Below are 57671 nucleotides of genomic sequence, written 5' to 3'. Positions count from 1 at the left end.
ATGCAATGGAAGAAATGTGAGCCCTGAGACGGCTCAACACGTAGGTTCTCCGTAAAGGTTTCCACTATGGCGGATACGCCGGAAATATCGTTCCATGTGACTGGTACACCCAGCCAGCGGTCGGATGTGCCCCAACGACCGGGACCAATAAGGATGTACTTACGTTCTTCGCGAAGCATTTGCTTATTGAATTCTAAAAGTTCTTGCTTAATTTCCATAGTTTTTGCGACATCAAAATCATCTGGATGAATAAAGAGTATGTCATATACATCGTTGCTTTCCGCATTACCCAGCGCATGCTTTGAATAACAGAAGGCAGCAGCAAGTTCTTGTTTGGTTATATTTACTGTTGAGAGCCCAGACAGTGAACTCATTGGGCGTAGTTGCAGCAAGGCAAACTCTGCATTGGTGCCGTCCATGTCCATATTCAAACAAAATTCAAGCTCAACAGGTCCGCCCATTGCCTCTTCAGCCATTTCGAGCAGATCCTTCAGCATTTCTGGAAGCGGGAAGAGTCCGTGATTCAGCACCTGTGCAAAGAGCAGAACTTTAGAACTGCCCGGAATAGAGGCTGTGTCCCGAATAATTCCTTCCTGCGGAAGGTAGCTGCTTGAAAGATACGAAATTGGTCCGTTAGGCTCTGCGTTGTAGATTCTGCGTTGCACAAGAGCGCCCTCTTGTTCTTTTGCCTTAGGCGCAAGGGCAGGATCTCCCATGTAAAGACTGTAGAATGTGCTTTGCGAATTCTTGAGCAGCTCCTGCATATTGGCGGCTTGCGGTTGAACATGAGGACATTTAGGGCAGAATCTGAACACCTGCCCGCCGTCCATGACGGTTTTACCAAGTCCCATAGCAATAGACGCGATTCCGTCGTCTGTTTTCATTCTGCCAAACGGATAGAAGTTTTTAGACTGAGCCACGCCGGAAATTGCCGGATAGAAATAGTCATCAAATCGCCTACCGATAACTTCCTGAATAATTACGCCCATTTTTTCTTCATCAGTACGGAGTTTTACTCTTCGTGAAAAAGATTTCGGCGACTGAAAAAACGTCGATGCATAAACTTTTTTCACGGCTGTTGAAAGCTCTGCGTAACGAACCTCAATGTCTGGATGTGTATTTGTGAGCATAACCGTTGAGTACAAGCCCGCATACGCCTGATACTGAGCATCTTCGAGCAAACTTGACGATCGCACAGCAAGCGGTGTTTCCACTTTCTCTAAGAAAATTCTGAGCTTTCCCTGCAACCAGTCGGGAAGCTTGGCTTTGAGGCAGATTTCTACAACTTCCTCGTCTTTAAAATCTTCATCTGCCAAATATCCAAGATCATTCAGGCGCAAAAAGCTGTCAAATCCTTCAGTGGCAATGCTTAAGACCTTTGGGGGAACAATATCGATGTTTGGGTATTTCTTGTTCAACCAGCTGCTTTGCTCAATAAGGCGGAACATAAACGCAAGACTGCGAGCCTTGCCGCCGATGGAGCCTTCGCCAATTTTTAAGAAATCTGTATGTGGATCAAAATCGTTTTCTTTAAAACTTACAACAATGCCCCGTTGTCGTTGGTGGAGTCTCTGGCGAATTTGATCGATGACGAATGTTCGCATTGTTTCCACGCTGTTTCCGAAGTCCGCCGCTGTAAGAGGACGCATGACACAGGCCAGTTCTGTTTCTGTACGGGCAAAAAACCAACGGGAAAAATCGTTATTCAAGCAGTGTGTAAGAAAAACATCATCCGGAACTTGTTCCAGTTTGAGTTTGAGTTGGTACATCGTGTGGGCACGATCTATTTCCATTCCACTATTGTTGCGGAATATGAAATCGCCGAAGCCAAGATGCTCACTGACGAATCTGTGCAGTTCTGCCAGCAAAAGAGGTGAGTTTTTATCTATAAATTCGCAGGGAATTTCCTGTGCGAACCATTTATTAACTGATTCGCTGCTGGATAGCAGAAGCGGAATATCTTTGCGCTCCTGTTTAATCTGAGACAGCAGCGTAACTCCTGCTGACGGGTCAACCATCCCATTTCGTGGATAACGGACGTCAGAGATAACACCAAGCACGTATTGTTCGTATTTGTGGAAGTACTCCATTGCTTCTTCATATGTTTCAGCAACAAGAATTTTTGGTCGTGCACGCATGACCAGCAGCCTGTGTTCCTGATTAAGCCCTTCCTGAATGACGGATTGTGCTTGCTGAACCAGTGCCCGGTAAAGAATAGGAAGAAAAGATGAAATGTAACTCGGGGAATCTTCCACAAGAATAATATTACGGATGCCCGCTTCCTGTGTGTCCGCTTCGAGGTTCAGTTTGTCTTCTGTCAGTTTGACGATAGCCATTAAAAGCTCTGCATCACCTGTCCAGAAAAAACAGTGATCCAGATTTTTACGCTTGAGGCGTGCGCTCTCTTTAATTTCTCTGTGCGTGAGTACAACAACTGGCAGGTTTGGAACAAATGTATCGATACGTTGTTTCAGATTGATAAGCTCCGGTTCTGCAAGTCCGGACATAAGAATTACCATGTCTACCGGACGTGCTTCCAGAGCTGGTGGAATTTCTTCCGGCGCGGAAATCCACGTAAGACGCGGTGGCGAGCTTAAGTTCAAGCCACGGTATTCGGTCGCAAGGCGTTCAGAAAGATTGCAGTCTTCTTCCATAACCCACGCATCGTACGGAGAAGAAACGAGAAGGATGTGCTTAACTTTCACGCGCATGAGGTCGTGATATACAGTAAATTTATTTTCAGCCGTAATTCTGTGACAGAAATCAGAAAGTGCCATAGTGCCCCGCTCGTTTGTGGGTGATTTGGGATTTTCTGTGAGAAGAACGAACCTCAGGCAGTGCCAGCACGGTATCTATTTGGGCGCTACATGAATAAAGAGTAGTGCCGTGTTATACTGCGCTGCTGCATCGAAAAAGAGGCATCGTCCTTTAATCTGTAGCACCTGCAAGCTCTTAGAGCAATGAATGACAGCAGTGAAAGGGCGTATCGCTTGGTTGAAGAATGAACCTGCTCAGGAGCTGGCGAGTGTAACAGCCTTCGATTGATACAAAAAAAGGGCATACATGAAATCATGTATGCCCATTATGAATCTATATATCACGCGCACATGGCACGGAATTGTCTGTATTATGCTACACAACACCCTGATCGATCATGGCGTCTGCAACTTTGGTAAAGCCGGCAATGTTTGCACCGTTCACGTAGTTACGAGGGGTGCCGTAGTATTCAGCGGTATCCAGACAACGTTTGTGGATGTTTTTCATGATCATACGGAGACGATCATCCACTTCTTCACGGCTCCAGCTAAGGCGCATGGAGTTCTGAGACATTTCAAGACCGGAAACAGATACGCCACCTGCGTTTGCTGCTTTACCCGGGCCGTACATAATTTTTTCTGCAATAAAGAGCTCAATACCTTCAGGCATAGTTGGCATGTTTGCACCTTCAGAAACAACATTAACGCCGTTGGCTACCAGATTAGCAGCATCTGTTGCGTTAATTTCGTTCTGTGTAGCACAAGGGAATGCGCAATCTGCTTTGTGGTCCCAAAGCGGGTTGTAGTCTGCTGTAGGATCAACAGGTACGTACACTGCTTCAGGGTATTCTTCAGCGTATTCGCTTACGCGGCCGAAACGTACGTTTTTGAGTTCTTTGATGAATGCGAGTTTTTCTTTATCCACGCCTTTTTCATCATAAATGTAGCCTGAGGAATCAGAGAAAGTTACAGGAATGCTGCCAAGCTCAATGAGTTTTTCCATTGAGTACTGCGCAACGTTACCGGAACCGGAAACAAGGCTGCGTGTGTCTTTAAGGGTACGACCGTCAACAGCAAGCATTTCAGCCGCAAAGTAAACTGCGCCGTAGCCTGTTGCCTCCGGACGAACAAGGCTTCCGCCCCAGTCCAGACCTTTACCGGTTAATACGCCGGTAAACTCGTTACGGATACGTTTGTACTGGCCAAACATGAAGCCGATTTCGCGAGCGCCTACGCCGATATCACCTGCTGGTACGTCGGTATTAGGGCCTATATGACGGGAGAGCTCTGTCATAAAGCTCTGGCAAAAACGCATGATCTCCATGTTGCTTTTGCCTTTAGGGTCAAAGTCGGAACCACCTTTACCGCCGCCCATAGGAAGGCTAGTAAGTGCGTTTTTAAAAACTTGTTCAAAAGCGAGAAACTTGAGAATGCCGAGGTTTACGGAAGGGTGAAACCGTAAACCGCCCTTGTACGGGCCGATGGCACTGTTCATTTCAATACGGAACCCGCGGTTAACCCGAACGATACTATCATCGTCAACCCAAGGAACACGGAACATAATAACGCGTTCAGGTTCAACAATACGTTCAAGAATATTCGCGCTGCGGTAATGTGGGTTACGATCAAGGACAGGCTTGATAGAATCTACAACTTCAGTCACCGCTTGATGAAATTCACGCTCATTAGGATCTCTGCTTTTAATAAGGTCGAGAATATCCATTGTCGGACTCCTTAGCGCTGCAATAATATGCAGCAAAAAACAAAGTTAAATTCATGTACAGAATAGTGGCGCCATACTGCACTTTTTTTTGTATTGTTGGAATACAAAGGCCAAAAATAGAGTAAACTGGACAAACTTGCTTTTTATCTTGATTCGTATTTAATATAAAAAGTTCCAGTTTTTACTATTAGACAGTGACAAATTTGTGAAACAAGTCGCTCTGTTATAGGGCGGAATCAATAAAAAATAGAGAAATACAATGCTAAAAATTATTATGAACGTCCTCTGGTTGTTTCTTGGAGGAGTGGGAATGGCTTTGGGATGGTTTATTGCCGGACTAATCATGATTATTTCCATTGTCGGCATTCCCTGGGCGCGTTCCTGTTTTGTGATCGGGATGTTTACCTTGTGGCCATTCGGAAAAGACGTTGTGAACAGAGTAGATGTTACCGGTGAGCACGACATTGGAACTGGCTGTTTAGGGCTGATAGGTAACATTATCTGGTTCATTTTCGGCGGCCTCTGGCTTGCACTTGGGCATCTGTTTTTCGCACTGCTCAACTTTATTACCATAATTGGCATTCCGTTCGGCTTCCAGCATCTCAAGCTTGCAGTAATTTGCCTTGCACCTATCGGAAAAACCGTTGTTGATGATCCGAATTCATTGCTTAATCGTTAAAATGATATATTTCAATTTTTTTACGAATGATTGATTATCTGTCATTTTGATTTACAAACAAAAAAGGCCGGAACTAAGTTCCGGCCTTTTCTTATTTATGTATTCCGCGCAGTGGGTGTTTTTTTTGCCTTCGGCGAGTAGGCGGGCTCTGCCCCCTACACCCCCCGTAAGGGGATATCTCCCCTTAACCTCTGTTAAGGGTGGGGATAAGTTTTTATTGAAAGAAAAATTTTTGAGATAATGAAAGAGAAAAGAACCCTAATAGGGGTCAAGGGGACGCGTCCCCTTGTGGGGGTGCAGGGGGTGAAACCCGCCTGCCCGTCGGAGACAACTCGTCGCCTTTGCTAAGTTGTTTTTCTTCTGCATAGACGCTTAGTAGTATGCCAGCGATAATCGCCGTTACTGGTGCGACCATGAGCAGCCCGATGCTTCCTATGAGGATTCTAAAAATTTCTGCCGCGACCAGCTTCATGTTTACTATGCGGGTAAAGCTTGTTCCTTGCGAAACAAACACCATGAGCATGGTCAGGTAGCCGCCGGAGTAGGCAAGTAGCAGTGTTGTTGCCATGGTTCCGATGACCATACGCCCGACGTTGAAACCGGACTGAATGAGGTCGCGCATTTCAATATCTGGACGTTTGATCTTGATTTCGTTCATGGAAACACTGACGTCCATGGCAATATCCATGGCTGCACCGGATGCACCGAGTAGGACGGCTGAATAGAAAATATGCTGTAGATTAAGACCGAAGTTGCCCTGCATAAGTAATGTTTGTGCGAATGGCGCGGTCATGCCGCCGAGATGAAGTTTTTCACCGAAAAAGAGTGTCAGTCCGAGTGTTACGCCAAGTCCGCTCACAGTGCCGAGAAAGGCTGCAATGCCGTGGCGGGTTACTCCTGCAACTGTGAGGATGATGACCATTGAGAGCAGGACTAGAACGCTTAAACTTAGCGGAAGCGGATCTGCACCGTTTAATAGGTTCGGTATGTAGTAGCACCAGAGTAGCCCCAGTGACGCCACGAACGAAAATAGCGCCTTGAGACCGATAAACTGTGAATACAGTACGAGTGCAACAGCAAAGAGGGCAAAGAGGGCAAGTTCCCAGTTCTGGCGGTACTTGTTGATTGCTTTGGCGTAGGTGACTTGCTGGTTGTCTATCTGGATGGCGAGTAAAATTTTGTCACCGGCGGAATATATTTCATCCATATCCAATTGACCATTCAGATGATTGATTGCCGAAACTTGCTCACCCTTCCATTTCCCTTCACCCAACACAACGAGCGCTGTTTGAATCCCTACAGCACCGGCTCCAGCTTGTATTATTTCGCTGTTGTCTACCGAAATAACTGTTCCAGAGAGTTCATGCACGTTGTCGGAGATCTCTGCTTTCATCCAGTTATGACCGGTGAAGAAGAGGAGAAAGGCAATCCCTAAAATGAGTATTGTTTCTACCGCTAGTTTTAGCTTCGACATGGCACCTCTCCAGCATATAAAGTGGAGAGCAGGCGAACCTGCTCTCCATAGATTGACGACAAATCGGTGTCGTACGATGCGCTCTAACGGCTATAGGCGCACTTCACAGACTTGTTTCAACGTGTTTTTTTCAGCTTAGTTTTTACCCGCTACGTTCTCAGTGTGACCGTAAGGGATTTTGGAGTATTTTTCGTTAGGGCCGGAAGTGTAACCAAGCAATGCTTTGGAGGATTCCAGTTTGAAGGAAGAAAGCTCCGCACCGATTGCGTTCGCGATGGTACGAGGAATATCGGTGTTATCTTTGAAACCACCGAAGTTTTCTGCTTGAACGCCAATTGCAGACAACGCGATTACGCTGGATGTATGGACGTATGATGTCCAGCTGATGCGTGCGCGTTCGGAAACGAGGTGCGCAACTGCGATCATAGTTGGAGTGTATGCATAACCGTAAGTGGTCTGCTCTGCTGCGCTGAGTTTCTGGTTGCGGTCTTCGATGTCCATTGCAGACTCAAGTTTTTTGAGTTCGCGTTTGTTCAGATCAGTTAAGCCGCAGTTTTCGCTAACATATTTGAGGTATTCCTGATGGCGTTTTGCAGCCTGCGGGAATTCTTTGACCATTGCAGGGTAAATGTATGCAAGGGTGTCTTCGATGGAAACTTTTACTTTCATGAGTTCGTTCAGCTTGAGGAAGTAGCCTTTAGAGTCAAGGCTGATACCCATAGCCATACCACCAGTTTCGTGGTCAGCAGCAACAATGATCAGAGTTTCTTCAGGATGTTTTTTGTAGAAAGCAAAAGCCTTGGCAATAGCATCATCGAGAGCAAGAGTGTCGTAGATGGTGCCTGAAGCATCGTTACAGTGAGCAGCGTAGTCAATACGGCCGCCTTCAACCATCATGAAGAATGGTTTGTCCTGTGCTTCCAGAACTTCGATACCTTTTTCTGTTAATTCAGAAAGTGAAGGCATTGCGTTTACTTTTTTAGAGCTGTTGCGACGATCGATTTCCATGCCCAGAGCGCTGTATGCGAGAGGTGCGAGCACTTTGTCGCCTTTCTTCGGCTGGTATGCACGGAAGGTGTCGCGTGCTTTGTCACCGATGAAAGTAGTGTAGCCTTTAGCTTTGAATTCAGCGACGAGATCGCGTTTGTCTTTACGTTTTGACTTCAGACCTTCAGCATTGCCTTTAGCAACAAAGTGACGGAAACCGCCACCTGCAAAGTAATCGAAGTTGGTACCGAGCTGGTCGATAGCAATCTCGTTTTCATTACCACGGCTCATGTTGTGAGCAGAAAAAGCTGCAGGAGTAGCGTGGGTGATGCGGGTAGTAGTTGCAATACCAATTGCGTAGCCAGCGTCACGTGCTGCTTCTGCAATGGTTTTAACGCTGGTACCGTCAGGAAGTTTAGAAACTGCACCGTTGGTAGTTTTAAAACCGGTAGCTAAAGCGGTGCCGCCAGCTGCGGAGTCTGTAATCATGGTGTTGTCAGAGTGGGTAGTAATCAGAGCAGAAACAGGGAAAGAGTTCATAACCAGTTTAGCAGCCGGGTTCTGAGTCTCAATCTTGTAGAAATACTGAGCAGACTGGCGCTGCGCAGGTCCCATGCCATCTCCGATGAAATAGAAGACATATTTAGGAGCGGCTGCGAAAACGCTGGAAGCCATAAGCAGGGCGGTTGCAAGCACTACAAAAGTACAAGCTACCTTTTTACTACATCGAAACAAATTCATACATTTCTCCATTACAAGTTACAGTCGTAAACGTGATTGATTTACCTGCCAACATATCAGTGCTTATTTACTGACTCAGAAGCGTGCAGAAGCAGACAATTTGCCACATGCTCACAACTTAGTGCGGGGCGTCAGTAAGTAGACTTGATTTCGGGGACTTGTGATTACGAATTTAATCAAATTTACGTGAACCTAACCTATGCCCCTAGGGGGAAGGTCAATGCAAAATTACAAAAAAAGTAAAAAATAAGTTTTATTTTTAGATAATTACGCGGAAAGCGTTTGTAGTACGTGCTGCTGTATGTTTAGCGCTGTCACTATGAAAAGCATCGGTGGAGTTCCGTGAAGGTGGGATTATGAAAAATGAATGCGTGCTTTGCTTTTTGCGGCGATGAGTAATGCATAAAAAAATATTTGGAAAATAGTGCAGAGAAAGACAATACGTTCTTTTAATTGTTCAAAATAAAACACGATTCTTACAACATGAATTGTGTAGAAATTGTGCAGAAATAAAAAATAGCGGCACGGTTAATTAAACCGTGCCGCTATTTTGCGAGTATTATATGAAAGAGTGAAAGCTATCAGCGGTGTTACTGAAGAATTTGTATGACCGGAGTCTTCTTTCGGGTGTTTTTTATGCCTTGGTAGAGAATTATGTTGCCACTTTTTCCAGTGCGTCAAGTCGTGCAACAACAGGCGGGTGCGAGTAGTGCAGGAATACGTATGCAGGGTGCGGTGTCAGGTTTGAAAGGCTGTTAACAGAAAGTTTAATGAGCGCACCCGACAGTGCAGAAGGATTTCCGGTTGTTCTGGCTGCAAACGCATCAGCTTCAAATTCATACTTACGGGACTGATGCGAAGCAAAAATCGTCATAAGAAGAGAAAGCGGTGTGTAGAGGAAGTTGAAAAGTACCATTCCGACCGCAATCGTCATGTGCTCAACGTGAAATGCTGCATACAGAGGCTCGTACCCAAGCACCAAAGACAGGCAGAAGAATGTAATTCCTGTTGTCACAATACTGGTAAGAAACATACGTTTAATGTGGTTCAGCTTGCAATGGCCGATCTCGTGGGCAAGAACTCCGACGATTTCTTCCGTGCTCATGGATTTTACAAGCGTATCGAACAGCGCAATACGTTTCTGCTTGCCGAACCCTGTGAAGAAGGCGTTTGCTTTGTTGGAGCGCTTGGAACCATCTATTATATAGATGCCGGAAATATTAAATCCGTTTTTTTGTGCAAAATCTTCAATTGCCTGTCGCAAATCTCCGTCTTCCAGCGGAGTAAATTTATTAAACAGCGGCATAATCCAGATTGGCGCAACGTACTGCACCGCAAACATGAATGCTGTGGAGAATCCCCAAGCGATGAGCCAGCCGAATGTGGAAAATGTCTGGAAAAACCAGATAATACCCGCAGCAAGTGGTGCACCGAGAACAACGGCCAGCAGAATGCCTTTAAAACGGTCTGCAATGAAGAGCTTTGGCGTGGTGCGGTTGAATCCGTATTCTTCTTCAATCACAAATGTTTTGTAGATGGAAAACGGAAGTGAAAGAAACATGGAGGCGACAGAGACAATGCCCAGAAATGCTAATCCCTGCACAATTTGTCCAGTAGCAAGGGCTGTTGCCCATTCATTAAAGATATTGAAAATGCCCAGCATCATGCAGAGCACTACGGCGACGACGTTAACAAAACCGGAGATAAACGAAAGTTTCTCGTTTCGGCGAGTGTACGCTTGAGATTTTTCATATTTCTGTGTGTTCACTGCATGTTCAAATGCAGCGGGAATAGGTTGCTCCAGAGACTGTAGGTTCAGCTTGCTCGCCCACGTTTCAAGCCCCCAAGTGCCGATGATGAAAAAAAGAATAAGAATGATCAAAAAGGTCATGGTATTCCCTCAGGATAAATAATGGGAAAACTCCCCGTATGTGTCGGGGCATCCGCACTGTGTATTACATAACAGGTTGTTATGGTCTGTTACAATATTGCTTTGGCGTGCGCCCTATGTCCTATTTATATACGTCATTTGTTTCAGATAGTAAAAAACAGTATGTAATTAGGGTGTTAAATGGTGTTATCATGCACTTTTAAAGAAAAAACTGCCAATTTGATCAACAAAAATAAATATTTTATTTAATATGTTCAACTGTCGCAAGGTTGCAACATGGTTGATCGTTTAAGCACTTTTGTGGATTTTCATGAAGCTCGAAACCATCGATACTCTGAGTTGTTTGTGCACTCAATAACACTTTAAAATAACATGAAAAGAATATTCATGTTGCGTTTTTGCAATACATGTATGTGTTTTCGCAAAGGTCAGTAAATTTAGGGTGTTTTACGAATAAAAGTTGTTTTTCTCTTGTCGCAAACCTGTGGCAGTTGTACAGGAATTGGTAACCCAAATGACGCACGTTACAAACGTGAATTTATACCACAGTTTCAATGTTTACAGTCAGGGCTAGCATCGTAATACGTCGCTGCGTAGCAAGATCAAAGCCTCTGGATGTTGCAAGGAGAAAGTCATGATTATTGGTGTACCTAAAGAGATTAAAACTCTGGAAAATCGAGTAGCTCTTACTCCGGGCGGCGCAGCAACACTTGTTCGTCAAGGTCATACTGTGCTTGTGGAAACAGACGCAGGTCGCGGAAGCGGATTATTTGACGATGAATTTATTGCTGCCGGTGCAACCATGGTTACCGCAGAAGAGGCTTGGGGCGCAGAAATGGTTATTAAGGTGAAAGAACCTGTAGCCTCTGAGTACCAGTACCTTCGCGACGGTCTGCTTCTATTCACATACCTCCACCTTGCTGCTGAACGTGATTTGACAACTGCCCTTCTTGAGGGTGGCACAACCGCTGTAGCATATGAAACTGTGCAGCTTGCAAATGGCTGCCTGCCGCTCTTGATGCCTATGTCCGAAGTTGCCGGGCGTATGGCAACACAGGAAGGTGCAAATTTTCTTAAAAAAGCAAACGGTGGACGTGGTGTCTTACTTGGCGGAACCCCTGGTGTTGCACCGGGCTGCGTTACCGTTGTTGGCGGTGGTATTGTTGGTACCAACGCTGCAAAAATGGCTATTGGCTTTGGTGCCGATGTAACCATTCTTGATGTCAGCCATCAGCGTCTTCAGTACCTTGATGACGTGTTCGGCAACCGTATCCGCACTATTACATCTACTGAGCCGAATATTCGTGAATGGGTTGCAAAAGCTGACCTTGTCGTCGGTGCTGTTCTTATTCCAGGTGCAAAAGCTCCAAGTCTGGTAACAGAAGAGATGGTTGAAACCATGCAGGAAGGCGCAGTCATTGTAGACGTTGCTATTGATCAGGGCGGTTGCTGTGAAACCATTAAGCCAACCACTCATGAAGATCCTGTATTTAATCTCCACGGCGTTGTTCACTACGGTGTTACAAACATGCCGGGTGCTGTGCCTCGTACTTCTACCTTTGCTCTTAGCAACCAGACATTGCCATATGCTATTCAACTTGCGAACAAAGGGCTTGATGCTTTGCGTGCAGACCGTGCTCTCGCACTGGGGCTGAACACATACAAAGGGAAAATAACTTGTCCTGCTGTGGGCGAAGCTTTCGAGATGTTCTCCGTTTCACCTGAAGACGTACTGTAAATTTACGGCTAACTACGTACAGTTTTTGACATCCGGCCTCTTGATAAGGGGTCGGATTTTTTTTATCCCTATCATTTAGCTAACATTTTTGTTAAAAAAGGGCAGATACATGTGTTTACAATGATCGAGTTAGTACCTTGGATTTATTGGATCGAAATGTTGCCAGTTGTAAAATTAAATTTACAATTGACAAAAACGCAAAAAAAAAGTAGCTCGTTTGATTTTTTTTATTCCATCTGCTAATACTCTCTCGGTTTGAGAACACATTTTCGTTAAACTTCGGTTTAATGGAAAAACGAAATAGTAGGAATTTTACTCAGTAGTTATCGTAATCATTTTTTGGAGGGTTCATTTATGAAACGTCTTATCGCTATATTGACAGCTTTGCTTGTTATTTCTTTATCTTCTGCAGCATTTGCTGAGAAATTGGTTGTTGCACATGATACCAACTTTAAGCCTTTTGAATTCAAACAGAATGGCGAATTTGTTGGTTTTGATATCGACATGTGGAAAGAAGTTGCGAAGCGTATGGACCTTGATTACGAATTCCAGCCAATGGATTTTAACGGTATTATTCCTGGCCTTCAGGCTGGTTCTATCGATGCCGCTGTTGCAGGCATCACCATTAAACCTTCCCGTGCAGAAGTTGTTGACTTCTCCGACGGCTACTATGATTCCGGTCTCGTTATTCTTGTTCGTTCTGATAACAACGACATCAAGACTATCAAAGATCTGAAAGACAAGATTGTTGCTACCAAGCTTGCTACTTCTTCTGTTGACCTTGCTCAGCAGTACGTACCTAAGAAGAACATCAAACTCTTCCCTAACAACGACAACATGTTCATGGAACTGATGACCGGCGGTGCCGACGCAGTTATCTTCGATATGCCAGTTGTTAAAGATTTTGAAGCTAAAGCAGGACAGGGCATGGTTAAAGTAGTTGGTCCTGTATATCAGGGTCAGGCTTACGGCATTGCATTCCCTAAAGATTCCAAGCTCGTTTCCGGCGTTAACAAAGCGCTTAAAGAAATTAAAGCAGACGGTACCTACAACGAACTGTTCATCAAATGGTTCGGCTACGCACCTGCTAAATAGCAGCTCCCCACTTTTTTCATAGTACCTAAAACATAGGGATGGTGTTGTGCCATCCCTATGTATATTTTATTCGCCGAGTTTTTTTGGCAAAAGTACCTAAAGGCAGATACTCTCTATGGCATTTCAGTTTAAACCATCAGTGATGTTAGAAACTCTTCCGCTTCTTACAGAAGGGGTTGAACTGACTATTTACATCACTTTCCTTGGCCTTGTGTTCGGTTTTATCATCGGCACAGTTTCAGGCTTAGGTCGTCTTTCTCAGAATAGATTCACTCGCTCCCTTTCGAGCATTTATATAGAAATTATTCGTGGTACCCCGATGATTGTACAGGCTCTGTTTCTGTATTTTGGTGTACCACTCATTTCCGGAGTTCGTATTAATCCTATTACAGCAGGTGTTATCACCATTGCTGTTAACTCCGGTGCATATATCGCTGAAATCGTACGTGGCGCAGTGCAGTCTATTGATGCAGGGCAGTTTGAAGCAGGTCGCTCTATCGGGCTTACCCATAACCAGACCATGCTTTCTATCATTTGGCCTCAGGCATTCCGTCGTATGATTCCACCACTGGGTAACCAGTTCATCATTTCGCTTAAAGATACCTCACTCCTTACAGTTATCGGTGTAGCAGAGCTTACCCGTTCCGGTCAGGAGATTGTTGCGGTTAACTTCCGTTCTTTTGAAGTGTACCTGACTGTAGCGATCGTTTACCTGTGTATGACCCTTTCCATTGCGAAAGCCCTACGCTGGTATGAAAAAAAATTGATGGCACGCGGTAGCCGCTAGGAGCATTCTATGAGTGATACATCAAGCATGATTGAAATCCGTAACTTATATAAAAGTTACGGTGATATAGAAGTTATTAAAGGCGTAGACCTTAGCGTGAAACAGGGCGAAGTTGTTGTAATTCTCGGACCTTCCGGTTCCGGTAAATCAACAGTTCTGCGCTGCATCAACCGTCTCGAAGAAATTACCTCAGGTTCTATCGTTGTAGACGGCTTTGACCTCTATGCAAAAGAAACTGATATTAACTACGTCCGCTCCGAAGCAGGTATGGTGTTCCAGCAGTTTAACCTGTTCCCGCACCTGTCTGTTCTGCAGAACATTACCATCGGACTTATTAAAGTTCGTAAAATGGACAAAGCAGAAGCGGATAAAATTGCACTGAGCCTGCTCGATAAAGTAGGTCTTCCGGATAAAGCAACAGCCTACCCGGATCAGCTTTCCGGTGGTCAGAAACAGCGCGTGGCAATCGCACGCTCTCTGGCGATGAGCCCGAAAGTTATTCTCTTCGATGAACCAACCTCCGCACTCGACCCAGAGCTCGTTGGTGAAGTTCTCGACGTAATGAAAAAACTCGCCGACGAAGGCATGACCATGGTGGTAGTAACCCACGAAATGGGCTTCGCTCGTGAAGTTGCCGATCGCGTAATCTTTATCGCCGATGGTGTGATTCAGGAAGAAGAAGCTCCAGACGAGTTCTTCTCTAATCCTAAGCATCCGCGTCTTAAAGATTTCTTAGGCAAACTGTAATTTAAGGCTTTTGTCTTCGACGAGCCTCTGGCTGGTCTGCGACGCCTTTTAATATTGTCTCCGACGGCTGGGGGAAACCTTGTTGAAACAAGGTTCTCCCCCAGACCGTTTCACTCTCTTCGTCCGTAAAACTCAAAGATTCGTTAACGGTCAAAGGCCGTTCCAAAAACTTTTATTATGCGAAGAACGCCCGTAGATATATTTTTCACGCGGCTTTATTCCACTGATTTAAATAGCAAAAGGGCTGTCCTTCATACGAAGGACAGCCCTTTTTTATTAATTGAAAGGTAGTAGTATATAAGCCGCGAGGTTGAGTAAAAAACAGGCTAACCTCGCTAATAAAAGTTTTAGGAGAGTCCAGAGAAGCCCTTTTACAAAAGGGTTCTCTGGCCGCCGGAGGCAAATGCTTCGCTATCTAAATACAGGCATAAAATGAAGAGTTAGAGTCATTGAAAAACGAGTAGGTTGCGCAATTGTCTAGGGAGTATTCCTCTGGTACAGGTATGGAACGGAAGGGTTCATTTTCCTGTCTGCGGTTCGCAGTCAACGGCTTAAAGCTAGGATAGTTGCTCCATGAAACAGTTTCGCGCCGATTTGCATATTCATTCCCGATTCTCTCGCGCAACCAGTAAAAAGCTTACGCCGCGCCATTTGGCAGCATGGGCGGAAGTGAAGGGGCTAGATGTCCTTGGAACTGGTGATTGCACACATCCTGAATGGCTGGACGAGTTAGAAGATCAACTTGTTGAAGACAGCCAGAGCGGACTGTTTCGGCTGAAAGACACGACAGACCTTGGCAAAGAGATTCCTCGTTTTGAAGAAACCTCTATGAACGGTCGTGCTCTGTTCACGTTGCAGGGAGAAATTAGTTCAATCTACAAGCGTGGCGGCAAGGTTCGTAAAGTCCATAACCTTGTGTATATGCCTACGTTTGAAGCTGCTCGAAAATTTAGCAAACGCCTTGGCGAAATCGGCAATATTACTTCCGATGGCCGCCCTATCCTTGGTATGGATTCACGCGACATTCTCGACCTCGTGCTCGAAACCCATCCGTTAGCCTTCCTTATTCCTGCTCACATCTGGACGCCGTGGTTCTCCCTTTTCGGCTCAAAATCTGGCTTCGACACAGTAGAAGAGTGTTACGGCGATTACGCCTCAGAAATTTTTGCACTCGAAACAGGCCTTTCTTCTGACCCTGAAATGAACTGGCTGTGGAGTGCACTTGATAGGTTTGCTCTTGTGTCGAACTCTGATGCTCATTCCGGTGACAAACTCGCCCGAGAATGTAACCTGTTTGCAGGCGACATATCTTTTGAGGGTATGTACCGCAGCTTGCGCGGCGAAGGACTTGGGCACAAGTTTCTTGGCACCATGGAATTTTTTCCGGAAGAGGGAAAATACCACTTAGATGGTCATCGCAAATGCAATGTTGTCATGGAGCCACGCGAAACGTTGACCCGTGACGGAATCTGCCCTGTATGCGGCAAGCCGTTAACCGTGGGCGTTTTGCACAGGATACTTTCTCTTGCAGACAGAGACACGCCGAAACAGCCATCCAAGGCTGGTGATTTCAGTTCGTTAATTCCATTGCCGGAAATGATGGGTGAAGTGCTGGGCGTAGGGCCTAAGACAAAAAAAGTTATGACCTTGTATGCTGAAGCGATCCAGAAGCTTGGTTCAGAAATGAATATTCTTCGTGATGTTCCTGAAGAGGACATTAAGAAGGTGCACCCTATTCTTGCTGAAGCTGTCGGAAGAATGCGCAAAGGTGAAGTTCTGCGCCAGCCGGGGTTTGATGGCGAATACGGTGTGGTTCGTGTGTTCTCTCAAAAGGAGCGTAACGAGTTTAAGCACGGAAAATCGCTTATTGATGTACCGGAAAAAGTGAGCGGGCTGACACCGGAAGAAAAAGCTTCTATTACCCCGATTTTTGAAGCAGCCGTTCAACAACGTCAGGATGAGCCGGAGCGCATCGAGTACAATGATGCACAGCAAAAGGCGATTTTTTCAGCACCCGATCCTGTGCTCGTTATGGCGGGGCCGGGAACGGGGAAGACTCGTACCCTTATTGGTCGCATTGAGCATTTGCTCGGCTCCGGAGTCAAAGCGCGCCAAGTGCTTGCGTTAACTTTTACCCGTCGTGCCGCGCAAGAGCTTACAACGCGCCTTGCTGATTCCGTTCAGAACAAATTATCCATACCGCGTGCAGATACTCTGCATGGTCTTGCGTTCGAGTATTGGCAAAATTCATATTCAGATGCCCCTACGTTGCTTTCCGAGGAAAGTTCCAAGCGGGTATTTGCAGAAGCCAATGCTGAAGCAAGCAAGCAGCAGTGCAAAAAGGCGTGGGAAGTCATCTCACTTTGCCGTGAACGCATGGATCCATGCCCAGCTGAACAGCAGCCTGCATACGATAATTATTGCGGGCTTAAAAATTCTTGGAATCTTTCAGACTATACAGATCTTCTTGAATTCTGGCTTGAATCCTTACGTAACAACGTTTTTGTGCGTCCATGGACACATGTACTCGTTGACGAAATTCAAGATTTATCCCCGCTGCAATTAGCAGTCGTACGGGAGCTTGTGTCGCAGGATGATCAGAATGGTCAGGGGTTTTTCGGCATCGGTGATCCGGATCAATCTATTTATGGATTCAGAGGGGCGCACGGTGGCGTTAAAGAGTTTTTAGCTCAAGAGCTTCCGTCGCTGAATACTATTCAACTTTCTGAAAATTATCGTTCCTCGCAACAGATTGTAGACTACGCAAGCGCGCTCATGGAGCCCGCTCGTGAGGCACAAGCTATCGAAGCCAAAAAAACCGTGGAAGCAGAAGTGCGCATGTTTGAAGCGCCGACTTCCGAGGCAGAGGCTTCATGGATTGCAGAACAAGTCCGTGGACTCCTAGGTCAAACAAGTCATTCTTTGCAAGATAACAGGCAAGAGCGGCTTCTTGGTGGCGAACTGTCTCCAGGAGATATAGCTGTTCTCGTTCGATTCAAAGCTCTCATTCCTGTAATCAGCCAGACACTCAACAGGCTTGGTATCCCATGCTCCGTACCCGAACAGGAAGCATTCTGGGTAGACCCTCGTGTAGAGATCATTCTCGCGGCAGCAGGTCGTTTTGTCGGTATTTCCAGCAAAGAAGGCGAAGAGCAGATAACATGCCCTGACAAAGTGCTTGCAAAAGGGCCTCAAGGCATTGCTGTGTACATGGAAGACATTCTTCCATTCGATCGCCTGTTCTGGAAATCTACAGCCTTTAAACAGCTTGTACACAACTACAAGGAGCACAAAGGCTGGGCAGGGTTGCTCAACTGGATCAACCTACAGACAGAACTCGATCTTGTGCGTCAGAAAAGCGAGAAAGTGCAGATAATGTCCATGCACGCATCAAAAGGACTGGAGTTCAAAGCCGTGTTCCTGCCAGCGCTTGAGGATGGCATCGTGCCGTATTCAGGCATGAGCACCCTCACAGGCACAACCAGCGGTGCGCCTGATCATTTTGATGTCGACGAAGAACGACGACTGCTTTACGTGGCAATAACGCGCGCAGAGCAACTCCTGTTCCTGAGTCATTCAACAACACGTATGATTTACGGGCGTACTGTACATCTCGCGCCGTCGCGATTCCTTGCAGATTTACCGGAGGATCGGCTTATGCATTCCGCGCTGAAAGCCAAAAAGAAACACAAAGAAACTCAGCTTACCTTGTTGTAAGGCGCTTTTTAATTTTTAATTTTAATTTTGAGTTTGTGTGCCTTTTGCCTGCGGCGCTTTTGTGTTGGGTTTGTTGCCTGCGGCGCTAGAGTTTTTTGTGTCTCCGACGGGAAAGGGCGCTGCCCCTCCACCCCGCAAGGGGGAGCCCCCCTTGACCGGCGTGACGTGCTGGGTAGTTATTGCCCGTAAACGATGGGACGTATTTCCAAGTTAAGGGATAACGAATCGTTTGCGGAAGGAATAGAGGTCGTATTCGTGAGAGATCTAGAGTGTGTTGTGTCAGAATTAATTTTCAAGCTCCAAACCAAGTTTTTAGTCATACTTGTCGGATGATCATCAACGGTAGATACTATTCTCAAGCCGAAAACTAAATTTTATAGATAAGAAAACTCGCCTAAACGGGGTCAAGGGGGATTCCCCCCTTGCGGGTGCTTGCGCCAGTAGCCGTTCACGAGGAACGAGTGCTACGGATGCCAGTCCCTTGTGGGGGCAGCGCCCTTGCCCGCCGGAGGCAACTACGCCGGAGGCGCGTATGATGAAAACAGCTGCACCGTCGTGGGTGATGGCAGGTAGCGTGTATGAAAACTGTGTCTTCCTTGAAGGCAAAGTCGACGAGGTTGCGCTGCTCTTTTTTGAATCAGAATCCTGCCTTGCGTATGACGAATCAGATTTGCCGCGCGAACTGGCGGAGCTTGATTTGACGTACCACGTGCATTTGCCACTGGATTTGCCTTGGGATGATGCTGACGAAGCGGCTCGGATTGTGTTGGGTTTGATGGACAAGGTTCGTTTTCTTGGAGTCCGTCAGGCAGTGTTGCATCCTCCAGTGACTACGGGAAAAAATGCATTTTCTGTGGAAGCGACTCAGCAGTTGTTAACAGTGGTTACTCGCGCGTGGTGTAGTCATGGATTTGACTGTAATGATTTACTAATTGAGAATATTGAAGGCGCAGATTTGATTGACCTTGCTCCAGTGATAGAAGATTTGGGGTTGGGTGTGTGCATTGACATAGGGCATATCATTGCATACGGGCATGATGCACTTCTTGATCGTACTGATATTTTTGATCGACTTCGCATGGTTCACATAAATGCACCTGCGGATATTGGAACGGCTAAGGGGCGAAGTAAGCATGTCAGTTTAGTGCATTTGGATGAAGCCGGAAGAGGGGTAGCACGTAAGGTGCTTCAGGCTTGCGGAGAAGATTGCACACTGGTTTACGAGCTGTTTAACTGGAAGCATATTGAAACAACTATTCCGGTTGTTGAGGAATTGCTTTTGATGGAAGGACAATAGAATGATCCGACTTATTCTTGGGGGAGACAAGTCCGGCAAGTCAGACTTTGGCTTGCAGCGGTTGTACGAAGGAACGGGTTCTTCAGTTTTGCTTGCAACGGGGCAGTCGCAGGACTTTTCGTTCGGGCAACAAATTTTGGATCACAGACTAGCCAGAGTTCCGGAAATTCCAGTAAAGGAAACGGGAATTGAATTGCCCCAACTGTTAGAAAAGTCCATACTGAATTATGAGTCTATTCTAATCGACAGTCTTGATTTTTGGGTCTTTGCATGTGGTGACCAATGGCAGCAGGCACAAGATGCTTTTTTGCACAGCCTCTCATTGGTTCCTGACGAGACTCAGGTTACAATAGTTTCATGTGAGGCAGGACTGGGGCCCATTGCGGCAAGTTCTCAGGTTCGACAATTCATTCGCAGATTAGGTGCACTTAATCAGGCTGTTGCAGCTGTAAGTGATGAAGTCTGTCTCATGATCGCGGGTATCCCGCTCTATGTAAAAAAGGCGTAACATGTCGTATTTTCGTAATGTAAAACCACAGATTGATAAACTGCTGGGAATGTTCTCTCGCAATGAACGTTGGCTGATTACTATTAATGCCGACCCTGATGCGATGGGCTCTGCTCTCGCGCTCAAACGCATTATGAGCCACAGAGTTGCAGATGTAGACATTGCCCGTGTAAACGAAATTACGCGTCCGGATAACCTTGCCATGGCTCGTTTACTCCGCATTCCTATGGTGAAATTAACGCCTCAGGTTTCCGCCCAATATGACAGGTTTGCGATTGTAGATTCTCAGCCGCATCACCATCCATTGTTCGCTGAATTGGATTATTCAATCGTCATCGACCATCACCCGCTGAATGATGATTTTCCAGTGGAAGCAGAGTTTAAAGAAATTCTTCCGAATTATGGTTCCAATAGCACCATTCTGACAGAATATTTGTATCAGATGACCATCCGTCCGGGTAAAATGCTGGCAACAGCACTTATGTACGGTATCAAGACTGATACAAACGATTTTGAGCGCAGTTTCAACGAGGTTGATATCCGCGCGTTTAAAGTCTTGAGCAAATTTGCAAACCACCCGCTGCTTTCCCGTATTGCGCGAAGTGAAATGCACTCTGATTGGCTGGAGTATTTCTCCCGTGCAATCACAGGGATACATAAGGTAGGTTCCGGCCGGTACGCGTTCGTGGGCATGGTAGATAATCCTGACGCACTTGTTGTGATTGCAGATTTCTTCATGCGTGTGCACGAAATGCGTTGGGTTGCTGTGTGCGGTGTGTATCAGGACAAGGCTGTCATTATCTTCCGTGGTGATGGTGTTAACCGCGATTTAGGGCATTTTGCTTATTGCCAGTTTAACGATGTAGGTTCTGCCGGAGGCCATAAGGCGCTAGCCCGTGCGGAGATTCCTATTGAAAATCTGGTTGGTAAGGATGTTGAAATGTTCGTGTTTAAACGCCTTGTATCCCCTACGCGAAGCCGGGCTATAAAGTGCGCAAAGCCTGCCGAAGAAGATATCGAAAAAATGGGCGAGTAACGATTTAAGGGTGAAAGTTCTACCCGAAGATTGTGCGGCAATGCTCTTCTTGCATTCTTAGAGAACAAAAAGTAGACTTCTGGGCTTCGTTCTTAAATACTGGGAGAATTGGTCATGCCGCACAAAGGCCCACATATTTCTATAGGTTCCGAGTTTCTTGTCCATAGGGTGTTGCGGATTGATCTTGATGAATTTGAAGATTGGCCGGAATCGGTTCGGGAGCTCGCCATTGCGCTTGCCGAAGAACTATTCCTCGTCCGCTACAATCCGTTTATCGATGCGGATACCGTTCGTACAAGTGTAACTAAGCGTTTTGATAGAGCGGAACCTGCTCTGGCACATCATTACGCCAACACACTGAGCGAAGGTGTCACCATGTTCTGGAGTGCCTATGAGGCAGATATGGCATTCCGGAGTGAGTTGGTGCGCCGACTTGGACAGATCATTCCAAAAAACAATATTGATCTGCGCCCTGCATCGTTAGTGGAATGTTCCACAGACGCAACTGACTTGCGTATGGAACTTCCATTGCTTGTTGTTGCGCCTTCTGCAACAGAGCAAGTAAGCGCCATTGTTCGCCTTGCGAACGAAATGAAATTTGCACTCATCCCGCGTGGCGGTGCTTCCGGTTGTACCGGTGGTGCTATTCCGGCACGCAAACGCACTGTCGTGATGAGTTTGCAGAAACTGAGCGCTATCAAATCCATCGACAAAAAAGAAATGACTCTCACCGCTGAGGCTGGCGTTATCACGTTTGACGCCATTAAAGCCGCAGATACCGGTGGGATGCTCTTTACTGTTGACCCAGCATCCAAGACTGCTTCCACCATCGGCGGGAACGTGTCGGAAAACTCCGGCGGTCCTTTCGCCTTTGAATACGGAACAACCCTCGACAACATCCTTCACTACACAATGGTTACCGCTACTGGCGAAGTCATCAATGTAGAACGCGTTAATCATCCTCGTCATAAGATTATGGAAGATGAAACTGCCGTGTTTGAAGTTAAAGACGTGTCCGGCGGTGTCCGTACTGTTATTTCCTTGCGCGGTGATCAAATCCGCAAACCAGGTCTTGGTAAAGACGTTACCAACAAGTTTCTCGGCGGTCTGCCGGGTGTGCAAAAAGAAGGCACTGATGGCATCATCACTGAGGCAACCTTCATTTGCTACCCTAAGCAGAAATATGACCGTGTGCTTGTGCTGGAGTTCTTTGGACGCTCCATGCGTAACGCAATGCTTGTGATTAAAGACATTGTCGGACTGCGTGATACTATTCGCGAGCAGGGCGACCTTGTTAAAATTTCAGCACTGGAAGAGTTTGGTGTCAAATATGTTGAAGCAATTGAATACCAGACAAAATCAGATAAGTATGACGAGCGCCCGATTTCAGTTCTTATTGTTGAGCTGAACTCAAATGATACGTCCGCACTGGATGCCAGCGTGAACGATATCGTGAATATTTGTACCCCATACGAAGGCGTGGATGTTTTTGTTGCGAAAGATGCAGCAGAGGCAGAAGTTTTCTGGGAAGACAGACATAAGTTATCCGCTATTGCGCGTCGTACCTCCGGCTTTAAAATTAACGAAGACATCGTTATTCCAATCGATGTTATCCCTGAGTTTTCCGACTTTATCGAGCATTTGAACCAGCGTTGTACGGGTAGAGCATTCCGTACTGCACTTGGTGAAAGTGGGCGTCTGAGCGGTATGCCGCTTGAAGATAAAGACCTGAACCGCGCGTTTACCTTTGCATCTAAAGTTGCCAAAGGCGATGTGCCGATTGCAGAGCTTTCCGATCAGGAAACTCTTGATCAGGCGCTTGCATACTTTGAGCACGCGCAGGATCGCTATCCGAACCAGCGTCGCAAGCTCGGTAAAATTGTTGAAGACATGCTCGCTACCCGCATCATCGTCGCAAACCACATGCATGCTGGTGACGGCAACTGCCATGTGAACATTCCTGTTGATTCGAATAACCCTGTCATGCTGCATCACGCAGAAGAAGTGGCAGAAGAAGTTATGGCGAAAGCTCAGGAAATGAATGGTGAGGTTACCGGCGAGCACGGCATCGGCATTACCAAAATTAAATTCCTTTCAGTTAAAAAAATGGAAGAGCTCACTCTGTTTAAGCGCAGAGTCGATCCGCTTTCTATTATGAACCCTGCAAAGCTGACACAGCGAGATACTCCGGTTCAGCCGTTTACGTTCTCGTTTAACCGTCTTATCCGCGATATTCAGGCCTCGGGTCTGCCGGAAAAAGAACGCCTTATCAGCTTGCTCACCAACATTCAGGTTTGTACCCGCTGTGGTAAGTGTAAGCAGGTTTGTCCGATGTTCTACCCGCAGGGTGACTTACTGTATCATCCGCGAAACAAGAACTTGAGCCTTGGTGCGCTGCTTGAAGCAGTTTACTATTCTCAGGTGAACAAGGGTAAGCCGGACGACAACCTTATGGCACAACTCCGTAAGCTCATGGAGCATTGCACAGGCTGTGGTAAGTGTACGTCTGTGTGTCCTGTAAAAATTGATTCTTCGAAGGTTGCGTTGGAATTACGCGCGTTCGTTCAAGATGAAGGCGCAGGCGGACATCCTATCAAATCCAAGGTGCTTGATTACCTTGTGTCCGATGTTGCTAACCGTGTGCCGCGTGCCGCTAAAATGGCTTCAATGGGACAGCGTGTGCAGAATAAAATGCTGCGTCTGGTTCCAAGTTCATGGCGCTCAGGCATTAACAGCCCGCTGTTCTCCGGTTTTGGACCGGAAGTTGGTTACCGTGGCTTGAATGAAGCTTTGCGTTTGGACAAAGGCTCAATTTTTGTTCCTGAGAACGCACCGGAAGGCAAAGCGCTGGAAGCAGTCTTTTACTTCCCGGGTTGTGGCGGTTCCCTGTTCTACAGAAACATCGGTCTGGCATCACTCATGCTGATGCTTAAATCCGGTGTGGCTGTGATTATGCCACCACGTCATATGTGCTGCGGGTACCCGCTGCTGGCAGCCGGTAAAGATGAAGAATACAGAAAAAACCGTGCTACTAACATTGAAGAAATGAAAGCGTTTCTTGCCGATGCAGTACGTGCGGGACTTAATATTACGCATTCCATCACTGCGTGTGGTTCCTGCCGTGAAGGGCTTGAGTCATACGAACTTGCCGAGGCTTTAAACATTAAGCTTGAGCATAAAGATGCCGTACAGTTCCTTATCGAACGTATGGGTAAAGATGCGTTGAAAGATGCAGCAAAGGGTAAATCTGTATTATACCATCCATCCTGCCACGCAGAATGGACAGGTGTGCATAAAACCAAAGCCGCTGGCATATACGTTAAGGCTTTGAGTGAATTATGTGGTGCAGAAATTACATTGAACCCTGGTTGTTGTGGTGAATCCGGCATGGGTGCTCTTACCAGTCCGGATATTTACAACAAGTTGCGCGCCAAGAAAGAAGCAGGGTTAACACACGTGTTGCCGACCATGAAGGAAGATGCACCTGTTCTTGTAGGGTGTCCTTCATGTAAAGTTGGTATTTCGCGAATTTTCCTGAATTTACAGGAAAAACGCCCTGTGCTGCATACGGTAGAATACATTGCAGAAGCGCTATACGGCGCTGACTGGAAAAAACACATGAAACGCCTCGCAACTGAGTCTAGTCAGAAAGATTCGAAGCGAATCGTAGATACAAATAGTCTTTAATAGCATTGGCTCCCCTTCTGAACTTACTTATATTCGGAAGGGGAGCTTTGTTTGCCAAAGGCAAAAGAAAAACTACATGAAATATATTGCTATAGACTACGGAACAAAGCGGACAGGGCTTGCAGCCAGTGATACTGGCGGCAACATGGCATTTCCGCGTATGACGCTGATGATGAAAACCCGTGATAAGTTTTTCACGGAGCTTTTAGCGTTCATCGAAAAGGAAGAGCCAGTTGCCATTGTTGTTGGCCTGCCCATGTCACTGTCTGGTGAAGAAACGCTTATGTCCCGTCAGGTGCGCAATTTTCTTGCACGATTGCGTCGTCGCTGTGATCTACCAATCTTTGTCATTACAGAAGCCCTCAGTTCTTTTGAAGCAGAACTAGAGCTGCGAGACGCTGGTTTGAAGGGCCACGAGATTGATAAGGTAGTTGACCAGCAGGCAGCAGTGCGTATTCTAGAGTCGTTCCTGCATTTGAACGAAGAGCACAGACAACTTTACGATTAGCAGATTGATATGGGCACATTTTCAAAAATAATAAGCGCTTTATTAGTGCTTACAGTACTCGTTGCAGCTGGTGTCTGGTTTACGTTTGAAACGTATACCAGATCTCCTATGCAAAAAGAGTTGCGTCAAATTCCTCTGGTAGTTCCGGCTGGAGCGTCGTTCAATCAAATTATTGATGATATGGCGCGCCAAGGCGCTCTTACGCATCCGTATGCATTTCGACTGCTCGTCCGACTCCGTAAACAACAGCAAAATTTAAAAGCCGGTGAATATCTTCTTAATACCGGCTGGACTCCTGAACGCCTGCTTAAAGAACTCGTAACTGGCAAGGGCATCCTTTATACACTGACTTTTCAGGAAGGACTGCCTTGGTGGGTTATTGCTAAAAAAATTGAGCAACAAGGGTTTGCCAAAGTAGAAGATTTCTCCAGAGTCATTCATGATCCGGAATTTTTGAAGAAACACAATATTCCTTTCCCAGATGCGGAAGGTTTTCTGTTTCCTGAGACATACAAGTTGAGTAAGCCTCGAGAAATGAATGAAGCCTCTGCGGAAGACGTGGCATCAATGCTGGTTCATATGTTCTGGCAGAAGACTGCTCCTCTATGGGGAGACAGCAGGCCAAGCCCTGAAGTTTTGAAAAAAATTATCATCTTGGCCTCGCTTGTGGAAAAGGAAACCGGAGTTCCTGAAGAGCGTGAACGTGTCTCAGGCGTATATGAAAATCGCCTGGAGATGGGAATGCGTATGCAGGCTGACCCGACCATTATCTATGGATTGGGAAAGAGTTTTGACGGTGATATTCGTCGCACTGACATTCGCAATAAAAAGAATAAATACAACACCTATCAGCACAGAGGCTTACCTCCGGGGCCAATTTGTTCCCCCGGCCTAGAAGCTATTAAGGCTGCTCTGAATCCAGAACAACACAAATACCTTTTCTTTGTGTCAAAGGGTGATGGGTCTCATAAATTCAGTAAGACTTTGAAAGAACATAACAACGCTGTTCGTAAGTATCAGCTGCGTAGAAAGAAGTAAGATAGCAGCGTAACTGCTTACGGTGATGTGTATCTGCACATACCGGAATGCAGCGCAATAGACTGTTGCTGCTGATGATATTTTTGGTGCAAAAAAGGCAGGGAGTGTATAACTCTCTGTCTTTTTTTATGCTTATGATAGAAAGTTAGCCGTGTTAGAGTTATTTAAAATCAATGTGTTAAAGAATAAGAAGAAAATCTCTTATTAAGAATAGTTATTAATAGCTTGATTATTCTTTTTCAACTGCGTATATCTTTTTTCAACGGCGGGCAGGAACAAGTAAATGCCTGCTTAACGCGTTGAACTGATACTACTTTACGTGTATAGTGACGCAGCAATAAAATTTCCAATTACTGGAAAATGATTTTACCCGAATAAAATAATACAATGTCGATCAGGAGGCTCCCGATGCCAAATCGTCTCGAAGTTTACAAATGTGAGCACTGCGGAAACATGGCTGAAATTCTTATAGGTGGCGGCCCGTCTTTGGTTTGCTGTGGCGAAGACATGGTTCTTCAGGTTGAAGGCACTGTTGACGCAGCACGCGAAAAACACATTCCAGTTATTGAAAAAACTGCGAATGGCTACCTCGTTAAAGTCGGTGAAGTTGCCCACCCTATGGTTGATAAGCATTGGATTCAGTGGATCGAACTCGTTGCAGACGGCGTAAGTTACACCAAATTCCTTAACCCTGGCGATGCACCAGAGGCTGAGTTCTGTATTGAAGCAGAAAACGTTACAGCACGTGAGTACTGTAACCTCCACGGCCACTGGAAAGCAGAAGCATAATAAAAAGGGAAGAGAACAATGGAAAAGTACGTATGCGTGATTTGCGGTTATGAGTATGATCCAGCCGATGGCGACCCAAGCAATGGTGTAGCGCCTGGCACAAAGTTCGAAGATATCCCAGAAGATTGGCTCTGTCCGGTCTGCGGGGCTCCTAAGAGCGAATTCGAACCAGCTTAAATAATGTAAGCCCCCCTCTGCTGGAGGGGGGCTTTTTTTTGTAAATTGGCGTATAGCATACTCTGTACAGGATGCAGATGTACATGCTATCGCTGTGCTTGGCTGTATTGCCGTGGTGCTTTACGTAACCGTGGCGAATTTTTTTCACGTGTCCGTTGTGTTTTTGGTACTGAAACACACGTATTTCAGAGTGTTGCGCTATGCTCTTGAAAGTAAAAAACACGATGTCGATTGTTTGAACAGCTACAAATTTCTCTCTAAGACCCTTTCGCGTGAGCAAGGGCGAGTAATAAGGAAAATATGATGCATCCTGTTGAAATTAAAAAAGACGTATTTTGGGTCGGTGCTGTTGATTACACAAGCCGTGACTTCCACGGTTATTCTCTTTCTCCACAGGGCACCACTTACAACAGCTATCTCATTAAAGACGAAAAAACCGTTCTTTTTGACACAGTAAAAAGCAATTTCCTCGACACAATGTTGTGCCGTATGTCTAACGTTACTGAGTTAGAGAAAGTTGACTACATCGTTTGTAACCACCTCGAGCCAGACCACTCCGGTTGTCTTCCAAGACTCGTAGAACTTTGCAAACCAGAAAAAATATTTTGTTCACCACTCGGTAAACGCTCCATGCAGGCGCATTACAATACCGAAGGGTGGCCTATCGAAGTAGTGAAAACTGGCGACACCATTAATATCGGTTCCCGTGACATTCAGTTCATCGAAACTCGTATGCTTCACTGGCCTGATTCCATGGTATCCTACATCCCACAGGATAAGCTTCTTATCTGCAACGACATTTTCGGTCAGAATATTTCCAGCACCGAACGTTTTGTAGACGAAGTAGATCGCGCTGTTGTTGAGCACGACATGGTAGAATACTACCAGAACATCGTTCTTCCATTCTCTCCATTAGTACTCAAAACACTTGATGCTATTGCAGAAATGGGTATCGAAATCGACATGCTCGCACCAGACCACGGTCTTATCTTCCGCGGCAAAGAAGATGTGCAGTGGTGCTTAGACAAATACCGTGAATTTGCAGAGCAGGCATGGCAGAAACGTGCTGTCATTATCTTCGATACCATGTGGCATTCTACAGAAAAAATGGCGTACTCCGTTGCAGAAGGTTTTGAGAGCGAAGGCGTACCAGTACGCATAATGCATCTTAAAACTGACCATCATAGCGCAGTAATGACTGAGCTTGGTCGCGCAAGCGCTGTTGTGTTCGGTTCCCCGACGCACAACAACGGTATTCTTCCAGAAGTCGCTAAAATGATCACCTACATGAAAGGTCTTCGTCCGCAAAACCGCATCGGTGGCGCGTTCGGCTCCTTTGGCTGGTCTGGCGAGTGTGTAAAATCACTTACCGAAAGTCTCGTAGACATGGGCTTCGAAATGCCTGTTGATGGTGTGAAAAACCAGTTTGTACCAACACACGACTCTTACAAAAAATGCTACGAAATGGGTGTTGAACTCGCTAAAGCTCTTAAAGAGAAGTGCGGCGAATAACTGTTTTGGAGCCTGCGGCGCTTTTTGTTTTTGAGTTTTATTGCCTTCGGCGACTCTCCGAGGGGCAGGCTCTGCCTTGCATCCGCAAGGGAGACTCTCCCTTGACCCGATTTGCGAAGGACTCTTGTTCATAAAAAGTGATTACGGCTTATTGATGATTATTAGGAAAGGGTGGGGAATATATCTCCACCCTTTCTTTATGCTAATGAAAGGTAGTGGTGCATAAGCCGCGAGGTGGTTTTAAAAAAAGAACGGGCTCGCAGGTGAAAAGTTTTGGAAGGGGGTCTGGGGGAAACTTTTTTTTAAAAAAGTTTCAGCCCAGCCGTCGGAGACATCCCGCTGATAAGCGTCGTCGGAGACAACTGTAGGAATTACTATGAGCGATAAGAACGACACAGAAAAGGCGCGAGAATATTTTCCGCGTGGTCTTTTCCAGCCGGAGGGAACGTTTCGGTTCTCGATGGACGCTTTGCTGCTGGCGAGGTTTGCAGGTGCGACGAAATATCGCACGGCTGTTGACCTTGGCACGGGGTGTGGCGTTATTGGCCTGACAATGCTGCTTGATAACGAGCGGCTTGCTGTGACGGGAGTAGAATTGCAACCGTTGCTGCTTGATGCTGCGAATCAGAATGCGAAGTCTTTGGGCGTTGCGGAACGTTTCAGTAGTGTTTTGGCAGACGTGGGCGCGATTCGTCAGAGCGGGCTTGGTGCTGAAAGTGCAGATGTTGTAGTTTCTAATCCACCGTACCGTAGACAGAATCAAGGGCGTCATGCTGCAACTCAGGAGCGGACGTGCGCTTTGTTCGAAACAGAGGGCGCGCTTGCTGCATTTGTGCAAACAGCGTCTTTTCTGGTAAAGAATAAAGGATCGTTTTGTTGTATTTTTCCTTCGGAGCGTCTCGAAGAACTTATGAGTGCTTGTTCACAGAATAAGCTGACACCTAAGCGCCTTAAATTTGTTCACAGCAAGGCAGATCAAAATAGTACGCTGGTATTGCTTGAAGCCCGAAAAAATTGTAATTGCGGTGTTGCTGTTGAAGCCCCGCTTGTTATGTACAGTGGAACGGGTGACAACACAGCCCTTACGGACGGGGCACTGGCGTATTGTCCGTATCTGGAATGTAATGCACGCGGGCGATAGCCCTCAGGAGAGTTTATGATTGGTATGTATCGTAGAAGAGAGCGTCTGCTTTCAACAGAAAACAAATCAAAACCTGTTATTGTTTCTTTTGAACAGTCCCGAATGGACGGCGGCTTCACTTCATCTGTCTCTGCGTCTGCCTGCGTGGAGGCTATCAGCAAGCATCCTCTCAATTCGCTTCTTGTTTCCAGCGGTTTTGCCCGAACATTCGGCTTAACTTTTCCTGCAACACTTCCGCTGGTCGTTCAGCTTTCTACAGCTAGCAAACATGCCGTGCCGTCTTGGAACCGCACCGTTGTTTGTTCTGTGCTTGAAGCACTTCGCGCCGGAGCTGATGCCGTTGCGTTGCAACTTACCATAGGCAACGAGTTCGAAGAGAAGATGCTTCAGGACTTTGGTGCTGTCAGCGAAGAGGCTCATTCGTATGGATTGCCAGTCATTCTTTCAATTTTTGCAAAGGGCGAGCGCATTGTTCAAGAATACGATCGTGCACTCATTGCAGATTCGATAAGTTTGGGCAGCGAACTTGGCGCTGATATTATTGCTGTGCCTTACTCTGGCCATGAAGAAAGCTTTGCTCAAGCTGTTGATGAATCCTCAGCACCAGTTCTCCTTATGGGAACACACGGTGCTACAAACTTCGATAGCTATTGCAAGTCCGTCGAAGAAGGGCTTGCATGCGGCGCAGAGGGCGTAATTGTTCCGTTCCAGATTCTCCCTCCAGAAGAGCAAACAGCAGGCTTAGAACGCATCCAGAGCGTAGCAACGCTCCCTGAGGAATCTCAGAAAGAAGATGTTTAAAATAGCAGTACTTTTTTTCGTGATCGTTTGGATCATGAGCTTTTTTATGAGCAAACGACGTAAGGTGATCCGTGATTCGAATCATCTGTTTCAGCTCGTAATTAGTGCTGCCATTATCTTTAGCGGCATAACCTTGCTGCGTAATTCTGAAATTGCCGCGAGTACCCCGCTCTATTTTCTTGCGCTTGCAATACTCTTCGGCAGCGCCTGGTTTATTGCTCGTTTGTTGTTGAATGTCGTGACTCGTCGCAAATAAATTTATTGATTTGAATAGCAAAAAGGGCTGTCCTTCATATGAAGGACAGCCCTTTTTTTATTGTATTAACGGTAATAATGTATACGCCGCGATGCAGCGTAAAAAAACGTGCTGCCATCGATAATAAAAAAATTTTGAAGGCCTTTGACCGTTAACGAATCTTCGAGTTGTACGGACGAAGAGAGTGTAACGGGTCTGGGGGAAACTTTTTCCAAAAAGTTTCAGCCCAGCCGTCGGAGACAAAAGCCCCGCAGGGCTACCAAAGGCCCCGCTCAAAAAAAAATTACCGAAGCCGCGTGTTAAAGCAAGATGCGATGCGAAACTTGTAGCTTAGGCAAGGTTGATACCCGTTTGTCTAACGGGAAAACGAGCGGAAAAGGGTTGCGTCTGGGGATGATTGGTGCCCCTGCACAAAGTCCTTTTGAGTTCGCTAGCGCGACTGCTCCGATTGGATCTACACCTATAACGGCTGACTTGTCGTGCAGCGAAAGGATGTTGATTACTGACCGGGCACTGGCATCGATCATGGACTGTAAGTATTTGCGGTCTGCTGCTCCGGGCATTGTGTGATGAATAAGCTTGAGCGAACTCTTCCACGGGTACGCGCCGCATAGGGCTACGCTGCTGCGGAACACTTGTTTACGGAAAGCAAAACCACTTTTCGTTTTGTTTGTGGCTGCGAGCAGCTCACAATCATGATCGGTGCAGGAAATTTTAAATAAGCCACGTACACTGTTGCTGTTCCAGCGAACCATGCGGTCTGCTTGTGCTTCGATGTATACGTGTCCGAGTTTGCCGGAGGTTGGTGCTCCTGACATGAGGCTTGGAACGTAGTTGTTGTGTGCTACGACGTCTGCTGCAAGATGCGAAAGGTACCCGAAGGCGTATGAACGCAGTTTGGGACTTTGAACATTTTCCAGAAGCGTAAAGCCTGTCTCCCAGTTGTGACTGTGACCGGGAACGACTGTGCTGCCTTTTCCGATGAATATGTCAGCGGAAAGTGCGCCGTATTTAAATGCGTCTTTGTGTGATGCGATGGTGTGTGCGACTGATGCAGGAAGAAGAGTAAGGTTGGAAAGAAGCCATTCAGCTATAGAAATATGAACTCCCGGCCCCCACGCGTACGCAGGTTCAGGAAGCAAAACAAAAGCAAAGGCAGCGATTGCCGCCAGTACCAAACATTTTTTCATAGAACTCCACCCCTCATAAAGCGCCCGAGGCTTCGGGCTGAGGACTTAGAGTAATACTACCATCTAGAAAGTCAATGCTTCAAATACTAGATGCGGTCCATAGCTTCGAACAGGTTCTCAATGATGGTGTTGGAGACCAACATGCCGCGTTTCGTAAGGTTCAAATAACCATTACGAATTTTAACTAAACGGTGCTGGTGCAACGCTGTAATCATAGGCCGAAAATCTTCCATAAAACTTCTGCCAGTGAGCTCTTTGTAAGCAGCAAGGCGTAGTCCGCGTGCTGTTCGCAGGCGCAGCATGATGAGTTCCTGCATACGTTCATGCGGTGTCAGAGTCTCTGCGTTGTCGCCGAGTTGACCGCTTGTGGCTTGTTCTGCGTAGGCTGCGAGGTCTTTTGTGTTTCCCCATCGCTGGCTATTTATTGTTGAGACGGCTGAAGGCCCGAGTCCCAGATAGTCTGCGCCTTCCCAGTAGCCGAGGTTGTGACGGCACTGAAAGCCCATGCGCGCGAAATTGGAAATTTCGTAGTGTGCATAGCCTTGAAGCTCTAAGAAATCTGATCCGTACAGAAACATTTTACTCTGATCGTCGTCAGATGGCAGTTCAAGATTTCCGTCGTCGTGAGCAAGTTCGAATGGCGTGTTTTCTTCGATTGTGAGGCTGTAACAGGAGAGATGATCCGGTCCCAGCTTCGCAATTTCTTTCAGTTCTTCGAGCCAGTGTTTGATGCGCTGTCCCGGTAATCCCCAGATGAAATCTACGTTTATGTTGCCGAATCCGCTTTGGCGGGCAAGTTCAACGGCTTGAATTGCCTGTTTGGCGGAGTGCGGCCTGCCTAAGGTGTGCAGCAAGTCGCGGTTCAGACTCTGAATGCCGAGGCTGAGCCTGTTAATGCCGGAGCTGCGAACATCGTGTAGGAAAGTGTCCCGAACTGCTGATTCGGGATTCGCTTCCATGCTGATCTCTGCCCCGTTATTGATGGCAAAGGTTTTGGCAAGTCTGTTGAGGATTGTGCCTATGGCTTTGGAAGGGAGTATGGAAGGCGTGCCGCCACCAAAAAAGATGGTTTCCACCGGAACATTGCCGAGCCTGTCACCCCAGAGGGCGATTTCGCGCATCAATGCATCCAGATACACCTGTACAGCGTTCTCATCCGGTACTTGAGAATGAAACGCACAGTAGCCGCATTTACTGCGGCAGAAAGGGACATGTAGGTATAGCAACATAACGGGTTGAAAGTAGGGATAGGCGCTCCATGCGTCAAGGATTCAATTGATTGTACGTTAGCTGCATTATAAATGAGGGTGAGGTCCATTGACGCATGAATCCTTTTCCTTTATTGACAGATCAACAGTTGATACGACAATTCGATCCTATTCTCAAAGAGACAGGGGGAGCAATGAACCGCTTTCAAGATGAACAGTTTCCATTGGGATATGCAGTGGCGATGACCAATCGCATGCAGGCTGCAAAGGCCAAAGAGAAAATTTCTCAGTACGGCATTACCTATGGGCAGGTACCATTTTTAATGGAAATTCTGCACAACAAAGAGCCGATGACGCAGGATGCATTATCTAAATCCCTTTTCATTGACCCTGCAGCGACTGCTCGCGCTGTAGAACAATTGGAACTTAAAGGGTTTGTTAAGCGAAAAGTTAACCCTAAAAACCGAAGACAGAAGCTCGTTTCCGCTACAGATAAAGCGAACTGGATTAAAGGCGAGCTTCGATCATCGTTACGAGAAGCAACGCACGAAGTGCTCGCGCCGTTGACCACGGAAGAGCAGAAGATACTTGCAGATCTTTTAGCAAAGATCTGTGAACACGGCCTTACTGCATAATTTACTTGCTAGACACACTATTCTGATTGGGGAGGACTGATGACCAAAACTAAAACAGTATCACCAGCGGCAGCAACGTTCATCGTTGCTGCCGTACAGTTTTTGACACCATTTATGATGTCGGCTGTAGGTGTAGCTTTGCCTGCAATAGGCAAAGAATTTTCAGCTGGAGCATTTCAGCTTGGCCTTGTTGAGATGGCGTACATTCTGGCTGGTGGTATTTTAATGCTGCCTGCAGGACGCTTTGCAGACATTCATGGTCGAAAAAAAGTTTTTTTGACCGGACTTTCAGTATTCATTTGCGCAACATTTTTCATTGCGCTGGCACCGACTATGGAATCGCTGATTCTTTTGCGTTTCGTACAGGGTGCAGGCTCTGCGCTTGTTGCAACGACTAGTATTGCCATTATTTCGTCTGTTGTTCCGCCTGAAGTGCGGGGAAAGGCGATGGGGATTGTGGCAGCATCAGTGTATATGGGACTTTCTGCGAGCCCTACGATTACGGGTTTTATTATCCAATATGCTGACTGGCGTTGGATTTTCTGGGGTGCTCTGCCGCTTCAGCTTGCTGCGTTGTGGCTTACTTTTACTCGTTTGCACGGGGAATGGTTTGGCGCAAAAGGTGCTCCGTTCGATTGGGCGGGCAGCATCATGTATGCGGCAGCAATTTGCATGGCGATGACAGGCGTCACTCATATGCGAGCGGGTGGGATTTTCCCTGTTCTGTTCGTAGCCGGAGTCATCGGGCTTTGCGGATTCATTTTTTGGGAATCAAAAGCAAAGCATCCTATCCTCAATGTTCCGCTCTTGAAGCAGAATCGTACATTTTCTTTAAGCAGTATTGTTTTGCTTATGAACTACGCAGCTTCATTTGGCGTAACGTTCTTTTTCAGTTTGTATTTGCAGCAGATTAAAGGTGTCTCTCCACAGTATGCGGGTATGATTCTTGTGATTCAGCCCGTGATTATGGCTGTATTGTCACCTTTTGCCGGAGCTCTTTCAGATAAGATTAATCCTGGAAAATTAGTGATTATCGGACTCTCGCTTTGTACTGTTGCACTTGGCATTTGCGCCACAGTTACGGCGGCTACAAGCATCGGAACTCTGATGGTCATTTTGGTATTACTCGGGCTTGGTTTCTCATTCTTCTCATCACCGAACCTTACAGTAATTATGAATTGTGTGGAGCCAAGGCACTACGGCGTTGCCGCAAGTCTTTCCGCCACAATGCGTACCCTCGGTATGCTTACAGCAATGTCTTCCATTTCATTTATTCTAAGCATGTTTATGGGTAGTAAATCTGTTTCTGCCGCTCCAGAAGCGTTTATTTCATCCATGCAAACAGGCTTTGCTATCTTTACTGTTATCAGCGCAATCGGCGTTGCGTGTTCCTTTGCCAGTCTTTCTGCGCAGAAGGATTCAGCTATGTACAACACCACACCCAAGAGTACAGACGCTTAAATTACGTAAAAAAACAACGCATCATCCGAGAAAAATAGTGCTTTTTTAAAAAATAATCTTAGCACTACAGCCCAGCCTCCAATACACTGCCGTTATGAGTACTATTCTATTTTTATTACTAATATTGGCAATGTGTATTGGGTGGTATGGGCATCGGATGGGCGCGATCTACGTTACTATTTCTTCAATCATTCTCGCGATCATTTGGTTTATGACTCACGCTACAGATTCGTTAAACATTAACCTGTAGGCGGGCGTATGCATCCAGAACTCGCGCGCAAGATCAATTTAGTCCTGTTACTGATGGTCGCCGTTGTCATGTGCGGCTCTCTTTCCGTTCAGTTCATAGTTGGCGATCTGCCATGTCCGCTGTGTATTCTTCAGCGCTATGCAATGCTCGGATTGGCAATGGGGCCGCTTCTTAATTTACGGTTTGGAATCAGACCACGCCATCTATCCGTTACTCTCATGTTTGCCTTGTTCGGCATTGCTGTAAGCGTACGGCAGGTTCTTTTGCATATCATTCCCGGCTCAGGAAATTATGGAGCCCCCGTTTTCGGTATGCATCTGTATACATGGTCATCCCTCATCTTCTTCATTGCGCTTGTTGTAACTGCACTATTGTTACTTATAGAAGATGCATGGTCACCGCTTGATACTCCGCCGTATAACGACAAGATCGTCCATATTGGTTTCGGGTTTATGATTCTGATCACCTTACCGCTTGTTCTAGCTACTTTTTTGGAATGCGGTTGGCGGTGTCCGGACAATCCTGTGGACTACATGCTTCTTAAACCGTAATTTGTTTAAAATTTTTACAGTTTCTAGTTTAGCGAACTCATTATTAATTCTGAAAATCTTATGCACTATTAGGACTGGTTCCTTCTAAGGGCTTGACTAAAGTCCTTTTCAGATGATCTTTATTAGTCCGTGTATAATATGGAATGTGCTAACTATTTGAGAACGTTTGTAAGGGTTATATGTCTATTCAGCAGAAAATAAATGTAAAAAAAGTATGCTTGCTTGTTGTTGCAGTCGTTTTAGTCGTTGCAACAGCCTATCTATCATTAACACCATCGCAAAATGAACAGACCGCTCAGAACGAAATCGAAAGCACCACTCCTGTCGCAACTTCTGAGGTAACACCGGAAGCACTAGTGGCTTCAGCGACACAGGTTCAGGCCAAGCCGGAACCGGCGCCAATTCCACAGCCTGTAGTGGATGTGTTCAGCGGGAAAATTGGAAAAGGCGCAACAGCCTCTACCATTCTGAACAAATGGCTTTCCAAAGCGGACGTGTATCAGCTTGCATCTGCAACTGATAAAGCATTCCGTCTCACCAAGCTTCGTCGAGGACGTCCATATAGAGTCGTTACCACCGACGGAGAATTCACAAGATTTGAATACGAGATCGATAACGATCAATACCTTTCTGTAGCAAAAACTGAAGACGGCTTTGCGGCTGAACGCAAAGACATTAAATACGACGTCATCACTGAACGAGTTTACGGCGTAATTACGTCCAGCTTGTATGAGGCATTAACTGCCACTGGTGAAAAAGCATCACTTGCTGTTCGTATTGGTGACATCTTCGGTTGGGAAATCGACTTTATCCGCGATATTCGCAAAAACGATAACTTTACAGTTGTTGTGGAAAAACGATTCCGTGAGGGAAAATTCCAAGGCTACGGCGACATCCTTGCTGCCCGATTTGTGAATCAGGGTAACGAGCATGAAGGGTATTACATGAAAGATAAGGATGGCTTTACGCAGTACTATACTGCTGAAGGCAAAAACTTGCGTCGTGCGTTCTTAAAAGCACCACTCAAGTTTACCCGTATTTCTTCCAAGTATACCAACAGACGCCTGCACCCAATCCTCAAGACATACCGACCGCACCACGGAGTTGATTACGCTGCCCCGCGCGGTACACCTGTTTCCGCTATTGGTAACGGTAAAGTTATCAAAGTTGCTCGTAGCAGAGGGGCTGGTAAGTATGTAAAAATTCGCCACAGCAACGGGTATGAGTCTGCTTACTTACACCTGAACCGCTTCGCCAAAGGCATGAGAGTCGGTAAAAAGGTTAAACAGGGACAGACTATCGCTTACGTTGGTTCAACGGGACTTTCTACCGGGCCACATCTTGATTTCCGTATGAGAAAGAACGGCAAGTACATCAACCCTACTAGAGCAACCAACCCGCGTGCACCAAAGGCTACCAAAGCTCAAATTGTTATTCTGAAAGAAAAAGCCAAATTGCTGAATCCAAGCAAGACAGCTCAGACACCTAAGCTGGTCGTCGAAAACGCTGCGTAGCTTTTAGAGTTGGGCATGCGCATGAAGTTTCTGCATCTTTGATGTGACTTCGCAGTCCATGCATCACTACCTTTCGTGAAATAAAAAAGGGTGGAGTTTTTAACTCCACCCTTTTTTTTATTTAATTTTCGCGTTGTTGTGCGTAATATTTTTTGCACAAAAATAAGCTCTTAATTCTTTCGAATTAAGAGCTTTTTAGTTTTTGAGAGAGTAAAATGTTCGATTGAGAATACTTTTTTATCTTTACTTATCTTCCTCTATGAAAGGAATCCACTTTTGATTTTTGTAGCAATTGTGCTTGTTGCATCGTTGAGCTGCCTACAATTGCCTTAGATAGAATGATGTTAGCGGAATATGAGAGTTGATCGAAGTTAAAAAAAAATTACTCTTACGTTTCTTAGATTACGTTTCGCGTTTATAACATAGTGTAAATATTGCATGAAACTATATGTAAGTGTGAACTTGCTCTTGCCTGCGAGTACTGACTTTGATAGCAACATTTTTTAAATAAAATAATAATGGGGGTATGTTGTGGGTAAGAAGCTTTTTTTTGTACTGGTAGTAATGCTTTTAGGTATTTCAGGTTGTATGAAGCAAGGGTTTGACGCAAGTGGTAGAGCCGTTTTCAATCACCGACTCGGGGCAGTGCCCATTGCAAGAAATTTGACGTCTATTGGCGAACAAGTCTCAGGCGAGGTTGAACTTTACGTTACTCCCGAAGGAAAGATCCAAGTCGTTGGTGGAAAAGGGACGAGTGAGCGAATTTCTGTTACTGTCGAACGTGATGACTTAATAGTTTTTTTGGATAAAGCGATTGCATGGGGAAAGACCGCTAAAAAAGAACGAGTAAGCCTTGATAAACGAATGGGACGATTGAGCTGTGACTTGGGTATTGGAGCCTTTAGCTCGCTAGCTTTTACATTTGCATCTGTTGATGGTGGGCAGCTTAGTGGGTTAAAAATACGCTTCTTTTACTACGCGTCAGGGTTTAGTTCTGCCGCAACTGAAAGAGAAATTAATGTTCTTGTTCTAAATTCAGGTGTTGAACAAATGAGAGCGTTGCTTTTGAATTCTGAAAATGTGTTAGAAAAAACTAAGAAAAACTCAGAGAAAGAAGCGTTATTTCAATAAATATCAGGCCGGGATTTCCGGCCTTTTTTTATTTCCACTTATAAATAGCCAAGCCAAGGCGGAGGTAAGTACAGAGAGAAAAGAGCAACTCTTGAAAGCATGCTGGCGGAACAGGCTGTTTGGATAAGGGATGTTCTTTCGGGGAGATCGTAGCTTTGGCTAAAGAGGTAAGTCTTGCCATTACTAAATATGCAGCGGTTTAGTACGAGGCCAAATTGTGATTGTAAAAAAAAAGCTCTTAATTCTTTCGAATTAAGAGCTTTTTGATATCGATGGTGCCGGGGGAGAGACTCGAACTCTCACGGAAATACATCCACTAGACCCTGAACCTAGCGTGTCTACCAATTCCACCACCTCGGCACGTTTCGTCGAAGCTTTTGTAGTGCTTCGAGGAGTGGTGTTTAGCGATAATATAGAAATCTTGCAAGCATTTTTGTAGAAAAAAATAAAAAAAATGGCTTTTATTTCATGCTCAAAAATGAAGAATTCGCTAGTGCGTGTTAGTAACGCATTAGATTTACACGAAAGACAGTGTTAACAAAAGCATAGATACAAAACGGGATTGGGCATCAACTGCCACTTGAAGCACCACCCCTTTTGCTGTAACAATATTCGCCTTCGCGCAACAGGCTGCCTGTGCGTGTAAGTTTTTTACGAAAATCACATGCTTCTGGTGGTACCCATGCAAATAGCACGAAGTATACAGGAAATTTCAGTAGATCTTTCCCAAGGTTGTTGCGTTACTATCGGAAACTTCGATGGAGTGCACAACGGTCACAGAAAGTTAATTAACCGCACTAAAGAAAAGGCGGCGTCTATGGGCGTGCCTAGTGTTGTTGTTACCTTTTGCCCGCATCCACTTAAGGTGCTTGCCGGTTCGCATGCCCCTGCTCTCATTACAGACTACGAAAAAAAGTTAGATCTGTTAGAAAAAATAGACGTAGACCTTGTGGTTCTGCTCGAATTTACACGAGACCTGGCTGCACTTGAACCTGAAGAGTTTGTAAAAACTATCCTTGTTGATGAGCTTAATATGAAAGAGCTTGTTGTTGGATACGATTACGCCTTCGGTAAAGGTCGTAAAGGCAATTTTGAGCTTCTCTCCGCACTGGGAGAAGATTTAGGATATGGCATTGAACGCCTTCAGCCCGTAATGATTAACGATGCCATCGTTAGTTCCACCCGTATCCGTGACCTCATTAAGGCCGGTAAGGTTTGGGACGTAAGACCTCTTATGGATCGCTTTTACGTTATTCGTGGTATAGTTATCCATGGTATGGATCGCGGCGGCAAATTATTAGGGTTCCCGACCGCAAATATGCGCGTACGTGACGAATTACATCCGAAATCGGGTGTATACGCCACATGGGCAGAATTAGACGGCAAGGTATATCAGGCTGTAACTAATATTGGTTATAACCCTACCTTCGGTAACGATGAGATCAGCGTTGAAACGTTTATTCTTGATTTTGATGCAGACATCTACGGATGGGAACTGCGTTTGAATTTTGTTGCGCGTATGCGTGATGAGAGAAAATTCAACGGACTGGATGAACTCATTAAACAGATTACCAGTGACGTTTCTTTAGCACGACAACTGCTCGACGCACCAGAAGCACGCCTGTAGCATAATATACAATTTGGAGCGCCCGATGCTCGGTCCCTTTAAGAGAGTTTGGCAAGAATACCTGCGTGTGTACAACAGCGCTACATACGTCCGTATGCTGGTACTCGGCATACTTGTTGGTATTTTTGCCGGTTTAGTTGCAATTTTATTTCGCCTTGGGCTCGATTATTCTCAAGATTTTATCCAAAACGACCTCGCCGGACTTTCTGCACATGGAAGCAATGGTGAGTATCGTCCGTGGGTAATCCCTGTAGCACTTGTTACCGTCGCTTTTATTACCGGCTTTCTCGTAAACAAATTTTTGCCGGATTCCATTGATGGTGTAACTGACGGTACAGATGCCATGATCAAGGCATTTCACCAGAATAAGGGTGAAATTAAGCCTAAGGCTCCAATCATAAAAGGTATTACCTCTATCCTGACTATTGCCGCGGGTGGTTCCGCAGGTCAGGAAGGGCCAGTTTCCCAGCTTGGTGCTGGACTTGGCTGTTGGTTTGCCCACAAATTTGGTCTTTCCACCAAAGAACGCCGCATCCTGATGCTTACCGGTGCTGCCGGTGGTCTCGGTGCTATCTTCCTTGCTCCGCTTGGCGGCGCGATGACTGCTATTGAAGTTATCTACAAAGAAGATTTTGAATCAGAAGCTATCGTTTCTGCGGTTACATCTTCAGTTGTGGCATACTCTCTGTTCTTTATGGCATTTGGTTCAAAGCCAATGTTCGATATTCCAGAATTCCACTTCAATGATGTGCGTGAACTCTTCTTTTACGCGATTCTTTCTGCAGCATGTGCGCTGGCTGGTTGGATTTATGTCCGCAGTTTCCACTTTCTTAAGTACTCCGTATTTGACAAAATTCGTCAGCGTGTTGGCATCATGTGGGCTATGGTCGCAGGTGGCCTTCTCATGGGTGTATACGGCATGTTCTACCCAGAAGTGCTTTCAAGCGGTCATCATGGCTTAGAACAAGCAATTAATGGCAATTTGCCAGTACTCACAATGCTTGTGTTGCTCTTTGGTAAAACCCTAGCAACTTCACTCACTCTCGGCTCCGGCCTCAGTGGCGGTATGTTTGCTCCTGCACTTTTTGTAGGTGGTATGACAGGTGGCGTTGTCGGTTTTACTGCAAATAGCTTCTACCCGAACATTGTCACCCAGCCGGGTGGTTACGTTCTTGTTGGTATGGCAACGTTTTTTGCTGGTGTTGCGAATGCTCCAATTGGTCCACTGATCATGGTTTGTGAGCTGTCGCAGGGTTACGGACTTCTTGCTCCGCTTATGCTTTCCGGTGCTATCTGTGTTGTTATCAGCCGTAAAGTTTCTCTTTACGAGAATCAGGTTGAGAACAAATTTGAATCTCCTGCACATATTGTTGACTCTACCGTCAACATTCTTGAAAATTTGCATGTAAGAGAGTTCTTCCAGCGTGGACGCGTAACTATTTTGGAAGAATCCATTACGCTTAAGGCGCTTACGAACATTATTACCAATACTAACGAGTTCTTTTTCCCTGTCAAAAACGTTGGGGGAGAAATTACAGGCATTTTGTCCATCAACGATGTGCGAAACATTCTTTACGAAGAAAGTTTGTTCGACCTCGTTGTCGTAGGTGATCTTGCCCGTAAAGGCGTTACCCTGCAGGAAGACGATGATCTGTATACTGCGCTCGTTAAGTTTGTAGATTCCGATCTCGGCCAAATCCCTGTTGTGCAGGAAAATAACCCGCACGAAATTCTCGGCCTGATTAACAGGGCTGATGTCTTTAGAGCATACAAAAACCACTTGTATACTATTCACGAAAACGAACGCTAGTCAGAAATGGCAGCCCGTGTAGATAAAAAACGATGAAAGAAAGCCCCTGAACAACTCAGGGGCTTTCTTTTTTCAAATGAACTCTTCTTCTGTGGTAAATTTCCCAACAATAAAATTCTTCAAAACCGACTTTTGTTGTGCTATTGGTCAGACCAAAGGAATTGGTCAGACCACCTAAAGGATTACATGAACAATATATCTTCCGCACACCCCAGTGAGCAGCTAAAAATATACGAACAGGTCGTGTTGCGTATTCAAGAGATGCTGCATGCTGGCACACTCTCCGTTGGTGACAAACTTCCGGCGGAACGCGATTTAGCCAGAACATTTCAAGTCTCGCGCAGTTCCATCCGCGAAGCTATCCGCTCTTTGCAAGAAAAGGGTATAGTAGAAAGCAGGCGCGGCAATGGTACCTTTGTTATCGACACAGGGAACATAGTGGAGCCACTGGCAGAAGCGTTGACAGAACAGCGACTTTATTTGCTGCAAATTATGGAGTTTCGTCAGGCTATCGAGCCTGTGATGGCTGGATTGGCAGCACGGAATGCAACGCCGGAGCAGCTCGAAGACATTGCTTCCATTATGAAAGAAAAAGCACCGGAGCCGCCGGAAGGGAATCCTTGGGAAAAGGATATTCGCTTTCATTGCGCCATTGCCAAGGCTTCCGGAAATCCGCTTTTTGAACAGGCATTGTTTAATGCAAGCACTGCCTTGGAAGAAACACGGGAAGCACCGTTGCAGACTCCGGAGCGTAGAGCACAGTCTTGTTCTATGCATAAAGAAATTTTTAGCGCCATTGTTGCCGGTGATGAAATACTGGCAACAAGATGTATGCATAAGCACTTGGAACAAGTGCATGGAATGCTTTTTACTTCAAAATAAGACAACCGCAGACAGATAGAGATAATTCAGCGCATTAATGCGTGTCCCGTAGTTTTGTTTTAGGACTTGAAGGATTCTCCGGCTGATAGCTGCGGTGTAAAAATTAACCACAACAACCCACGTAAGGAAATGTCATGCAAGATGTTCGTAAAGAAGCCCGTGAGCTCATGAAAGGCTACTGCCGAGTCTGTAAAGAATGTGATGGACGCGCCTGTGCAGGCGAAGTTCCGGGAATGGGCGGTCTCGGTACTGCTGCATCATTTAAAGGTAACGTAGAGGCTCTCGCAGACTACAAACTGCGTATGCGTACTATTCACGACTGCTCCGAGGCTGACCCTAGTACTTCTGTTCTTGGGTATGACCTTTCCATTCCTGTATTTGCAGCACCGATTGGCGGCGTATCTTTCAATATGGGCGGAAAAGTCTCTGAAGAAGACTACATTATGTCCAAGCTTAAAGCGTGTGACGCAAACGGTATTGTCGGCTGTACTGGCGACGGCGTACCACCATTTATTTCCGAAGCTGGTTTTGACGCCATCAAGGCTGTAAGCGGTAACGGCATTCCGTTTATTAAACCGTGGGAAGGCGAAGAATTTTTCGAAAAAATCGAAAAAGCAGCTGCAACTGGCTGTACAACCTTCGGCATCGATATTGATGCTATTGGCCTGATTACCCTTGCAAAGATGGGACGCCCTGTTGCTCCGCGCGGTGTTGAGCGTTTGAAAGCTCTTATTGAACGCATTCCGGGTAAGGTTCTTCTGAAAGGTATTATGACTCCTGAAGATGCTCAGGCAGCAGTAGAAGCTGGCGCAGCAGGTATTGTTGTGTCCAACCATGGCGGCCGTGTTTTAGATCATACACCGGGTACAGCGCATGTTATTGCTGAAATTGCAGAAGCCGTTAACGGTGAAATTGCAGTGTTGGTTGATGGCGGCGTTCGCACCGGTGTTGATGTTCTTAAAATGGTAGCTCTTGGCGCAGATGCTGTGATGATCGGACGTCCATTCTCCATCGCAACCATGGGCGGTCTTGAAGATGGTGCTTCCAAGTACATCCAGCAGCTTACAGGACAGATTAAATCAGCAATGGTTCTTACCGGCTGTGAAACTATTGATGATGTGAATCTCAACATCATTACTGACGTTCTCGGACAGTAATAGCTAACAGGATAACTGCTTGGGCGCTGGTAAAGGCGAGTTCAACTGCGATTGGCTCTGAGCTAGAAGTCATCCACCCCCAATACCCTAAACGGGGTCAAGGGGGATACCCCTTGCGGGTGGAGGGCAGAGCCCGTCCCCGTCGGAGACTCGCCGAAGGCCTACCCGACCACCAAGTCCGACCCGAGCACCAAATCCGACCCAATCATAAAAAAAAGCCTCTGGCGGAGTACCGTCAGAGGCTTTTTCATTTTCTTTACTTCTTCTGCGAATAGACACCAAAGAAGTGCGCTTTTTCAAGAACATGCCCTTCCATGGCGCGTAGTATGGCACCTTTGCCTGACCCCGGTTTGATCCGCAGCTTTGCATCAAGCGCATAGAGCTTGAAGTAATAGCGGTGCTGACCGGATGGCGGACAAGGGCCACCGTAATATGAGTTGTTCCAACTGTTGATACCGTGCCCGATACCTCTGAATGGATCAAAAACTTTTGGGGTGTCTTCCTCAAGTCCTGTGATCTCAGGACTGATGTTGAATATCAGCCAGTGATCCCATACGCCGGAAGGCGCATCTGGATCATCACAGATTATGGTGAGGCTTTTTGTGCCTTCCGGAAGATCAGACCATTTAAGCGGTGGCGAAATATCTTCACCGTCGCAGGTGTATTTTTCCGGAATTTCTTCTGTAGCGGCGAATGCCGGACTGTAAAATTTCACACTATTCTCCAAGGCCGATTCCCGGCTCCATAATGTTTCCTGTCAAAGAGGTCTCATACCCGCCGAGCGCTTCAATTCGTGCTTTAAATGTAGGAGACTGAAGTAACTCAAGTACTGCCTGCACCTGCGGTGTTTCTATGTAGGCTGTCGGAATAATAAGGTCGTATCGTTCGCGTGCTAGCGGCACGAAATCAAGATCAAGCGCTTTTGCTGCTGCGTAGATACCGAGTCCGGTATCCGCAGCTCCAGTAAGCACGTTTACGGCAACTGCCATGTGCGTAAACTCTTCTTTATCATACCCTGTCACGGACGCAGGAGAAATATCGGCTTCTTTCAAATGATAATCAAAGAGGATGCGTGTTCCGGCTCCGCGTTGTCTGTTGAGAAAACGAATAGTGCAGTTTGCAAGGTCTTCGATGGACTGAATGTTTTGCGGGTTCCCTTTAGGAACAATGAATCCCTGATGACGGATGGCGAGGTTCACGAGAGTTACATCGGTATCCGGCAGGTACTTTTTGATGAACGGGAAGTTGTAGTCGTTGGTTTCCGGATCAAACAGATGCGCGCCAGCCATGTGGCAAGAGCCGTTTTTGATGGCGAGGATGCCGCCCATAGAACCGACGTGGCTGGAAGCAAGACGCATTGGTGTGTCGAGTCCCATGAGTTCATCAGATAAAATATCGAGTGTGTTGTCGTGGCTGCCGATGGTAACGAGAATCTCATCGAGGCGTTTTTCTTCCACAAGCAGTTCGGTGTGAACAATGGCGTTCTGGTCGATGCCTTCAGCCTGTGCCGGAATACGACCAACACCTTGAGCACGGGACATGGTGGTAATGCACCCTGCGCCACGGGCAAGTGGAGTTGCTACGTATTTGTCGCCGACTCTTCCGATGGAAAGACGCAGAAATTCTTCAATACCAAGCTTGGATGGAACCTTGCGGGTGATTTCTGCATTCACTTTAGGACGCGAAGGAACAGGTTTGCGACTGATCCATGAGATAAGTGGAGTTAAGAGCTCCTCGAAGCACACTACGGCGCTTACAGGGTACCCCGGGGCTCCGGCAACAAGCTTATCTTTGCAGACGCCAAGCAGGGAAGGTTTACCCGGCATAGCGGCAACACCGTGAACAACTACTTCGCCAAGCTTGGCAATAGTTGCACGGGTGAAATCTTTGGAACCTGCGGAAGAACCGGCGCAGATGATGACGAGGTGGTATGGCTCGTCGAGTTTTGCGGCAACAGTTTTTTCCAGCAGTTCTGGAACGTCCGGCACAGGTGGGACACGATCTACAATGCAATCAAGGTTTCGCGCCATTGCGCTGAGTACCTGTGAGTTGCTTTCAATAACTTGTCCCGGTTTAGGCTCTGGACGTTCTTCAAAATCGAGCACTTCATCACCGGTTGGGATAATGCATATGCGTACTTTTTCCCACACACGTACTTCCCAGATACCCGCGCTAAGCAAGGCTCCGATGTCATATGGGGAAACCTGCTGATTCTGCGGAAAAAGCAGTTCCGTAGCAACGATGTCTTCACCGATGCGGCGAACGTGTTGCCAAGGAAAAGACGGTGTTTCAATTTCAACGGTGTCGTCATCAACAGAGATAACGTTTTCGATCATAATGACAGCATCGCGACCTTCCGGAAGCGGGTTGCCTGTATTCACAGGAACGTATGAAATTCCTTTTTTCAGCTGCAAAGGTGCGCCTTCACGGGCAGTAAAGGTTTCCTTTGCTGTTACAGCAATACCGTCCATTGCTGCGCTATGAAACGTTGGCGAGGAATATTCAGCAAACACTGCTTCAGCCAATACGCGTCCGCCAGCCTCGTGTGTCGGCACAACTTCGCTTCTCAAAAGAACTTCTCTGTCGAGTGCAGCTTGCATTTTCGCTACGGCTTCAGTCAGCGGGATTGTCTTTAAATATACGTTTCGTTTTGATGCAGTCATATGTTCCTCGCGGTAATTTTTGTGATCGACGGGCATACTACATGTTTTAGAATGGTAATAAAAGAGCCTGAAGCTCGTTCATATTTAGACACTTTATTCTGCGTCGCGATGTGCCGTGTCCCAATGGTATATTCTATAGCGCGTGTGTCTCTTTGTAGTGAATTTGTGCTACAGATAGAATGTTGATCTACTATTCTTCAGTTATAAGGAGGCCACTGTGCGTGTTCGCCCCGAAAGAAAACATGATGCTGCTGCGATTCGCAATGTGCAGTATAATGCGTTTAACGATCATCCGTATACATACAAAGATGAATACAAAATAGTTGATGCACTCAGGAAAAGTGATTCTTTAACATTATCTCTTGTTGCAGAAGAGTATGGCGCAGGCATTGTTGGGCAACTAACAATTTCTCCAGTCTTAATTAATGGGCATGATGAAGGCTGGTTTTATGTAGGGCCTGTGGGAGTGCTCCCTGAACATCAGAGAAAAGGCATAGGTACTTCACTTATACGTCAGGCTGTGCGCGCTATGTATACACAGAGGGCGAATGGATTAATTTCTCACGGTGACCCAAAATTTTTTACAAAGCTCGGTTTCCGGAATGATTCAAGGATCACCTATAAAAACGTTCAGCCGGAACACATTGTCCTTTTGCCGTTAGGAAAAAGCGTGCCTGAAGGGGCTGTAGTTTTACATACTGCTCATTTGACAGATTATCTTTAATATTCTGAGTATTGCCTGATAATCTAGCAACTTCTTATTGTCTTCTGTTGCTCTATAGTGAGATCAGTCAAAAAAAACTTATGGATTATATAAAATTTATTAAGTTGCATACTCGTACCGCTTGGGTATTATGCAGCTTCCTCGCATAACGCGTGATCTTTACGCGTTAATGCTGTGTTTTCCGGACACGACTGTTCCGTGACTGTGTTCGGAAAACTCGGCAGCAACATAAGAGCCTATAAAAAGCCCGTCTCAAAACGTATGTTTTGAGACGGGCTTTTTTGTGTGCAACTATCCAGTATTATGAATATTAAATGACCTAATTGTAAGCGTTGATATTGTTGAAAACATGAGATTATGGATGTTTTCTTGTGATATTTTTCATTTTGTTTACTTGGAAATAGAATTTGTCTATTCCTATACATACTACTTATTTTATCAAAAAAAATTACATGAACAATGCACTGTATAAACGCATCATCCATGTTTACTCAATTACGCCAAAGAGTGCATGGGGATATACAGTACATCCCTACTCAGGAATCCATTGGTTTTCCTGTTTCAAAAGACTAATTCTCATTTAACTATGAGAATTAGTCTTTTCGTATATATGTTCATTATATCTTTTTTATCCAATTGCTACACATTGTTTAGCAAGCTATGCTTAGAAAAATGTTGCAAAAAACCATTCTAAGTTGGTATATACAATATAAGAGGTTTGTTTTTATTTAAAATACAGACCCTAACGTGCTTTTTGGTAGCGAATATAAAGAGCTTTGGCATTGATGATTATTCGCATAAACTCTGCTGTTACATGGGAGTAGTATATGGAAGTAAAAAAAATATTGTTGCCGGTAGATGGATCGGAATATTCTCTCAATGCTGCTGCAGAAGCTATTGATCTGGCAAAAAAATTTAGCGCAGAAATTATATTGCTCTATTGCAGCGAAACATTTCAAAACTTGAAGCAGTTTAAAGATTTTTCTGTGGAATCGCTTGAATATGCGAATCAGGTGCTCACGCCTGTACGCGAGTTGCTTGATAAGTCTGAGGTTACGTACATTGAGCGTGTTATTGACAACTCACCGAGCGAAGAGATTGCAAAAATGGCGGAAAAAGAGAAAGTGGACCTTATTATTATGGCTCCACGCGGAACAAACCCGCTTGCATCCATTCTGCTCGGCAGCGTTACAACCCGTGTGCTTAAGCAGTCTCCGTGCAATGTGCTTGTGGTGCATAAAAAGCCATAGCGTTTTTTCTTTCTATACATACGAAAAGGTCGATTTTGTTTACCGGCAACACCGCGATGGTGGCTTGTCCGTAAACAAAATCGACCTTTTTTATTATTCAATGTCGTGGATCTCAAATGTTGAACGCAAAAGAGTCCGGAGTTCAGAACAAGTAACCATCGGCTGAACCCCGGACTCTTTTGAGAAGCTCCGGCAGCATTTCGCCCATTGAATGCTACCGAAGAATTTGCAACACGCAGCGCTAAGTCGTTAAAAAAACGACCTTTACCAGATGATGTTTATGTCAGATTCATCCGGCAAACTGCGATAGAAGTTGATACGGGGGTACCATCATCTATCAGTTATTTTCCGGAAGCGGTTACACTGTTTAAATGCAGTGAACACTCTACCTTCACTCATCTTGAGTAAATTAGTAGAAATTATCTGAACCAATTCTGTAAACGGTTTCAGTGTGACTGTAAAGTGATCCTTTTTATTTGGGAAGTACAAAGTAGTGAAAAAAATACCGCAGGATGTTTTGAAGAACATCTTCCTGCGGTATTTTTACTAACATTCTGAAAAGGCGATCTTTATTTTAAAATTACTACATAGTTTGAGGCTAATATTTATTTCTAATTAGCTCTAATAAACCACTCAGTTTTACTGAGCGAGAATAATGCATGTAGCCGGAAGTAAGAAGAATACGCCAAGCACATAACACGCTGCATAACGCTTTTTGCGTCCTGCGTAGTCTGCAAGCCATTCCGCACAGCGTGGAGGAATTTCGCGTAAAAATGGAATTCCGTAAATAAACAGTACGCCGGAAATATTGAAAATCAAATGTACAAAGGCAATCTGAAGAGCAAACAGGCTATTGCCACCAATAACTGCGGTTGCCGCAAGCAGGGCAGTTACGCAAGTGCCGATGTTGCTTCCCAGAGTGAACGGGTACACTTGACGCATACTGAAGATGCCGGAGCCAACAAGCGGGATCATAAGGCTTGTTGTTGTAGAAGAAGATTGTACAAGGATAGTGATGAGCATTCCGGAAGTTATGCCTGCAAATGGGCCGCGGCCGATAGCAGTGTGGAGCATGTTTTTAGCACGACCGACCATGAGTCTCTTGAGCAGTTTGCCCATCATGGTGATTGCGCAGAAAATTAACCCGATACCGAGAATCGCAAGAAGTACGCCTTGAACTTCCGGTGAAAAACTACCAAGCATGCTTTTAAGAGTACCAATAATCGGTTTGGTAATCGGCTTAATAAAGTTGATGCCTTTGATACTCATTGAGCTGCCACCCACGAACATGGAAGCAATCGCCAAGCTTGTTTTTTGTAAAAATCCGGTGAATATTTCTAACGGTAAGAATATTATTACCGCCATCAAATTGAAAAAGTCATGCACGGTTGCGGCAGAAAAAGCACGTTTAAATTCTGTGCTGCATCGCATGTGTCCAGCGCTGACAATAGTATTGGTAATGGTTGTACCGATGTTTGCGCCCATGATCATTGGAATTGCGAGTGATACCGGAAGGCCACCGGCAACAAGGCCAACAATAATAGATGTCACAGTACTTGAAGACTGGATAAGAGCGGTACAAACTGTACCGATGATGAGTCCGAGGAATGGGTTGGATGCGAAAGCAAATAATGATTTCGCCTGTCCTGCTGTGGCAGTTTTAAAACCTGCGCCAATCATGCCTACTGCAAGTAACATACAGTAAATAAGGGCAGCGATAGCGAACCAGCGGCCAATGCTCTTCAGGTTTATTTTGTCTGGGTCAGTCACAGAAGACGCTTCATGCGTCGTTTCCGGAGAGTAAGTCATCTCAGGCATACATGCTCCATAACGGATATCTAGGTGATCGACCCGACCTGTTCAGACACACTTGCCTGCTCCTCGAGCCGTGCTCTAGATAGACATTTTATGTGACAGCTTTGTTACAGCTTTGCTGCATTGTGACCACAGTATGCAATTCAACATATATCCCGTTCAAATTAGGTGTCTTTTTGTCAGAATAATATCGATCAAAAATATCGTTCTTTATCCTCAATCTTTTTTACAGTATTGTGCATCAATTATGCGTCACGTATCTATACATGACACCTCTACGTATGAATTCATGCAGATTTCTTGACTTTTTTCATAGAGGCAGCACCATTCACCACTGTGACGTAAGGAGCAAATATGCTAGATTTTAAGGTTGATACCGAAAAGTGCATTCAGTGCAATCAATGTGTAACAGACTGCCCGGCATCAATTATTCGTTTTGAAGGTGAATATCCAACTATCGCTCCTTCCCGCGAAGAGCGTTGTTTACGATGTCTGCACTGTCTTGCCATCTGTCCTACAGCAGCCATTTCTATGTTAAATGTAGAGCCGGAAGACTGTGTGCAGATTAAAGGTAATCTGCCATCCGAAAAGCAGCTTGAAACGCTTATGCGCGGACGTCGTTCAGTACGTCGTTTTAAGCAAGAAAATGTTGAAAAAGCTCTTATCGACAGGCTCATTAATCTTGCCGCAAATGCCCCGACAGCTAAGAATGCCATGCCGCTACAGTTCACCGTTGTGGACGATATAAAAGTCATGCAGAAAATTTCAGACCATGCCTATGGGCATATTGCTACAGCAGTCAGAGAGCATCGAGTCCCTAAAGAACTGGCGCACTTTAATGCCTTTGATAAAGTGCATGCTGGAGGGGGCGACATCGTCTTTAGAAAAGCACCGCACATGCTTGTTGTGTCTTCACCGACAGCTGGTTCATCACCAATGGTTGATATCGCCATAGCGCTCACACACTTTGATCTCGCAGCAACAAACGCTGGTCTCGGTAGCCTTTGGTGCGGGTTTGCACTGCAAGCGTTTATGCATTTTGTACCTGACTATAAAGAGCTTCTCGGTATTCCCGAAGATCACCATGCCGCATATGTGCTCATGTTCGGAAAGTCTTCTGTGAGATATACACGTACGGTGGATCGTAAATTTCAAAAAATTCATCACGTAACGCTGTAGAGACGCAAGATTTCGACAGCATTTACTCTTGCCGAATAGCACAACAAAATTTACACCGAGCGTAATTTTGCTGAAGTAAATAGCAAAAAAGCTGTCCTTTGTTTAAAGGGCAGCTTTTTTTATTATTCGAGTCAGTATCGTTAAGCCGCGTGAGAAACTTATCAACGGGCGTTTGTCGTATAATAAAAAGTTTGAAAGGGGGTCTGGGGGGAAACTTGCAAGCTTTAGCCGTTCTCGAGGTACGAGGGATTACGGATAAAGACAGTGAAACAGTTTTCAGCCCAGCCGCCGGAGGCAACTCCCTGTCTTCTAAACTCTTAGCCGTTACCCAATAAATTTAGCCCAAAGCTTGCGATTGCGCGCTCCGTCAAATTCGCAGAAATAGATCGCCTGCCATGTTCCGAGTTGAACTCGACCATTTTCGACTATTAGCATCTGATCGGGCCCGAACATGCTTGCTTTTATGTGTGCATCGCTGTTGCCTTCCATGTGCTGGTAGTCACCTTTGTGTGGCACCAGATGCCGCATGTTAACTGTTATGTCACGGGCAACGTCTGGGTCTGCACCTTCGTTGACGGTTACAGCGCCGGTTGTGTGCGGGCAAAAGAGCAGCAATGCGCCATCCTGCCAGTTGTTTTCGCTAACGAGCGTTTGCACTCTGGATGTAATATCAATGAGTTCTTCACGGGTGGATGTGCGTATTTCAAGTAGTTCCATGATGTCCTCGTATGTTTGTAAGCTGTTGAATGTGTTGTATGATATGTAACATGATTGTGTGAGATCTTCTATGAGCGGGGAATAGTTGAGGAGTTGGGTTTTTTCCAATACAACATACAATCCTCTTGGCGGCAGATGTCGTCGATGAGGGCACTACACTGTACGATGCGTTGCTGTTAACGGATAAACACTCTGTGTAGCAGCATCAGTTAGGAATTATGCCAAGGAGTATCTATGCCTGTTGTAATGGGCACTGCCGGACATGTTGATCATGGTAAGACCACGCTTGTAAAAACCCTCACCGGAATCGATTGTGACAGACTGGAAGAAGAGAAAAAGCGCGGGATAACCATTGAGTTAGGCTTTGCTTTCTTCGATTTGCCGGATGGCGGCAAGATGGGGATTGTGGACGTTCCGGGGCACGAAAAATTTGTTAAGAACATGGTTGCAGGTGCATCCGGCATTGATTTTGTGATGCTGGTTATTGCAGCGGACGAAGGCGTAATGCCGCAGACCCGTGAGCATCTGGAAATTTGTTCTCTCCTTGGTATCCCGACAGGCTTTGTTGCGCTTACCAAAACAGACATGGTGGACGAAGAATGGCTTGAGTTGGTGCAGGAAGACGTTAAAGCGTTTTTGCAGGGCTCGTTCCTTGAAGACGCTCCAATTTTTCCAGTATCCTCGCAAACGGGCGACGGGCTTGATACCGTCCGCGCGCATATTGCCAAGATGGAGAAAGAGTTAGTACCGCAGCGCCGTTCTGACTTGTTCCGTATGCCAGTAGACAGATCGTTTACTATGCGTGGTCATGGCACCGTTGTGACCGGAACCATGGTTTCCGGCTCTCTCAATATTGGCGACGAAGTACGTTTTTACCCACATGATTTCATGGGTAAGGTTCGCGGACTGCAAAGTCATGGCAGCGCTGTTGAAAAGGCTCCGGCAGGCAAGCGTACTGCAATCAATATAGCCGGTATAGAAGTGTCAGACGTACATAGGGGCGATGTGCTTGCACGGCCTGATACGCTGTTCCCTTCCGATACATGGCACATTGAGCTCACATGTCTCTCGTCGTCACCATCACCGCTCAAAAATCGTACAGAAATCCATTTTCACCACGGTGCTCGCGACGTTTTAGCACGTCTTTATTTTCCTGATCGTGACAAACTCATGCCGGGTGAAACCGCCATTTGTGAAGTCCGTTTCCCAGAGCCAATGGTGGGCGTAGCAAACGATCGTTGTGTTGTTCGTTCTTTCTCACCGTTGCGTACCGCGGGTGGTGGTAAATTACTACATCCAGAAGCTGAACGCCTTCGCAAAAAGAATCCGCATTACGAAGTCATATGGAACAGTCTGCAAGAGCTTCCAAAGGCTGAGCCGGACGACAGAGTCCGTCTGCATCTAGCAATGGCAGCAGAAAAAGGGTTATCTTTCACTCGTCTTTGCATTTTTACAGATATCGAAACCAAGAAGCTTGAAAAAAGTCTTAACCTCTTGGGTGGAAAGCAAGAAGCGCTTTGTTTCGACAAGGAAGAGCGCCAGTACATAGCAGGAAAAATTCTTACAGAACTTTCAGAAAGCTGTATTGAATTTATGGCTGCGTTCCATAAAAACGAACCGATGAAAGCTGGTCTTTCCCGCGGTATGCTTGCATCCGGTTGGGGTAAAAAGCTTTCACCTAAGCTTGTACATTTTCTTGTTGAGCGTCTTATTAAAGCCAAATCCATCATTGTAGACGGTGATGTTCTGCGTTTACCAGCGCACAAAGTATCCATGGCAGCGGATCAGGAAGGCTTACGTAAAACCATCCTTGAAGCATACGAAAAGGGCGGAATTACTCCTCCAAACCTCAAAGAGGTTCTCGAACCGCTCGGTGTGGAAGTCAAAGAAGCAGTCCCAGTACTCAAGCTTATGGAAGAGAAAGGCGAGATGGTAAAAGTGAAGGATACACTTTACTATCACGCGCCAGCGCTGGAAAAAGTAAAAGAAATGGTATGCGAGTATCTTTCCAACCATGACGACATGGGGCCCGGACAGCTGCGCGAAACCGCAGGGCTTTCACGCAAGTACGCAATCCCGTTACTCGAATATTTTGACCGCGTGCGTCTTACCATGCGTATCGGTGACAAGCGTCAGCTTCGTGGTACCGGTAGAGCGTAGTTGGGCTGTTTTGGGTGTAGTGGAGTTTTCGCCTCTGGCGGGTCTTCGACGAGCCTTCGGCGGCTGGGCTGAAACTTTTTGGAAAAAGTTTCCCCCAGACCCCCTTCCAAAACTTTTATTATGCGAGGTGAGCACGTTTTTTACGTAGCCTCGCGGCTTATACCTCACTACCTTTCATAAAATAAAAAAGGGCTGTCCTTCATATGAAGGACAGCCCTTTTTGCTATTCAAGTCAGTCGGATCAAGCCGCGTGAGAAATCTATCAACGGGCATTAATCGCATAATAAAGGTTTCTGGAGATTCTTAAGAACCTCTTGCAAGAGGTTCTTAAGCCGCCGGAGGCTCGTCGAAGACCCGCCAGAGGCCAAAAAAACTTATTACAGCTTATTGAAACTTATTTTCCTAACGGATCAACATCCGATTCAGTCGCAAAGAAAAGCTCTTTGTCGTAAGGGCCGAAGGACTTGGTGTCCCCGAGGAGCGTGAAGAATTCTATGCGTGTATATCGACGGAGTCGTTCTTCGGTCACGCCGTGAGCTTTGTAGTACTCCTCACGATGCTGAGGCTCGCGAGATTCTGTGAGATCGTACACTGCGTCACTGGTTTCACCCCATGCGTGCAGCACCCATTTGGTGCCGTCGTAAAGCCAGCCGTGCACGATCGTGCAATCTTCACATTCGCTTCCAACTTCAATTACAGCTTCAAAACTTTGTTCTTTATGTTCCATGACATGTTCCTTTTTCTATCAGATGACGTTGCAAGACTTAGCAGTTGCGCTCTGCCATGAATACGGAACCAAGAGCGTTGCCCACGGCGAAATGGTCGGGGAAAGCTATGGTTGTATTCAGTCGTTTTGCAACGTTTGTGAGCAAATATGGTGCGGCTGCACCTATTCCGATCATTGGTACGTTGAGTGATACAGAAATTTGTAGCAGCTTGTTTTCTTCTCTGTTTGCGAGATAACCGGCGAGATTGCCGCCTATTTCACGTTTGGAAAGGTGCCGCAGTACTGTTTCTTCGATGATGCGTTCTGCTTGTGTGATTACGCGTCTGCGAATTCTTTTGCAGTGCAGCCTTCTATGTCTGCCAATACTTGAGCGGCGTTGAGGGCACTGGTGTAGTCGCCGATGTCGAGCTTTTTAAGAACGTGCAGTGCATCTGTCGGAGTAAAGCCTACTTCTATGATGTGTTGTTTGTGAAGCAGTTTGGTCAGCTCTTGCTCGAAGGTTATTTCGGCAATGCTTAGGTGCTTTAATAGCGCCTGAGGCGTCATAGAGCCATGTTCTGCAAGACATGTGAGTAGTGCAGACTCTTTGATGATTTCTGGCGTGAGATCCGGTGCCATTGTGATGCAGCGTGAGATCTTGCCTTGTCCTATCCAAGATTCGGGAGCGGGGATATCCCGCGTCATACAGATTGGCGTTACCCGTGCAGGGCCTACCTGCATTGGTTTACCTTGTGCAAGCTGCACGAGGCTGTCGCCACCGATTCCTACAGTAAACATTTCCACTGCTTCTACGTGGGTTTCCCATTTGCCAATAGACATGCCCGCGGTATCTACCACTGGCTTACCATCTTTAATGAGCGTTATGTCTGTTGTAGTGCCGCCTACATCGAGGATGAGGGCATCGGTTGTGTTGGTAGTTTTTGCACCGAACAATGCTGTTGCTGCAGGGCCGCTGGCAATTGTTGATGCAGCGTGCATAAGTGCTTCTTGCATATGCATCGCTGTTGCGTCACCCCGTACTACGAGTACTTCGCCTGTAATGCCGCAGGCGGAAAGTGCGTTACGTATGCCGGAAAGAAATTTTTGCATAACTGGTAGAAGCTGCGCATTAAGACATGCGGTGGATGCACGCTCTTTCATGCCAGCACGGGAGCTTGCCTCGTGCGAACAGAACACAGGGGCATCACTCACCAGCTTAACGGCTTTTGCTGCAACCAGTTCGTGTATAGGATTTATAAACGCCATAGAACTGCATACTGCCCATGCTTCTACGTCGTTTTTTAATTCATTTACCCCGTCGACAATGTATTGAATGCCTAGTGGCTTAACTTCTTCCCCTTTAATGGTGTGGCCACCGGGGACAAAGCGAGCGGCAACAGCAGGGACTTCCAACCGCTGGTTAAAGCCAATGACGAAAAGTGCTACGTCTGCGCCTTTGTTTTCCACTAATGCGTTAGTTGCTAACGTGGTGGAAACGCATGTTCTGATAATATCAGCCGGATTAATGTTAGATGCTGCCAACACCTTTTCAACAACCGCCTGAATGCCTTTTTGGATGTCATAGTGCGTTGTGGGGCTTTTGGCTGTAGTAACAACACTCCCCGAGTCCAACTCCACAATAACTGCATCTGTATATGTTCCACCGGTATCAATACCAATACAGTACCGTTTGTTACTTCCCATTGCGCGTACTCCCATACATGAATGAGCGCCCAGACTACCGTTTGAACAGGTGGTTTGGCAACTGAGTGCGAAACATACGCAAAATAATGCAATTATAACTGTATCTAATTAAAAAATATGCAAGTTATAATGCTATTATAAGCCATTCTAATACGAAATCTTTGTTCAAGACTGTAATTAGACGTAGGTACATTAAAACAAACTTTACTTCTTAGATAATCAATCTCTATTGCATTTGAAGCGATTCTTGTC

45 protein-coding genes and 1 tRNA gene (1 of these 46 running past the window's edge) are annotated in these 57671 nt (G+C 46.0%); 32 read left to right on the top strand and 14 right to left on the bottom strand.

Translation table 11 applies throughout. The annotated features are described in order from the left end of the window. Positions 1 to 2777: the 5' portion of a PEP/pyruvate-binding domain-containing protein gene (locus MKHDV_RS13635; protein ID WP_160716210.1), read on the bottom strand. The gene continues 214 nt to the left of window position 1, outside the view; the window shows 2777 of its 2991 coding nt (coding positions 1-2777); the start codon lies at positions 2775 to 2777; its stop codon lies beyond the left edge, outside the window. A 355-nt stretch (positions 2778 to 3132) separates the two neighbouring features. Beyond that, complete coding sequence (gene gdhA / locus MKHDV_RS13630; RefSeq protein WP_160716208.1) at positions 3133 to 4479, bottom strand: NADP-specific glutamate dehydrogenase; 1347 nt, start codon at positions 4477 to 4479, stop codon at positions 3133 to 3135. A 259-nt stretch (positions 4480 to 4738) separates the two neighbouring features. Here gdhA and MKHDV_RS13625 point away from each other — a divergent pair, with 259 nt between their 5' ends. Next, complete coding sequence (locus MKHDV_RS13625; protein ID WP_160716206.1) at positions 4739 to 5158, top strand: YccF domain-containing protein; 420 nt, start codon at positions 4739 to 4741, stop codon at positions 5156 to 5158. A 268-nt stretch (positions 5159 to 5426) separates the two neighbouring features. Here MKHDV_RS13625 and MKHDV_RS13620 read toward each other — a convergent pair whose 3' ends face one another. The 3 genes from MKHDV_RS13620 to MKHDV_RS13610 form a co-directional block, all read right to left on the bottom strand. Next, positions 5427 to 6632 (bottom strand): YibE/F family protein, encoded by a 1206-nt coding sequence (locus MKHDV_RS13620; protein WP_160716204.1) that lies wholly within the window; start codon positions 6630 to 6632, stop codon positions 5427 to 5429. 135 nt (positions 6633 to 6767) lie between these two features. Then, on the bottom strand, positions 6768 to 8360 hold the full coding sequence (locus MKHDV_RS13615; protein ID WP_160716202.1) for an alkaline phosphatase: 1593 nt from the start codon (positions 8358 to 8360) through the stop codon (positions 6768 to 6770). Positions 8361 to 9012: 652 nt separating this feature from the next. Next, positions 9013 to 10251 (bottom strand): M48 family metallopeptidase, encoded by a 1239-nt coding sequence (locus tag MKHDV_RS13610; protein ID WP_160716200.1) that lies wholly within the window; start codon positions 10249 to 10251, stop codon positions 9013 to 9015. Between the two features lie 634 nt (positions 10252 to 10885). On the opposite strand from MKHDV_RS13610, the gene ald reads away from it, so the two are divergent. From ald to MKHDV_RS13525, 17 genes are all read left to right on the top strand, one after another. Further along, the gene (gene ald / locus MKHDV_RS13605; protein WP_160716198.1) at positions 10886 to 11989 is read left to right on the top strand and encodes an alanine dehydrogenase; all 1104 of its coding nucleotides are present in this window, start codon (positions 10886 to 10888) and stop codon (positions 11987 to 11989) included. Between the two features lie 354 nt (positions 11990 to 12343). Beyond that, positions 12344 to 13084, top strand: coding sequence for a glutamine ABC transporter substrate-binding protein GlnH (gene glnH, locus MKHDV_RS13600; RefSeq protein WP_160716196.1), 741 nt, complete (start codon positions 12344 to 12346; stop codon positions 13082 to 13084). A gap of 115 nt (positions 13085 to 13199) precedes the next feature. After that, positions 13200 to 13871, top strand: coding sequence for an amino acid ABC transporter permease (locus MKHDV_RS13595; protein ID WP_160716194.1), 672 nt, complete (start codon positions 13200 to 13202; stop codon positions 13869 to 13871). A gap of 9 nt (positions 13872 to 13880) precedes the next feature. Further along, positions 13881 to 14618, top strand: a complete 738-nt coding sequence (locus MKHDV_RS13590; RefSeq protein ID WP_305794753.1) for an amino acid ABC transporter ATP-binding protein — start codon at positions 13881 to 13883, stop codon at positions 14616 to 14618. A gap of 573 nt (positions 14619 to 15191) precedes the next feature. Further along, positions 15192 to 18335, top strand: coding sequence for a UvrD-helicase domain-containing protein (locus tag MKHDV_RS13585; protein WP_160716192.1), 3144 nt, complete (start codon positions 15192 to 15194; stop codon positions 18333 to 18335). 532 nt (positions 18336 to 18867) lie between these two features. After that, complete coding sequence (cbiR, locus tag MKHDV_RS13580; RefSeq protein WP_160716190.1) at positions 18868 to 19632, top strand: cobamide remodeling phosphodiesterase CbiR; 765 nt, start codon at positions 18868 to 18870, stop codon at positions 19630 to 19632. Position 19633: 1 nt separating this feature from the next. Beyond that, a complete protein-coding gene (locus tag MKHDV_RS13575; protein ID WP_160716188.1) occupies positions 19634 to 20140 on the top strand; it encodes a bifunctional adenosylcobinamide kinase/adenosylcobinamide-phosphate guanylyltransferase in 507 nt (168 codons plus the stop codon). A gap of 1 nt (position 20141) precedes the next feature. Beyond that, a complete protein-coding gene (locus tag MKHDV_RS13570; RefSeq protein ID WP_160716186.1) occupies positions 20142 to 21176 on the top strand; it encodes a bifunctional oligoribonuclease/PAP phosphatase NrnA in 1035 nt (344 codons plus the stop codon). A 114-nt stretch (positions 21177 to 21290) separates the two neighbouring features. Continuing rightward, positions 21291 to 24863 carry an FAD-binding and (Fe-S)-binding domain-containing protein gene (locus MKHDV_RS13565; protein ID WP_160716184.1) on the top strand — a complete coding sequence of 1191 codons (3573 nt, stop codon included), beginning with the start codon at positions 21291 to 21293 and terminating at the stop codon, positions 24861 to 24863. Between the two features lie 76 nt (positions 24864 to 24939). Continuing rightward, positions 24940 to 25371 carry a Holliday junction resolvase RuvX gene (gene ruvX / locus MKHDV_RS13560; protein ID WP_160716182.1) on the top strand — a complete coding sequence of 144 codons (432 nt, stop codon included), beginning with the start codon at positions 24940 to 24942 and terminating at the stop codon, positions 25369 to 25371. Between the two features lie 9 nt (positions 25372 to 25380). Then, complete coding sequence (mltG, locus tag MKHDV_RS13555) at positions 25381 to 26409, top strand: endolytic transglycosylase MltG (RefSeq protein WP_160716180.1); 1029 nt, start codon at positions 25381 to 25383, stop codon at positions 26407 to 26409. 408 nt (positions 26410 to 26817) lie between these two features. Continuing rightward, complete coding sequence (locus MKHDV_RS13550) at positions 26818 to 27198, top strand: desulfoferrodoxin (protein WP_160716178.1); 381 nt, start codon at positions 26818 to 26820, stop codon at positions 27196 to 27198. A gap of 18 nt (positions 27199 to 27216) precedes the next feature. Then, the gene (gene rd, locus MKHDV_RS13545) at positions 27217 to 27375 is read left to right on the top strand and encodes a rubredoxin (RefSeq protein WP_160716176.1); all 159 of its coding nucleotides are present in this window, start codon (positions 27217 to 27219) and stop codon (positions 27373 to 27375) included. Positions 27376 to 27678: 303 nt separating this feature from the next. Further along, entirely contained in the window at positions 27679 to 28887 is a 1209-nt protein-coding gene (locus MKHDV_RS13540) for an FprA family A-type flavoprotein (RefSeq protein WP_160716310.1), read from the top strand. Between the two features lie 376 nt (positions 28888 to 29263). Beyond that, positions 29264 to 30028, top strand: coding sequence for a tRNA1(Val) (adenine(37)-N6)-methyltransferase (locus tag MKHDV_RS13535; RefSeq protein ID WP_160716174.1), 765 nt, complete (start codon positions 29264 to 29266; stop codon positions 30026 to 30028). A 15-nt stretch (positions 30029 to 30043) separates the two neighbouring features. Then, complete coding sequence (locus MKHDV_RS13530) at positions 30044 to 30829, top strand: class I fructose-bisphosphate aldolase (RefSeq protein ID WP_160716172.1); 786 nt, start codon at positions 30044 to 30046, stop codon at positions 30827 to 30829. Between the two features lie 46 nt (positions 30830 to 30875). Next, positions 30876 to 31085 (top strand): hypothetical protein, encoded by a 210-nt coding sequence (locus MKHDV_RS13525; RefSeq protein WP_160716170.1) that lies wholly within the window; start codon positions 30876 to 30878, stop codon positions 31083 to 31085. Between the two features lie 299 nt (positions 31086 to 31384). On the opposite strand, the gene MKHDV_RS13520 is transcribed toward MKHDV_RS13525, so the two are convergent. Both MKHDV_RS13520 and hemW read right to left on the bottom strand, forming a co-directional pair. Then, a complete protein-coding gene (locus tag MKHDV_RS13520) occupies positions 31385 to 32275 on the bottom strand; it encodes a zinc dependent phospholipase C family protein (RefSeq protein ID WP_160716168.1) in 891 nt (296 codons plus the stop codon). A gap of 86 nt (positions 32276 to 32361) precedes the next feature. Further along, positions 32362 to 33504: a radical SAM family heme chaperone HemW gene (gene hemW, locus MKHDV_RS13515; RefSeq protein WP_160716166.1), complete on the bottom strand. Its 1143-nt coding sequence runs from the start codon at positions 33502 to 33504 to the stop codon at positions 32362 to 32364. A 173-nt stretch (positions 33505 to 33677) separates the two neighbouring features. On the opposite strand from hemW, the gene MKHDV_RS13510 reads away from it, so the two are divergent. From MKHDV_RS13510 to MKHDV_RS13490, 6 genes are all read left to right on the top strand, one after another. Further along, entirely contained in the window at positions 33678 to 34118 is a 441-nt protein-coding gene (locus MKHDV_RS13510) for a MarR family winged helix-turn-helix transcriptional regulator (RefSeq protein WP_160716164.1), read from the top strand. A gap of 39 nt (positions 34119 to 34157) precedes the next feature. After that, positions 34158 to 35579 carry an MFS transporter gene (locus MKHDV_RS13505; RefSeq protein WP_162859867.1) on the top strand — a complete coding sequence of 474 codons (1422 nt, stop codon included), beginning with the start codon at positions 34158 to 34160 and terminating at the stop codon, positions 35577 to 35579. Positions 35580 to 35673: 94 nt separating this feature from the next. Next, on the top strand, positions 35674 to 35829 hold the full coding sequence (locus MKHDV_RS19245) for a DUF5993 family protein (protein ID WP_371416032.1): 156 nt from the start codon (positions 35674 to 35676) through the stop codon (positions 35827 to 35829). 8 nt (positions 35830 to 35837) lie between these two features. Further along, positions 35838 to 36380, top strand: a complete 543-nt coding sequence (locus MKHDV_RS13500) for a disulfide bond formation protein B (protein ID WP_160716162.1) — start codon at positions 35838 to 35840, stop codon at positions 36378 to 36380. Positions 36381 to 36559: 179 nt separating this feature from the next. Beyond that, on the top strand, positions 36560 to 37894 hold the full coding sequence (locus MKHDV_RS13495; protein WP_160716161.1) for a peptidoglycan DD-metalloendopeptidase family protein: 1335 nt from the start codon (positions 36560 to 36562) through the stop codon (positions 37892 to 37894). A gap of 531 nt (positions 37895 to 38425) precedes the next feature. After that, positions 38426 to 39025: a hypothetical protein gene (locus tag MKHDV_RS13490; RefSeq protein ID WP_160716159.1), complete on the top strand. Its 600-nt coding sequence runs from the start codon at positions 38426 to 38428 to the stop codon at positions 39023 to 39025. Between the two features lie 273 nt (positions 39026 to 39298). Here MKHDV_RS13490 and MKHDV_RS13485 read toward each other — a convergent pair. Next, positions 39299 to 39385 (bottom strand) — tRNA-Leu (locus MKHDV_RS13485). A 322-nt stretch (positions 39386 to 39707) separates the two neighbouring features. Between MKHDV_RS13485 and MKHDV_RS13480 the strand changes: the two genes are divergently transcribed. The 4 genes from MKHDV_RS13480 to MKHDV_RS13465 all read left to right on the top strand — a co-directional run bounded on the left by MKHDV_RS13480 (position 39708) and on the right by MKHDV_RS13465 (position 44501). Beyond that, positions 39708 to 40652, top strand: coding sequence for a bifunctional riboflavin kinase/FAD synthetase (locus MKHDV_RS13480; protein WP_160716157.1), 945 nt, complete (start codon positions 39708 to 39710; stop codon positions 40650 to 40652). A gap of 25 nt (positions 40653 to 40677) precedes the next feature. After that, positions 40678 to 42462, top strand: a complete 1785-nt coding sequence (locus MKHDV_RS13475) for a chloride channel protein (protein WP_160716155.1) — start codon at positions 40678 to 40680, stop codon at positions 42460 to 42462. A gap of 186 nt (positions 42463 to 42648) precedes the next feature. Further along, positions 42649 to 43344, top strand: a complete 696-nt coding sequence (locus MKHDV_RS13470; protein WP_160716153.1) for a FadR/GntR family transcriptional regulator — start codon at positions 42649 to 42651, stop codon at positions 43342 to 43344. 134 nt (positions 43345 to 43478) lie between these two features. Next, positions 43479 to 44501 (top strand): alpha-hydroxy-acid oxidizing protein, encoded by a 1023-nt coding sequence (locus MKHDV_RS13465; RefSeq protein WP_160716151.1) that lies wholly within the window; start codon positions 43479 to 43481, stop codon positions 44499 to 44501. A 256-nt stretch (positions 44502 to 44757) separates the two neighbouring features. Here MKHDV_RS13465 and MKHDV_RS13460 read toward each other — a convergent pair whose 3' ends face one another. Continuing rightward, the gene (locus MKHDV_RS13460) at positions 44758 to 45216 is read right to left on the bottom strand and encodes a YbhB/YbcL family Raf kinase inhibitor-like protein (protein ID WP_160716149.1); all 459 of its coding nucleotides are present in this window, start codon (positions 45214 to 45216) and stop codon (positions 44758 to 44760) included. 1 nt (position 45217) lies between these two features. After that, positions 45218 to 47164, bottom strand: coding sequence for a molybdopterin biosynthesis protein (locus MKHDV_RS13455; protein WP_160716147.1), 1947 nt, complete (start codon positions 47162 to 47164; stop codon positions 45218 to 45220). Positions 47165 to 47381: 217 nt separating this feature from the next. Here MKHDV_RS13455 and MKHDV_RS13450 point away from each other — a divergent pair, with 217 nt between their 5' ends. Next, entirely contained in the window at positions 47382 to 47888 is a 507-nt protein-coding gene (locus MKHDV_RS13450) for a GNAT family N-acetyltransferase (RefSeq protein WP_160716145.1), read from the top strand. A gap of 827 nt (positions 47889 to 48715) precedes the next feature. Continuing rightward, the gene (locus MKHDV_RS13445; RefSeq protein ID WP_160716143.1) at positions 48716 to 49138 is read left to right on the top strand and encodes a universal stress protein; all 423 of its coding nucleotides are present in this window, start codon (positions 48716 to 48718) and stop codon (positions 49136 to 49138) included. Between the two features lie 639 nt (positions 49139 to 49777). Here MKHDV_RS13445 and MKHDV_RS13440 read toward each other — a convergent pair. Next, positions 49778 to 50956 carry a Na/Pi symporter gene (locus tag MKHDV_RS13440; protein ID WP_160716141.1) on the bottom strand — a complete coding sequence of 393 codons (1179 nt, stop codon included), beginning with the start codon at positions 50954 to 50956 and terminating at the stop codon, positions 49778 to 49780. 351 nt (positions 50957 to 51307) lie between these two features. Here MKHDV_RS13440 and MKHDV_RS13435 point away from each other — a divergent pair, with 351 nt between their 5' ends. After that, positions 51308 to 52132, top strand: coding sequence for a nitroreductase family protein (locus MKHDV_RS13435; protein ID WP_160716137.1), 825 nt, complete (start codon positions 51308 to 51310; stop codon positions 52130 to 52132). A 324-nt stretch (positions 52133 to 52456) separates the two neighbouring features. Here MKHDV_RS13435 and MKHDV_RS13430 read toward each other — a convergent pair whose 3' ends face one another. Beyond that, the gene (locus tag MKHDV_RS13430; RefSeq protein WP_160716135.1) at positions 52457 to 52849 is read right to left on the bottom strand and encodes a secondary thiamine-phosphate synthase enzyme YjbQ; all 393 of its coding nucleotides are present in this window, start codon (positions 52847 to 52849) and stop codon (positions 52457 to 52459) included. Between the two features lie 234 nt (positions 52850 to 53083). Between MKHDV_RS13430 and selB the strand changes: the two genes are divergently transcribed. After that, positions 53084 to 55009, top strand: a complete 1926-nt coding sequence (gene selB, locus MKHDV_RS13425) for a selenocysteine-specific translation elongation factor (protein ID WP_160716133.1) — start codon at positions 53084 to 53086, stop codon at positions 55007 to 55009. Positions 55010 to 55403: 394 nt separating this feature from the next. On the opposite strand, the gene MKHDV_RS13420 is transcribed toward selB, so the two are convergent. Next, complete coding sequence (locus MKHDV_RS13420) at positions 55404 to 55736, bottom strand: hypothetical protein (RefSeq protein WP_160716131.1); 333 nt, start codon at positions 55734 to 55736, stop codon at positions 55404 to 55406. 315 nt (positions 55737 to 56051) lie between these two features. Beyond that, positions 56052 to 57419 carry a hydantoinase/oxoprolinase family protein gene (locus MKHDV_RS13415; RefSeq protein WP_254060486.1) on the bottom strand — a complete coding sequence of 456 codons (1368 nt, stop codon included), beginning with the start codon at positions 57417 to 57419 and terminating at the stop codon, positions 56052 to 56054. Between the last annotated feature and the right edge of the window lie 252 nt (positions 57420 to 57671).

It is taken from the genome of Halodesulfovibrio sp. MK-HDV, from assembly GCF_009914765.1.
Lineage (GTDB): Bacteria > Desulfobacterota > Desulfovibrionia > Desulfovibrionales > Desulfovibrionaceae > Halodesulfovibrio.
This window is presented reverse-complemented; position numbering and strand designations above follow the sequence as displayed.

Coding starts and splice junctions, on each gene's coding strand:
- hemW (WP_160716166.1), bottom strand. CDS start 33,504: ATGTTGCTATACCTACATGTCCCTTTCTGCCGCAGTAAATGCGGCTAC.
- MKHDV_RS13470 (WP_160716153.1), top strand. CDS start 42,649: ATGAACAATATATCTTCCGCACACCCCAGTGAGCAGCTAAAAATATAC.
- ald (WP_160716198.1), top strand. CDS start 10,886: ATGATTATTGGTGTACCTAAAGAGATTAAAACTCTGGAAAATCGAGTA.
- MKHDV_RS13500 (WP_160716162.1), top strand. CDS start 35,838: ATGCATCCAGAACTCGCGCGCAAGATCAATTTAGTCCTGTTACTGATG.
- glnH (WP_160716196.1), top strand. CDS start 12,344: ATGAAACGTCTTATCGCTATATTGACAGCTTTGCTTGTTATTTCTTTA.
- MKHDV_RS13585 (WP_160716192.1), top strand. CDS start 15,192: ATGAAACAGTTTCGCGCCGATTTGCATATTCATTCCCGATTCTCTCGC.
- MKHDV_RS13620 (WP_160716204.1), bottom strand. CDS start 6,632: ATGTCGAAGCTAAAACTAGCGGTAGAAACAATACTCATTTTAGGGATT.
- MKHDV_RS13495 (WP_160716161.1), top strand. CDS start 36,560: ATGTCTATTCAGCAGAAAATAAATGTAAAAAAAGTATGCTTGCTTGTT.
- cbiR (WP_160716190.1), top strand. CDS start 18,868: ATGATGAAAACAGCTGCACCGTCGTGGGTGATGGCAGGTAGCGTGTAT.
- MKHDV_RS13540 (WP_160716310.1), top strand. CDS start 27,679: ATGCATCCTGTTGAAATTAAAAAAGACGTATTTTGGGTCGGTGCTGTT.
- MKHDV_RS13435 (WP_160716137.1), top strand. CDS start 51,308: ATGCTAGATTTTAAGGTTGATACCGAAAAGTGCATTCAGTGCAATCAA.
- MKHDV_RS13610 (WP_160716200.1), bottom strand. CDS start 10,251: ATGACCTTTTTGATCATTCTTATTCTTTTTTTCATCATCGGCACTTGG.
- MKHDV_RS13445 (WP_160716143.1), top strand. CDS start 48,716: ATGGAAGTAAAAAAAATATTGTTGCCGGTAGATGGATCGGAATATTCT.
- MKHDV_RS13520 (WP_160716168.1), bottom strand. CDS start 32,275: ATGAAAAAATGTTTGGTACTGGCGGCAATCGCTGCCTTTGCTTTTGTT.
- MKHDV_RS13525 (WP_160716170.1), top strand. CDS start 30,876: ATGAGCAAACGACGTAAGGTGATCCGTGATTCGAATCATCTGTTTCAG.
- rd (WP_160716176.1), top strand. CDS start 27,217: ATGGAAAAGTACGTATGCGTGATTTGCGGTTATGAGTATGATCCAGCC.
- MKHDV_RS13595 (WP_160716194.1), top strand. CDS start 13,200: ATGGCATTTCAGTTTAAACCATCAGTGATGTTAGAAACTCTTCCGCTT.
- MKHDV_RS13535 (WP_160716174.1), top strand. CDS start 29,264: ATGAGCGATAAGAACGACACAGAAAAGGCGCGAGAATATTTTCCGCGT.
- selB (WP_160716133.1), top strand. CDS start 53,084: ATGCCTGTTGTAATGGGCACTGCCGGACATGTTGATCATGGTAAGACC.
- MKHDV_RS19245 (WP_371416032.1), top strand. CDS start 35,674: ATGAGTACTATTCTATTTTTATTACTAATATTGGCAATGTGTATTGGG.
- MKHDV_RS13575 (WP_160716188.1), top strand. CDS start 19,634: ATGATCCGACTTATTCTTGGGGGAGACAAGTCCGGCAAGTCAGACTTT.
- MKHDV_RS13465 (WP_160716151.1), top strand. CDS start 43,479: ATGCAAGATGTTCGTAAAGAAGCCCGTGAGCTCATGAAAGGCTACTGC.
- MKHDV_RS13550 (WP_160716178.1), top strand. CDS start 26,818: ATGCCAAATCGTCTCGAAGTTTACAAATGTGAGCACTGCGGAAACATG.
- MKHDV_RS13415 (WP_254060486.1), bottom strand. CDS start 57,419: ATGGGAAGTAACAAACGGTACTGTATTGGTATTGATACCGGTGGAACA.
- MKHDV_RS13530 (WP_160716172.1), top strand. CDS start 30,044: ATGATTGGTATGTATCGTAGAAGAGAGCGTCTGCTTTCAACAGAAAAC.
- MKHDV_RS13420 (WP_160716131.1), bottom strand. CDS start 55,736: ATGGAACATAAAGAACAAAGTTTTGAAGCTGTAATTGAAGTTGGAAGC.
- MKHDV_RS13475 (WP_160716155.1), top strand. CDS start 40,678: ATGCTCGGTCCCTTTAAGAGAGTTTGGCAAGAATACCTGCGTGTGTAC.
- MKHDV_RS13430 (WP_160716135.1), bottom strand. CDS start 52,849: ATGGAACTACTTGAAATACGCACATCCACCCGTGAAGAACTCATTGAT.
- MKHDV_RS13590 (WP_305794753.1), top strand. CDS start 13,881: ATGAGTGATACATCAAGCATGATTGAAATCCGTAACTTATATAAAAGT.
- MKHDV_RS13440 (WP_160716141.1), bottom strand. CDS start 50,956: ATGCCTGAGATGACTTACTCTCCGGAAACGACGCATGAAGCGTCTTCT.
- MKHDV_RS13570 (WP_160716186.1), top strand. CDS start 20,142: ATGTCGTATTTTCGTAATGTAAAACCACAGATTGATAAACTGCTGGGA.
- MKHDV_RS13505 (WP_162859867.1), top strand. CDS start 34,158: ATGACCAAAACTAAAACAGTATCACCAGCGGCAGCAACGTTCATCGTT.
- mltG (WP_160716180.1), top strand. CDS start 25,381: ATGGGCACATTTTCAAAAATAATAAGCGCTTTATTAGTGCTTACAGTA.
- gdhA (WP_160716208.1), bottom strand. CDS start 4,479: ATGGATATTCTCGACCTTATTAAAAGCAGAGATCCTAATGAGCGTGAA.
- MKHDV_RS13625 (WP_160716206.1), top strand. CDS start 4,739: ATGCTAAAAATTATTATGAACGTCCTCTGGTTGTTTCTTGGAGGAGTG.
- ruvX (WP_160716182.1), top strand. CDS start 24,940: ATGAAATATATTGCTATAGACTACGGAACAAAGCGGACAGGGCTTGCA.
- MKHDV_RS13510 (WP_160716164.1), top strand. CDS start 33,678: ATGAACCGCTTTCAAGATGAACAGTTTCCATTGGGATATGCAGTGGCG.
- MKHDV_RS13480 (WP_160716157.1), top strand. CDS start 39,708: ATGCAAATAGCACGAAGTATACAGGAAATTTCAGTAGATCTTTCCCAA.
- MKHDV_RS13455 (WP_160716147.1), bottom strand. CDS start 47,164: ATGACTGCATCAAAACGAAACGTATATTTAAAGACAATCCCGCTGACT.
- MKHDV_RS13565 (WP_160716184.1), top strand. CDS start 21,291: ATGCCGCACAAAGGCCCACATATTTCTATAGGTTCCGAGTTTCTTGTC.
- MKHDV_RS13615 (WP_160716202.1), bottom strand. CDS start 8,360: ATGAATTTGTTTCGATGTAGTAAAAAGGTAGCTTGTACTTTTGTAGTG.